The 57,671-nt window shown below is 38.3% G+C and carries 46 protein-coding genes and 1 other RNA gene (1 of these 47 running past the window's edge); 26 read left to right on the plus strand and 21 right to left on the minus strand.

What is annotated here, in order from left to right:
* Positions 1 to 555 (plus strand): transposase (locus tag J5V48_RS02615; protein WP_219936815.1); only part of this gene is annotated, 555 nt, incomplete at its 5' end.
* A 147-nt stretch (positions 556 to 702) separates the two neighbouring features.
* Here the strand turns inward: J5V48_RS02615 and J5V48_RS02620 are convergent.
* Positions 703 to 1,443 carry a basic amino acid ABC transporter substrate-binding protein gene (locus J5V48_RS02620; RefSeq protein ID WP_219936816.1) on the minus strand — a complete coding sequence of 247 codons (741 nt, stop codon included), beginning with the start codon at positions 1,441 to 1,443 and terminating at the stop codon, positions 703 to 705.
* Between the two features lie 108 nt (positions 1,444 to 1,551).
* Here J5V48_RS02620 and J5V48_RS02625 point away from each other — a divergent pair, with 108 nt between their 5' ends.
* Positions 1,552 to 2,112 (plus strand): GNAT family N-acetyltransferase, encoded by a 561-nt coding sequence (locus J5V48_RS02625; protein WP_219936818.1) that lies wholly within the window; start codon positions 1,552 to 1,554, stop codon positions 2,110 to 2,112.
* A 58-nt stretch (positions 2,113 to 2,170) separates the two neighbouring features.
* On the opposite strand, the gene ettA is transcribed toward J5V48_RS02625, so the two are convergent.
* From ettA to J5V48_RS02640, 3 genes are all read right to left on the minus strand, one after another.
* Entirely contained in the window at positions 2,171 to 3,835 is a 1,665-nt protein-coding gene (ettA, locus tag J5V48_RS02630; protein WP_219936821.1) for an energy-dependent translational throttle protein EttA, read from the minus strand.
* A gap of 110 nt (positions 3,836 to 3,945) precedes the next feature.
* Positions 3,946 to 4,890 (minus strand): flagellin N-terminal helical domain-containing protein, encoded by a 945-nt coding sequence (locus J5V48_RS02635; RefSeq protein WP_219936823.1) that lies wholly within the window; start codon positions 4,888 to 4,890, stop codon positions 3,946 to 3,948.
* Positions 4,891 to 4,959: 69 nt separating this feature from the next.
* Positions 4,960 to 6,642 carry a methyl-accepting chemotaxis protein gene (locus J5V48_RS02640; RefSeq protein WP_219936825.1) on the minus strand — a complete coding sequence of 561 codons (1,683 nt, stop codon included), beginning with the start codon at positions 6,640 to 6,642 and terminating at the stop codon, positions 4,960 to 4,962.
* Between the two features lie 230 nt (positions 6,643 to 6,872).
* Between J5V48_RS02640 and smpB the strand changes: the two genes are divergently transcribed.
* Positions 6,873 to 7,349, plus strand: coding sequence for an SsrA-binding protein SmpB (smpB, locus tag J5V48_RS02645; RefSeq protein WP_219936828.1), 477 nt, complete (start codon positions 6,873 to 6,875; stop codon positions 7,347 to 7,349).
* Between the two features lie 31 nt (positions 7,350 to 7,380).
* On the opposite strand, the gene J5V48_RS02650 is transcribed toward smpB, so the two are convergent.
* The gene (locus tag J5V48_RS02650) at positions 7,381 to 8,157 is read right to left on the minus strand and encodes a DUF4037 domain-containing protein (protein ID WP_219936830.1); all 777 of its coding nucleotides are present in this window, start codon (positions 8,155 to 8,157) and stop codon (positions 7,381 to 7,383) included.
* A 254-nt stretch (positions 8,158 to 8,411) separates the two neighbouring features.
* Positions 8,412 to 10,076, minus strand: a complete 1,665-nt coding sequence (locus tag J5V48_RS02655) for a SulP family inorganic anion transporter (RefSeq protein WP_255557681.1) — start codon at positions 10,074 to 10,076, stop codon at positions 8,412 to 8,414.
* 308 nt (positions 10,077 to 10,384) lie between these two features.
* Between J5V48_RS02655 and ssrA the strand changes: the two genes are divergently transcribed.
* Positions 10,385 to 10,748: a transfer-messenger RNA gene (ssrA, locus tag J5V48_RS02660) on the plus strand.
* Between the two features lie 57 nt (positions 10,749 to 10,805).
* Here ssrA and J5V48_RS02665 read toward each other — a convergent pair.
* Together J5V48_RS02665 and gltA are read right to left on the minus strand one after the other, a co-directional pair.
* On the minus strand, positions 10,806 to 12,260 hold the full coding sequence (locus J5V48_RS02665) for an AAA family ATPase (RefSeq protein ID WP_219936834.1): 1,455 nt from the start codon (positions 12,258 to 12,260) through the stop codon (positions 10,806 to 10,808).
* Positions 12,261 to 12,998: 738 nt separating this feature from the next.
* A complete protein-coding gene (gene gltA, locus J5V48_RS02670) occupies positions 12,999 to 14,312 on the minus strand; it encodes a citrate synthase (RefSeq protein WP_219936836.1) in 1,314 nt (437 codons plus the stop codon).
* Between the two features lie 230 nt (positions 14,313 to 14,542).
* On the opposite strand from gltA, the gene purU reads away from it, so the two are divergent.
* Positions 14,543 to 15,391, plus strand: a complete 849-nt coding sequence (gene purU, locus J5V48_RS02675; RefSeq protein WP_219936838.1) for a formyltetrahydrofolate deformylase — start codon at positions 14,543 to 14,545, stop codon at positions 15,389 to 15,391.
* Between the two features lie 51 nt (positions 15,392 to 15,442).
* Here the strand turns inward: purU and pdxH are convergent, their stop codons facing one another.
* A complete protein-coding gene (gene pdxH / locus J5V48_RS02680; RefSeq protein WP_219936840.1) occupies positions 15,443 to 16,084 on the minus strand; it encodes a pyridoxamine 5'-phosphate oxidase in 642 nt (213 codons plus the stop codon).
* A gap of 526 nt (positions 16,085 to 16,610) precedes the next feature.
* Here pdxH and J5V48_RS02685 point away from each other — a divergent pair.
* Both J5V48_RS02685 and J5V48_RS02690 read left to right on the plus strand, forming a co-directional pair.
* Positions 16,611 to 17,831 (plus strand): acetate kinase, encoded by a 1,221-nt coding sequence (locus tag J5V48_RS02685; RefSeq protein ID WP_219936842.1) that lies wholly within the window; start codon positions 16,611 to 16,613, stop codon positions 17,829 to 17,831.
* Positions 17,832 to 17,925: 94 nt separating this feature from the next.
* Positions 17,926 to 19,752, plus strand: coding sequence for an ABC transporter ATP-binding protein (locus J5V48_RS02690; RefSeq protein ID WP_219936845.1), 1,827 nt, complete (start codon positions 17,926 to 17,928; stop codon positions 19,750 to 19,752).
* 68 nt (positions 19,753 to 19,820) lie between these two features.
* Here J5V48_RS02690 and ppk1 read toward each other — a convergent pair whose 3' ends face one another.
* From ppk1 to J5V48_RS02705, 3 genes are all read right to left on the minus strand, one after another.
* Complete coding sequence (gene ppk1 / locus J5V48_RS02695; RefSeq protein WP_219936847.1) at positions 19,821 to 21,896, minus strand: polyphosphate kinase 1; 2,076 nt, start codon at positions 21,894 to 21,896, stop codon at positions 19,821 to 19,823.
* 117 nt (positions 21,897 to 22,013) lie between these two features.
* Positions 22,014 to 22,676 carry a hypothetical protein gene (locus J5V48_RS02700; protein WP_219936849.1) on the minus strand — a complete coding sequence of 221 codons (663 nt, stop codon included), beginning with the start codon at positions 22,674 to 22,676 and terminating at the stop codon, positions 22,014 to 22,016.
* A gap of 2 nt (positions 22,677 to 22,678) precedes the next feature.
* On the minus strand, positions 22,679 to 23,068 hold the full coding sequence (locus J5V48_RS02705) for an outer membrane protein assembly factor BamE (RefSeq protein ID WP_219936851.1): 390 nt from the start codon (positions 23,066 to 23,068) through the stop codon (positions 22,679 to 22,681).
* A gap of 271 nt (positions 23,069 to 23,339) precedes the next feature.
* On the opposite strand from J5V48_RS02705, the gene grpE reads away from it, so the two are divergent.
* The 4 genes from grpE (at position 23,340) to greA (ending at position 27,993) form a co-directional block, all read left to right on the plus strand.
* Positions 23,340 to 24,089, plus strand: coding sequence for a nucleotide exchange factor GrpE (gene grpE / locus J5V48_RS02710; RefSeq protein ID WP_219936853.1), 750 nt, complete (start codon positions 23,340 to 23,342; stop codon positions 24,087 to 24,089).
* A 91-nt stretch (positions 24,090 to 24,180) separates the two neighbouring features.
* Positions 24,181 to 26,103: a molecular chaperone DnaK gene (dnaK, locus tag J5V48_RS02715; RefSeq protein ID WP_219936857.1), complete on the plus strand. Its 1,923-nt coding sequence runs from the start codon at positions 24,181 to 24,183 to the stop codon at positions 26,101 to 26,103.
* A gap of 72 nt (positions 26,104 to 26,175) precedes the next feature.
* Entirely contained in the window at positions 26,176 to 27,375 is a 1,200-nt protein-coding gene (dnaJ, locus tag J5V48_RS02720) for a molecular chaperone DnaJ (protein WP_219936859.1), read from the plus strand.
* Positions 27,376 to 27,507: 132 nt separating this feature from the next.
* Positions 27,508 to 27,993 (plus strand): transcription elongation factor GreA, encoded by a 486-nt coding sequence (gene greA, locus J5V48_RS02725; RefSeq protein WP_219936861.1) that lies wholly within the window; start codon positions 27,508 to 27,510, stop codon positions 27,991 to 27,993.
* 55 nt (positions 27,994 to 28,048) lie between these two features.
* Here the strand turns inward: greA and yhbY are convergent, their stop codons facing one another.
* On the minus strand, positions 28,049 to 28,339 hold the full coding sequence (gene yhbY / locus J5V48_RS02730) for a ribosome assembly RNA-binding protein YhbY (protein ID WP_219936863.1): 291 nt from the start codon (positions 28,337 to 28,339) through the stop codon (positions 28,049 to 28,051).
* A 130-nt stretch (positions 28,340 to 28,469) separates the two neighbouring features.
* On the opposite strand from yhbY, the gene rlmE reads away from it, so the two are divergent.
* The 5 genes from rlmE to secG all read left to right on the plus strand — a co-directional run bounded on the left by rlmE (position 28,470) and on the right by secG (position 33,858).
* Positions 28,470 to 29,159, plus strand: coding sequence for a 23S rRNA (uridine(2552)-2'-O)-methyltransferase RlmE (rlmE, locus tag J5V48_RS02735; protein WP_219936865.1), 690 nt, complete (start codon positions 28,470 to 28,472; stop codon positions 29,157 to 29,159).
* Between the two features lie 26 nt (positions 29,160 to 29,185).
* On the plus strand, positions 29,186 to 31,153 hold the full coding sequence (gene ftsH / locus J5V48_RS02740) for an ATP-dependent zinc metalloprotease FtsH (protein WP_219936867.1): 1,968 nt from the start codon (positions 29,186 to 29,188) through the stop codon (positions 31,151 to 31,153).
* Between the two features lie 36 nt (positions 31,154 to 31,189).
* Positions 31,190 to 32,050, plus strand: a complete 861-nt coding sequence (locus tag J5V48_RS02745) for a dihydropteroate synthase (protein ID WP_219936869.1) — start codon at positions 31,190 to 31,192, stop codon at positions 32,048 to 32,050.
* An 11-nt stretch (positions 32,051 to 32,061) separates the two neighbouring features.
* Positions 32,062 to 33,405 carry a phosphoglucosamine mutase gene (gene glmM / locus J5V48_RS02750; RefSeq protein ID WP_219936871.1) on the plus strand — a complete coding sequence of 448 codons (1,344 nt, stop codon included), beginning with the start codon at positions 32,062 to 32,064 and terminating at the stop codon, positions 33,403 to 33,405.
* A gap of 78 nt (positions 33,406 to 33,483) precedes the next feature.
* Positions 33,484 to 33,858, plus strand: a complete 375-nt coding sequence (gene secG / locus J5V48_RS02755; protein ID WP_219936874.1) for a preprotein translocase subunit SecG — start codon at positions 33,484 to 33,486, stop codon at positions 33,856 to 33,858.
* A 119-nt stretch (positions 33,859 to 33,977) separates the two neighbouring features.
* On the opposite strand, the gene J5V48_RS02760 is transcribed toward secG, so the two are convergent.
* Entirely contained in the window at positions 33,978 to 34,571 is a 594-nt protein-coding gene (locus tag J5V48_RS02760; protein ID WP_219936876.1) for a 5-formyltetrahydrofolate cyclo-ligase, read from the minus strand.
* 4 nt (positions 34,572 to 34,575) lie between these two features.
* A complete protein-coding gene (gene zapA, locus J5V48_RS02765; RefSeq protein ID WP_219936879.1) occupies positions 34,576 to 34,911 on the minus strand; it encodes a cell division protein ZapA in 336 nt (111 codons plus the stop codon).
* Between the two features lie 156 nt (positions 34,912 to 35,067).
* Here zapA and rluB point away from each other — a divergent pair, with 156 nt between their 5' ends.
* From rluB to dapB, 10 genes are all read left to right on the plus strand, one after another.
* The gene (gene rluB / locus J5V48_RS02770; RefSeq protein ID WP_219936882.1) at positions 35,068 to 36,240 is read left to right on the plus strand and encodes a 23S rRNA pseudouridine(2605) synthase RluB; all 1,173 of its coding nucleotides are present in this window, start codon (positions 35,068 to 35,070) and stop codon (positions 36,238 to 36,240) included.
* A 261-nt stretch (positions 36,241 to 36,501) separates the two neighbouring features.
* A complete protein-coding gene (locus J5V48_RS02775; RefSeq protein WP_219936883.1) occupies positions 36,502 to 38,127 on the plus strand; it encodes a TerC family protein in 1,626 nt (541 codons plus the stop codon).
* A gap of 191 nt (positions 38,128 to 38,318) precedes the next feature.
* The gene (rimP, locus tag J5V48_RS02780; protein ID WP_219936884.1) at positions 38,319 to 38,813 is read left to right on the plus strand and encodes a ribosome maturation factor RimP; all 495 of its coding nucleotides are present in this window, start codon (positions 38,319 to 38,321) and stop codon (positions 38,811 to 38,813) included.
* A 23-nt stretch (positions 38,814 to 38,836) separates the two neighbouring features.
* The gene (gene nusA, locus J5V48_RS02785) at positions 38,837 to 40,324 is read left to right on the plus strand and encodes a transcription termination factor NusA (RefSeq protein WP_219936886.1); all 1,488 of its coding nucleotides are present in this window, start codon (positions 38,837 to 38,839) and stop codon (positions 40,322 to 40,324) included.
* Positions 40,325 to 40,345: 21 nt separating this feature from the next.
* The gene (gene infB / locus J5V48_RS02790) at positions 40,346 to 42,865 is read left to right on the plus strand and encodes a translation initiation factor IF-2 (RefSeq protein WP_219936888.1); all 2,520 of its coding nucleotides are present in this window, start codon (positions 40,346 to 40,348) and stop codon (positions 42,863 to 42,865) included.
* Between the two features lie 8 nt (positions 42,866 to 42,873).
* Complete coding sequence (gene rbfA, locus J5V48_RS02795) at positions 42,874 to 43,230, plus strand: 30S ribosome-binding factor RbfA (RefSeq protein WP_219936890.1); 357 nt, start codon at positions 42,874 to 42,876, stop codon at positions 43,228 to 43,230.
* A 119-nt stretch (positions 43,231 to 43,349) separates the two neighbouring features.
* Complete coding sequence (locus tag J5V48_RS02800; protein ID WP_336244982.1) at positions 43,350 to 44,267, plus strand: NAD(+)/NADH kinase; 918 nt, start codon at positions 43,350 to 43,352, stop codon at positions 44,265 to 44,267.
* A gap of 8 nt (positions 44,268 to 44,275) precedes the next feature.
* A complete protein-coding gene (gene recN, locus J5V48_RS02805; RefSeq protein WP_219936892.1) occupies positions 44,276 to 45,955 on the plus strand; it encodes a DNA repair protein RecN in 1,680 nt (559 codons plus the stop codon).
* Positions 45,952 to 46,437, plus strand: a complete 486-nt coding sequence (locus J5V48_RS02810) for a GNAT family N-acetyltransferase (RefSeq protein ID WP_219936894.1) — start codon at positions 45,952 to 45,954, stop codon at positions 46,435 to 46,437. Before recN ends, J5V48_RS02810 begins: the two co-directional genes overlap by 4 nt.
* 1 nt (position 46,438) lies before the next feature.
* Positions 46,439 to 47,212, plus strand: a complete 774-nt coding sequence (gene dapB, locus J5V48_RS02815; RefSeq protein WP_219936896.1) for a 4-hydroxy-tetrahydrodipicolinate reductase — start codon at positions 46,439 to 46,441, stop codon at positions 47,210 to 47,212.
* A 61-nt stretch (positions 47,213 to 47,273) separates the two neighbouring features.
* On the opposite strand, the gene J5V48_RS02820 is transcribed toward dapB, so the two are convergent.
* The 6 genes from J5V48_RS02820 to glnA form a co-directional block, all read right to left on the minus strand.
* Positions 47,274 to 48,032 (minus strand): SDR family NAD(P)-dependent oxidoreductase, encoded by a 759-nt coding sequence (locus tag J5V48_RS02820; protein ID WP_219936898.1) that lies wholly within the window; start codon positions 48,030 to 48,032, stop codon positions 47,274 to 47,276.
* Positions 48,033 to 48,076: 44 nt separating this feature from the next.
* Positions 48,077 to 49,411 carry an anaerobic C4-dicarboxylate transporter gene (locus J5V48_RS02825; RefSeq protein ID WP_219936900.1) on the minus strand — a complete coding sequence of 445 codons (1,335 nt, stop codon included), beginning with the start codon at positions 49,409 to 49,411 and terminating at the stop codon, positions 48,077 to 48,079.
* Between the two features lie 233 nt (positions 49,412 to 49,644).
* Positions 49,645 to 50,997 carry an NADP-specific glutamate dehydrogenase gene (gene gdhA / locus J5V48_RS02830; RefSeq protein ID WP_219936902.1) on the minus strand — a complete coding sequence of 451 codons (1,353 nt, stop codon included), beginning with the start codon at positions 50,995 to 50,997 and terminating at the stop codon, positions 49,645 to 49,647.
* 252 nt (positions 50,998 to 51,249) lie between these two features.
* Positions 51,250 to 52,695, minus strand: coding sequence for a glutamate synthase subunit beta (locus J5V48_RS02835; RefSeq protein ID WP_219936904.1), 1,446 nt, complete (start codon positions 52,693 to 52,695; stop codon positions 51,250 to 51,252).
* Positions 52,695 to 57,281, minus strand: a complete 4,587-nt coding sequence (gene gltB / locus J5V48_RS02840; protein ID WP_219936906.1) for a glutamate synthase large subunit — start codon at positions 57,279 to 57,281, stop codon at positions 52,695 to 52,697. The genes J5V48_RS02835 and gltB overlap by 1 nt, the downstream gene beginning before the upstream one ends.
* A gap of 112 nt (positions 57,282 to 57,393) precedes the next feature.
* Positions 57,394 to 57,671: the 3' portion of a glutamate--ammonia ligase gene (glnA, locus tag J5V48_RS02845; protein ID WP_219936908.1), read on the minus strand. It continues 1,132 nt past the right edge of the window; only the last 278 of its 1,410 coding nucleotides appear in the window; its start codon lies off the right edge, out of view; its stop codon occupies positions 57,394 to 57,396.

Below are 57,671 nucleotides of genomic sequence, written 5' to 3' on the forward strand. Positions count from 1 at the left end.
GACATCATTTGCAGTGCAATTGTAAAAACCAAAGGTGATATTCCTATCAAACTGGTTTTTATTAGAAATCGCAATTGCTCCAATGAATATCTAGCTCTCCTTTCTACAGACACCTCACTAGATTGTGAAGAGATTGTTAGACTATATGCTAGAAGATGGTTGATTGAGACCAACTTCAGAGCTCAAAAGCAATATTTCCGTTTAGGCACTGAAAGCTCAGCTAGAGATTATGATAATCTCTTTGCTTTTATGAATATCTCATCTATAAGATACATCATGCTTGAGTTTATTCGCAGATATAATATTGACGAGCGATCTTTAGGAGAACTATTTCGCTCTACCTGTCAACAGTTAGAAGATATCCCCTTTGTCAGTGCAATAGAATCTCTTATGCTGAGTTTTAACAACATAGCAAAGAAACTATTTGAAGCAAAAGTTCTTAAGAAAAACTGTTTTGCAAAAGCTCAGAAAATAATCACTGACAGCCTATCAGACTGGTTCACAGGGATCTGTAGATATCTAAAACAGATCTTAGGAGATCCAATAGCAACTTAATCAATACAAGTTTTTAAAGAGCATCAACACTAGAGTGTATCTAGGTTTAATTAAATTTTTTATCTGGGAAACTCGAGTTATAAATAAAAGAAAAGCCATACTATACTTGAAGTATAGTATGGCCTTTTTTCATGTAAAAGAGCTTAATTATTTAAACCATTTTGCATAAATCTTGTCGTATGTTCCGTTTTCCTTGATAACCTTTAAACCGTGAGAGATCTTGTCGGTTAAATCTTTATTCTTCTTTGAGGTTACGATACCATACTGCTCAAAAGTGAATCTGTCAGATAATAGGAACATAGCATTATTCTTGCTAGTTGCAAGATAGTATTCTAGTACAGGTTTGTCATTTACAGCTGCAATACATGAGCCTTTGTTTAATTCCATGAATGATTCTGCTGCAGTATTAAACTGTGTTGATGTTGCATCCTTGATTTTATCTGCAAACATTGCACCTGAAGTGCCGATCTGTGTACACAGTGACTTGCCTTCTAAATCTTTAAGAGTCTTGATTGTGCCTTCATATTTCTTTGAAACTAATGCTCCTAAGCCTGCATCATAGTAAGGCTCTGAAAAGTTAACAAGCTTAGCTCTTTCTTTTGTAATGGTGAATCCTGATATTGCAATATCAGCATTACCAGAAAGAATTGCAGGGATCTGACCGTCAAATGGCATGCTTGAAATATTGATCTTAAGATCTTCTACTTCAGCTATTGCCTTGATAATATCAATGTCAAAACCCACCAGCTCTGTAGTTTCCTGATCCATAAACTCAAAAGGTGCAAATGAAGGCTCAGTTACAACGTTTAAAACAGAATCTTGAGCATATGTATTATTAGTAAAAAGGCAAAAGCCTAGAACTGCAAGTGATTTTTTGATGAAATTCATTGAAAGCCTCTGAAAAAAAATACATTGGATACTATAATGTAATAGGGTATACGAACAAATTCAAGTATACGCATCAAAAATTAGCATGAGCATTTACACGGAGGAGCTATGAAAATTGTACACAGACTGTCAGAGCAGGCAGAAAGAGTAAAGCTCGTTACATACAATTTGAAAAGAGCCCATTCTGGTTTACGTAAAGAGCTTGAAGAAAAAGATGGCAATTTTACATTTAAAACTGGCAGTTCAAGATATTTAAAGCAGATAGAGAATCTTCATATAAGTTTGTTCAGGGAGCCTCTGTATCCATGGCTTATATGGCTATACAGATTCAAAGCACACGAGCTGATGAGCGTTATTGTCGATAAGGATGATAATGTCATTGGTTATGATCTTTTCTTCTTCCAGCCATCAGAAAAGAATAAAAAGGTTATCCATGAGCTTTATGTTGGTATAAGAACAGAGTATCAGGATAGAGGTTTGGGTGTAAAGTTAAGACAGTTTTCTGCTAAATGCTATGATGAAGGATATCTTGATGGTATATCAACTTTAGCATCTGTTGATAATATCAAGGCATTAAGAACAGCACAGAAAGCTGGTTTTGCAATAACAAAGATGTCAGCAAAGCCTGTAGCTCATTATCTATTTAAAAATCTTTTCAGAAGATACTAGTTCAGAGAAGATGTAAAAAAGGTAACACATATGTGTTACCTTTTTTGACAGTTACTATTTACATAGTAACTTTTTTGAATTTAATACGATGAGGTACAGCAGCTTCACCAAGGTTTGCCTTCTTCCAAGACTCATACTCAGTATAGTTGCCCTCAAAGAAGGTTACCTTACCTTCATCACCGTAATCTAGGATGTGTGTAGCAATACGGTCTAGGAACCAACGGTCGTGAGAGATAACCATTGCAGCTCCTGGGAACTCTAATAATGCATTTTCAAGTGCACGTAAGGTTTCCACATCAAGATCGTTTGTTGGCTCGTCAAGTAACAGGAAGTTACCGCCTACCTGTAAAAGTTTTGCAAGCTGTAAACGACCTCTTTCACCACCTGACAGATCACCAACACGTTTTTGCTGATCTGTACCTCTGAAGTTAAATCTGCCGATATATGCTCTTGAAGGAATTTCATATGAGCCGACTCTTAAAATATCCTGACCCTGTGAAATCTCTTCATAAACAGTATTCTCGTTCTTCATCTTGTCTCTGAACTGTTCAACATATGCTGTTACAACAGTTTCACCAAGCTTGATAGAACCTGCATCAGGCTGCTCAATTCCGGTTATCATTCTAAACAGTGTAGACTTACCTGCACCGTTAGGACCGATAATACCGACGATAGCACCCTTTGGAATAGAGAATGACAGATCATCAATCAGTACCTGACCATCATAGGCTTTAGAAAGATTGTTTACCTCAAGTACTGTCTCACCTAAGCGTGGCCCTGGTGGAATATAAAGCTCGTTGGTTTCATTTCTTGTCTGATATTCAACTGAAGATAATTCTTCAAATCTTGCAAGACGAGCCTTAGATTTTGCATGACGACCCTTAGCGCCCTGACGAACCCACTCAAGCTCTCTTTCAATCGATTTTCGTCTTGCAGATTCAGTATTCTCTTCAATCTGAAGTCTCTTATCTTTCTGATCAAGCCAGCTAGAGTAGTTACCCTCCCAAGGAATACCCTCACCACGGTCAAGCTCAAGGATCCAGCCTGCAACATTGTCAAGGAAGTAACGATCGTGAGTTACTGCAACAACAGTACCAGGGTACTGGTGAAGGAACTGTTCAAGCCAGTCAATTGATTCAGCATCAAGATGGTTTGTAGGCTCGTCAAGAAGCAGCATATCAGGCTTCTCTAAAAGAAGTCTGCAAAGTGCTACACGGCGCTTTTCACCACCAGATAAAACCTTAATCTGTCTTTCAAAAGGAGGTAATCTTAAGGCATCAGCAGCTTTATCAATCTGAACTTCGATGTTATGACCGTCGTGAGCCTGAATGATAGCCTCAAGCTGAGCCTGCTCTTTAGCTAATGCATCAAAGTCTGCATTTTCATCAGCATATTCAGCATAAACCTCATCAAGTCTCTTTAAGGCCTTAGTAACCTCTTCAAAAGACTCTTCAATAACCTCTTTAACAGTCTTTTCAGGATCTAAAACTGGCTCCTGAGGCAGATAACCTATTTTGATACCTGGTTGAGGTCTTGCTTCACCCTCGTAATCCTTATCAACACCAGCCATGATTTTGATAAGTGTAGATTTACCAGCGCCATTTAAACCAAGCACACCGATTTTTGCACCAGGGAAAAATGACAGCGATATATCTTTGAGGATCTGTCTTTTTGGTGGAACAATCTTTCCCACCCTATTCATTGTATAAATAAACTGAGCCATAAATTTCCTCTAAAAAATGACTGTCTCATTGTACCATGAATATTGTTTTTTATGAAAAAAATGGGCCTAACATTATAGTTAGACCCTGTTAGGAGTAGATATTTTGTAAGTTAGCTGTCCTGAAGCATCTGAAGTGCAATCTGAGGCTTTGAATTTGCCTGAGTAAGAATTGATACTGCACCTTGCTGCAGGATCTGTGCTGCTGTAAATGCAGTTACCTCTTCAGAGTAATCTGAATCTCGAATTTGGGCTCTTGAATCAGAAACATTCTCAAAGATGTTTTCCTGATTTCTGATGGTAGATTCAAGTCTGTTTTGAACGGCACCCAGCTCTGAACGCTTTGTATCAACTGCATTGATAAGATAATCAATACCGGCAAGCACAATCTGCGCTGATGACTGAGTGGAAATATCGATACCTTTTCCGTTTACATCGTATGAAAAGATATCTTCAAAATTGAAAGGACCGGCTGCTGCAATACTTGCAGGAGCGCCTTCAGGAAGATCGAAAGAATCAGAGTCCTGAAGTTTTGCTGTATATTTAGCTAAAGAATCAGTATCAAATCCAATTGATAAATCAATCTTGATAAGAGAGCCTGGATCAGGGCTAATCTGGAAACGTACAATAGATGCGTTTCCGTTTAATAAATCCTGACCACCAAAAGTTGTGTCTCTTGAGATACGCACAATTTCAGCATTGAGCTGATCAACCTCATCTTGAAGAGCCTTTCTTGCATCACTGGTATTTGTACCATTAGCAGAACTGATTGCAAGGGTTCTGATTCTCTGAAGCATGGTTGTGATTTCATCCATAGCACCTTCAGCTGTCTGGGCATAGGCAATGGCATTTTGAGCATTTCGGTTAGTCTGCTGTAAAGCATTTAACTGTAAGGTCAGACGGTCAGAAGTCTGAATTCCTGCAGGATCATCTTGTGCGCTGTTAATTTTAAGTCCTGTAGACAGTCTTTCATAAGCTTTATCAAGCTTTGAAGTTGCTGTATTTACAGAACGCTTTGCTGACAGTGCAGAAAGGTTTGTATTAATAAATAATGGCATATCTTTTCTCTCCTAACTAGTGGCAATAAATTGCCACTTTTTAGAAGATATGAAAAAACTATGCCAAATTTAATTAATGTCTGTTTTGAATGTAGACAGGTTGTCTACCTGATTTTGTGCAAGCTCTTTGATTTCATGAACATTCTGTTTGGAATCAGTAATATTCACAAAGCATTCATCGGTAATTGAATTAATGTTGTTTATTGCATGGTTAACATCTGATGCAATGGCACTCTGTTCTTGGCAGGAGTGAACAATCTGCTCAGACATATCAGTGATTGTTGCGATAATTCCCATAATCTCTTCAATAGCACTGTTTGCTTTTGAGCTTTGGTAAACTGAGTTATTCATTTCCTCTTCACAGGATGCAACAACAGTAACGCAGCTCTTTACCGCAGCAGACAGATTTGCAATTGTATCAGCAACCTCTTTTGTAGATTCTGCTGTCTTTGTTGCAAGATCACGAACTTCACTTGCTACCACAGCAAATCCCTTTCCATGTTCACCAGTTCTAGCAGCCTCAATAGTGGCATTAAGAGCTAAAAGATTTGTCTGATCAGCAATTGCGGCAATTGTTTTAACGATAGCATTAATCTGTTCACCCATTTCATTGATATTTGAAATAGCGATGGATGTATTTTTAAGCTTGTTAGACAGTGAGTGAGTTGTTGTAATATTGTCCTGCATTGTACATCTGCAGGTGTCTGAAGCTGTTTCTGCGTTCTTCACTTCAGATAGAGTAGATCTAGCAAACTCTGTAACTTTTTCAATGGAACTTTCCATGTTTGCTGTAGCCTCTGCTACAGAGTGAGCTTTTTCTCTTTGAATTGATATAGCATCTGATGTACTGTCTAACATGGATGAATTAACATTTACCATGTGAACCATCTTATTGAAGTCTAGATTTAACTTGCTAACGGTTTTCTTCATTGAATCAGCAACATCGTCAACCAGTTTGTCGATATTTCCGATTTCATTTTTTCTAAAATTATTGTTCCTTGATGAAGTCAGATCGCCAGCAGCTAATCTTCTTAATGACTTCCATACATGCTTTACTTCACTGTTAAGAGATTTTGAAAGGAAAATGGTAAGAAGAATGAGAACAATACCGCTGATACCTATTACAGAATATAAGCAGATGGTTATATGACTGTATGGAGATTTCATCTTTCCGCTTTTAGTCAGAGTATCAACTGTAGATATTGTATTTATGCTGTTTTCAAGTCCTTTTAGATAATTAGCTTCATTGTCTTTTAGAAGATCTTTTATTTCTTTTGAATAAGAATTTAGTGTAGAAATGATCTTCTTTGAATGTTCATCGTTATCAAAAAAGGAAATATTATCCTTGTTATTAAGAATTTTTTCTAAAGAATTTATTTTGTCAGAAATATTTAAGCGCTCTTTTGTAGCATTTGAATGAGAGCTTAGCTGTGCAAAAGATAAGCTTATAGAGTGGAGATTTGTATAAATGTCATCAATGCATTGTTTTTGTGATACGTATTTGTTTAATGTAGAATTTATTAACAATGTACCTAAGAAGAAAATTAAGATTGCAAAGACAAAAGATGCAATGATTCTTTGTACAATGGAAATATCATTGAAACTTAACGTAAAAAGAGATTTAAAAAAAGGTGCTGACTTAAAAGAGTAACTGCTATTCGTTGCAGAATCTTTTAAATCTGTTTTTTCCTGATTATTGCTCATGTTATCTTTTGTTTCTGTACTCTTAGAAGTTGCCTTTAACGCTTCCATACGTATCTCTCAACCTTGAACAATGCTCATGCGTATAGACAATAAATAAAGTCCATATTATCATGTAAAGGTGTAATATTAAAACTTCACATACCATATCTAATAATAAAGTATAATTCCGTTATTCGCGTATATAATATTTAATAATTTTGGAGTAAGTACAAATTTTTACCCTTATATTGGCTTATATATCGGATTAAATTGGTTGTTTTTTAGAGAATTTATTAATAATGGCTAAAAAAGAAAAATCAAGCAGTAATGTAATTGCCGTTAACAGAAAAGCAAGCTTTGAATATTTCGTTGAAGAAAGGCTAGAGGCTGGTCTTGAACTTCAAGGATGGGAAGTAAAGGCTTTAAGAGCTGGTAAATGCAACATTTCAGAGGCTTACGTAACTGTAAAGGATGGTGAAGTAATTGTTTTAGGTTCAATTATCAATCCTTTAAAGACAAGCTGTGCTTTTGTTGTAAGCGATCCTACAAGAACTAGAAAACTTCTTCTATCAAGAAGAGAAATAGATAAGCTTATAGGTTGTGTACAGCGTCAGGGCTATACCATTATTCCTTTAAAAATGTACTGGAAGGGATCATGGGCTAAGCTTGAGATTGGTGTTGCAAGAGGTAAACAAGAACACGATAAGCGAGATTCTATTAAGGATCGCCAGTGGGCTCGTGATAAAGAGCGTATCATGAAAAAGAATTTTAAATAGACAAAATGCACTGAAAATCAGTGCATTTTTTTTAAATGATATCCTTTAGTTGTAAGACCATTGTTTTTAGGATCTGAATAAATTTCTGTTTGTCTGAGTACATATGTTTATAAAGTTGTTCAATATTTTCTGAAAAATCCTTTGGCAGAGTTTTTGCGTTTTTAAGTGCATATTCAACCATCCTTTTTTCACCAGGATGTGTTAATTTGTTTAAAGCAAAAATAATATCAAAATATGATTCCATAAAAGCTGCAGTTCTGTGGCATACAGAAACAAGATCAGATCTTGAAACAGCCTTGTTTATTTGGCCTTCATATGATGGAAGAAAACCTGACAGAAGTTTCATGTTTCTTTCTATAATATTGTTTTTAAGCTTTTCTGGATACTCTCGTTTATACTCTTTTTGCAGTTTTTCAAACTCTCCATTTCTGTCAAAAATGATTTTACTGTTGATGAGAGTATGCCACATACATGTTGTATATCCATTATAGGAATTACATCCATCGACTACATAGCTTACAGTGTTTCTGTAGTCATTAAGATTTCTGTATATCAGATCGATATCAATTCCATCTTTTAATGTGCAATCATCTTCAAATTCCCAGTATGAGTTTGACATTTCCATGTAAGAACATGTTTTTTCTAAAATTGTGCGTCTTACATCTTCATTTGGAATACAGGAGCAGTAAATGCAGAGATCATAATCTGATTTACTATCATAATTCTCTTGAGCTCTAGAGCCACATAGGGCAAGAGCATCAACTTCAGGTAGTTTTGAAAAAAGTTTACAAAGTTCAGAAAAGTACATAAAAGTTGCCTGTCATGTGGTTGAGAATTTAACCTAACATATTGTTTGGCTTTATAAAACAAGTATTTAGCATACAAGCTGGATTTATAAAAAAGAATTGTTTTTTTTGCTTTTTGCGGAGTGTGTTTAATTTTAAAAGAGAATAGGAAGCCAAATTTACTTTTAAAGTATTTTTAGGGACTTTTAAATTTCTTGAATTAGAAATGAATTACGCCTCATACGAGGCGTAATTATCATGGAATGATTGTTACATATTATTTGTTACAAGGATCGAGATGTTTTTCCATAAAATTCTTGTCTGCAAGTAACTCTTTAGCCATAGTAAGAGCATGCTCAAAGTCAACAGCAATTGCACCATCTAGATTCTTGTGGATACCTGCTTTTTGCAGAATAGCTCTTGGCTGTGGTCGAACAGCTGAGAAGATAACATATGTCTTGTGTTCACGGCAGATCTTGATGATATCTTCAATTGAATTTTCACCAGAAGCATCTAGGTATGGCATGAATCTCATTCTTAGAATAAGGATTCTTGGCATTTTCTCCAGAGACTTTAACTTATCACAGAATTCTGATGCGAAACCATAGAATAGAGGTCCATTAATCTGAAGAACAATAACATCTTCTGGAATCTCAATATCATCATCAGCAGGATCATCACCATCCTGAGCTTCATACTCTGATCTGTGATGCTGGCGTCTTACTTCAACAGAACGAGCCATGTGACGCATAAACAGTAGAGATGCGAAGGTTACACCAACACCAATTGCAACTGTCAGATCAACCATTACAGTCAGTAAGAATGTAAGGATAAGAATTGTTCTGTCTGATGGACTTATCTTTGCAATCTGAATGAAGTGCTTTAAATCTGACATACCCCATGAAACCATGAAGAGTACGGCAGCTAGAGCAGCCATAGGAATGAATGCAAGAATGTCCATTGCAGTATATAGGAATACTAATAGGAAGATTGCATGGAAAATACCTGCAACAGGAGTTCTACCACCAGCCTTAATGTTGGTTGCAGTACGTGCTATAGCACCAGTTGCAGGGATACCACCGAAAATACCTGATGCAATATTAGCAACACCCTGACCTACTAGTTCCTGATTTAAAGAATGTTTGTGACCGATAAGACCGTCTGCAACAACGGCTGATAATAAAGCTTCAATACCAGCTAAAAATGCAATTGTAAATGCAGAAGGAACAAGATCTCTTATCTGATCTAAAGAAAATTCTGGCCAAACAGGAGATGGAAGACCTGTTGGTAAGCTTGGGAATCTGCTACCGATTGTTTCAACAGGCATACTAAATACATATGCAAGAACTGAAATTAGAAGAATTGAAACAAGGTATGATGGGATCTTTGGAGAAATCTTCTTGCAGATAATAATAGTTGCAAGACCTAAAACACCGAGCAGTAAGGCAGCATATGTTGTTTTATCAATGTTAGTAAGATAAACATACCATTTGTTCAAAAAGTCAGCAGGTACATTATCAACTGTTAAGCCAAGGAAATCCTTCACCTGAGATGATGCGATGATTACAGCAATACCTGTTGTAAAACCTGTGATAACCGGATAAGGAATATATTTAATCAGTTTACCTAACTTTGCATAACCTGCAACAACAAGGATAATACCAGCCATAATTGATGACAGGATTAATCCGTTAAAGCCATGCTGTGCGATTACATTGAAAATCACAACAACGAATGCACCGGTAGGACCACCGATCTGAACTCTAGAACCACCTAAAAAAGAAATAAAGAAACCTGCAACAACAGCGGTTACAAGGCCTTTATCAGGTGATGCTCCTGAAGCTACAGCCATAGCCATAGCAAGTGGAAGTGCAACAATTGCTACTGTAAGACCTGCAATTACATCTGCTCTGAAAAGATTAAAAGAATAACCTTCTTTCATGCAAGTGAAAAATGCCGGTACAAATGGATTTGAATTTTTCATAATAAAAAATATAAAACAAGCTTAGCAAAAGCTAAATTGTTGATTGATGTACATATATAAATGAATTAAGGCTAATGCAGGAAAGAAAAGCATCAGCTTTAAAAGTGTGAGCATTATACCAAAATCAAAAAGACAAAAATTCATAATCATGTAAAAAGTTTATTTTTTTCATCTATAGTGCAATTATCTGATCATTGTACGTTGAAATAGCTAAAAAGCCTGTTGTCAATGTTCAGCCTTTGTGTATAATAAAAAGGTCTTATCTTGGGGGTGATTCTGGTTTCGACCGGAAGTATGAATTCCTAGGAGCATGTCAAGTGGCGAAAGCTTGTAAAAAAGTCGCATAAAAATAGTCGCAAACGACGAAACCTACGCTTTAGCAGCTTAATAACCTGCTTGAAAGCCCTCAGTTCTAAGTCTTTCTAGTGACACTTAGTCGCACTGGGGTCGGTTCTTCACTAGATCGTGTGGAAGCTCCGTCTGTAGCTGAAGCATTAAACTCTCTTTACAGACTGGGTATTATGTAGCGTGGCTGTCCGCAGCTAGTACTAAGATCAAAGATTGCCTAAACATGTAGTGCCGAAGATGCAGTCTTTTGGGACGAGGGTTCAAGTCCCTCCACCTCCACCAAAGCCTTTAACACCTTGATGCAGCATGAAGAGATCTGTTTCAATTCTTTTCCTTGTGTTAATTTTCAAATAGCTGGTCAATTGTTACTACATGAACAAAATCACCAAAATAATTTGTTTTTCTTAATCCATACGTTGTTATCAGTGTATTGTGAATAGTTGCTCTTTTGGGTATTTGTTCTCGGAGAATTTTTTTTCGTCTTTCTAGAATTAAGTGGTAATCCTTATCAACTTCAAATTCTTCGTTGTAAAACTTTATCTCACACATGTGTACTACATTGTCTTTTCTTACAATAATTAAATCAATTTGTGTTCCACGTGTGTTTTCATCTCCTCTTTTTGACCAGAGCGCTTCTGTTGTAGATACTCCTCCGATCTGCAGAGCCATTTTTATCTGGTGGATGTGATTCCAACAAACATTTTCAAAAGCATAGCCTTTCCAGGAAAGTACTCGACTGGAGTCTTCTATGTTTATCCAGTCAATATTTCTGTTATCGCTGCTCTTGTCTAAAAACGTTAAATAGAAATAAGAGAACGGGTCCACTAGTTTGTATATTTCATCTCTTTTATTGTCACCAAATGATTTATATTTGATAATAAAATCTCCGGCAATTAAAGCGTTAAGCTGCCTTGATACTTCTCCGCTGTCGGTTACTCCTGTTATTTCAGACAATTCTTTTCTTGTTATGCCTTTATTTTTTGATGCTATTGCTTTTATGATTTGTTTAATAGGTTCTGCGTTTTTAAATAGTGAAGCAAACATTCGATTAAATTCATCTTTTAATGGAGCTTCATCTGCAAAGAAGATTTCATTGATGTTTTGAGCTAAACTTAATCTCTTATTGAAATACCTTAAATAATAAGGAATACCACCAACCATCATGTATGCTTGGATTACATCATAACGAGACATACAGATCTCCTTTGATGTTAGAAATTGCTCGCATTCTCTAAGAGTGAATGGTTTAAGTTTTATTTCGAATGTGACTCTTCCATAAAGACCACCGTGATTGTTTATGATATTGGTGAGAATCCAGGAACTGGAACTTCCACAAACAATTACCATAAGGTTCTTTCTGTGGCAGGCCCACCCGTTCCAAAAAGCCTCGAAACCTGTCATAAATTTTGCTTTCGGAGTGTCTAGCCATTGCATTTCGTCTAAGAAAACAACAATTCTTTCATTGTCCTTATATTTTTCCACGAGAAGATCTTCAAGCATATAAAATGCCTCCAGCCATGACTCAGGCGTTTTTTTCCCTTTATAGCCTTGCATAGTTAGTGATCTAAAAAAATGTGTTAGCTGATCTTTCATTAAATGTGCTTTTACATTCTCCTTTTCACTATCAATTGGAGATAATCCTGCATGACGAAAATTTAACCTATCTCTAAATACTTCATCAATCAGGTATGTTTTGCCAACACGACGTCTACCATATAAAGCAATAAGTTCAGCATCTTCGCTATGATATAGCTCATTTAATTTTTTGATTTCTTTTTCTCTACCGATTAGCATTGCTTATCCTTTATTTATAATTTTCGGTGAAATGGAATTTTTGTCTTCTCTTCGAAAATTATAATTAAAAGAATTCATTTTTTCCATTTATATCTAATTATAATTTTCGATAAAAATACTTTTTTATAACTTCATCGAAAATTATAGATGTATGATATGCCGTTTTATGTGACTAAAAAATCTTTTAAGACGAGATGATAACAGTATGTTGTTAATGCAATATTGAGGGATATTATTGAGAAAAATAGTAAATTAAAGTTTTCGATAAGATATGTGATTTACTATTTCATCGAAAAATATAATTAGTAATCTGCTCGGAATTTTGTTTTATAGCAATATGTCCTGCTTAGAGTTGGTTTATTCTGTATTTTTTTTGTAGTTTTTAGTTTTTTTATATTTAATTGATTTATAAATAAATTTTACAGTAATTTATCCCTCCACCTCTACCAAATCCTTTAACCACAAGATTCTGCTTGAAGATCGCTTTTCAGTTTTGATACTTCTTGTTATTTTTCGAAAAGCAGTCAATTTTTAAGACATGAACAAAAAAAGACGGATCAACTTCGCATGATATTACGGATCACTTTCGTGATTTTTAACATTAAATTATAAAAAGACAAAGAAATAGGATTACACTGATAATGGAAAAAAGATAGTTTTATATTGAACTGAATTAATAAAAAAAACTCTGAACAAATCATAAGAAAAGTTCAGAGTTTTGAAAATACAGATAAAATATTATCTTCTAGACAAGCTTTTTACATTACGCAATTCCTGTCCTGTATAAATCTGACGAGGACGGCCAATTCTAGAATCCTTGATAGTGTGCATCTCATTCCAGTGAGTTATCCAGCCTATAGTTCTTGCAAGAGCAAAGATTACAGTAAACATAGATGTTGGAATACCAATAGCATTCAGAATGATACCTGAGTAGAAATCAACGTTTGGATATAGATTTCTTTCAATAAAGTACTCATCAGACAGAGCAATCTTCTCAAGTTCAGTTGCAACCTTAAGAAGAGGATTATTGTCGATGTGCAGAGCATCAAGAACTTCATGGCATGTTTCTCTCATAACAACAGCACGAGGATCAAATGTCTTATATACACGGTGACCAAAACCAAACAGTCTGAATGGATCATTCTTGTCCTTAGCTCTTGCTACATATTCAGGAATTCTGTCAACAGAGCCGATTTCCTCTAACATTCTTAAGCAAGCTTCATTAGCACCACCGTGAGCAGGACCCCATAAAGATGCCACGCCAGCTGCAATACATGCATATGGGTTTGCGCCTGAAGAACCTGCAAGACGTACTGATGAAGTTGAAGCATTCTGCTCATGGTCTGCATGAAGAGTAAAGATTCTATCAAGAGCCTTTTCAACGATAGGATTAACTTTGTATTCCTCGCATGGTGTTGAGAACATCATGTGCAGGAAGTTTCCTGTATAGCTCAAATCGTTCCTTGGATAAACGAAAGGCTGACCGATCGAATACTTATATGACATTGCTGCAAGAGTTGGCATCTTGGCTACAAGTCGAATTGCTGTTAATTCACGATGTTCTGCATCATAAATATCAAGTCCGTCATGGTAGAAAGCAGAAAGAGCGCCTGCAATACCACAAAGCACAGCCATAGGATGAGAATCTCTTCTGAAAGCCTGGAATAAAGATTCCATCTGAGTATGAACTAATGTATGGTGCTTAATACGGTCAACAAATTTCTCATACTGCTCTTTGTTTGGAAGTTCACCTTTGAACAGCAGGTAACACACCTGCAGATAATCAGCTTTAGTTGCTAGCTGATCGATTGGATAACCACGATAAAGTAATATACCTTTCTTTCCATCGATAAAGGTGATTCTAGACATACATGATGCTGTTGATACAAAGCCTGGGTCATAAGTGAAGTAACCTTGCTTACCAAGCTCTCGAATATCAATAACTTCAGGACCTAATGTTCCCTTTAATATAGGGAGCTGAATTGGATCCTTTCCAGGAATCATCAATGTTGCATACTTATCTAATGTAGGTAGAGTATCTTCAATTGCCATTATGATTGCCTTCCTTTTATAGCTTTATATTCTTTTACACTCTTTCATTTTATATACAATAAAAAAAAATACTAGATCAGCTTAAATTTGAAATTATTGCACAATAATTGATCATAATTTGGTAACAAGCTATAGAAAACTATTATCTTGTTATGTAATTTAAAAACAAATAGAATATATAAACTGTTTTTTTTGAGAAAACACTGTATTTATTAAATTTGAAGAATATTATGGAAAAGAGAATTCTGTTAACAGAGTGTACTGATGATGTCGGTCTAATTGCAAAAATCACAAATGTATGCTCACTGTTCCACCTAAATGTCACTCGTCAGGATCAGTTTGCCTCTCCTGAAGACCACAAATTCTTTATGAGAACCGTAATTGAAGGTGATTTTTCTAACGACAAAACCGTTAAGACATTCATTGATACAGTTATCAGCCTTCTTCCACAAGGTGCTAATGTAAGATTAGCAGATGAGCACAGACGCCGTTTATGTGTTCTTGTAACTAAAGAATCACACTGTTTAGGTGAGCTTTTAATGAAAACCTATTCAGGCGCACTTAATGCAGATATTGTATGTGTTGCCGGTAATCATCCTGATTTAGGTGCTCTTGCAGAAAAATTCAATGTTCCTTTTAAACTTGTTTCTTGCGAAGGTATTACAAAGGAAGAGCAGGAAAAGAGAATGATTGAGGTTATTGACTCAACAAACTGTGATTATGTAATTCTTGCAAAGTATATGAGAATTCTGTCACCTGAGTTTGTAGGTCACTACCCACTTGGAAAGATTATCAATATTCATCATTCCTTCCTTCCTGCTTTCATTGGTGCAAAGCCATATCATCAGGCATATAACCGTGGTGTTAAGTTAATAGGTGCAACAGCTCATTTTGTTACAAACAATCTTGATGAAGGACCAATCATTGAGCAGGATGTGATTAAGGTAAATCATCGTTATGACCCAGAGACCCTTGCAAAGGCTGGTCATGATGTTGAGCAGATGGTTTTAATCAGAGCTATTTCCAAGGTTCTTGATGATAAAGTATTCATCCATGGAAATAAGACTGTAGTATTTTAGTTTTATTTCTTTACAAAAAAAGGCGCAATATTTGCGCCTTTTTGCACTTAATTAAGGTGCCAGTCTTTTTGGGGGTAACCAAAGACCATCTTCTTTTTCATAAATGAATCTGTCATGAAGTCTGTTTTCTCTTCCCTGCCAGAATTCAACTTTAGTGAATTTGACCTTATATCCACCCCAGAATGAAGGCAGAGGAATCTCACCGTTTTTAAATTTTTCTTTAATTTCTAAAAACTTACTCTCAAGAATTCCTCTTGCAGAAATAAGATGAGACTGATGAGATGCCCAAGCACCGATTTGAGATCCTCTTGGTCTTGAGTGGAAATATTTCAGATCTTCTATTGTGCTCTGTCGTTGAGCTTCACCAATAAACATCACCTGTCTTTCAAGCATATACCAAGGAAATAGCATACAGATCTTAGGATTATTCTTTAGATGCTGAGCTTTTCTTGATCCGAGATTTGTATAAAAAACAAGTTCATCTTTAGTGTAATTCTTCAAGAGAACCATTCTTGAATATGGAGTATTGTTTTCATCAACAGTACTTACAACAACACCATTAGGATCGTAAAGTTTTGAGTCAATAGCCTGTAGAAGCCATTTTTCAAAAAGATCCATAGGATGTTCAGGCATCTCTTTTTCATCTAACCCGCCAGCCTGATAGCTTCTTCTTAAATCTGCTACGTCAATCATTATTATTTGCCTTTTCTTAAATCTCACTGCAATTATCGTATCTGATTGACCATAATATACAAATTTTGTTACACAATGATCAAAAAATGAAATAAATTTGCGTTTTCGTGTTTTCCTCTCTAATAAAATGGTAAAATATTCAGATAGCATTTGCCCAAAAGGTTATAAGGCTGACATTGATAGGAAGATCATGTTAGAAATATAGATATTTATAGCTATAGCTGATAGGCAGGGTATTTTGTACTTGTATGATGAAAGCTTCATGCATTATGCAATCTGCTTAAGTCTTCTTTGATCTTTCATTATGTTAAGTCTTCATTTATCAACAGGAACTGACAGATGTAACTCCTTTTTAACGGTCTTTCTCCTGTATTATAGCCATAAAAAAATAATTCTATTGAGAATCTTTAATCTGATTCATTTTAAATAGTGTTCTTATGAGCACAGAGAAGATAGAGTTAATTCTGATTTGAACAGAATGTTTGGGAAAAATTTCATATTGTAATTCACAAATTAGGTACAAGTAATGAGTAATTATCCAAAGACAGCATTAGTTATCAATTGTGGTAGCTCTTCAGTCAAGTTCGCAGTTTTAGATCCTACAGACGGTCACGTTTTCTTAAACGGTATCGGTGAGGCATTAGGTTTAGAGGATGCACGCATTTCCTGGAAACACAGCGGTGGCGAGAAGACTGAAACTCCTCTTGGTGCAGGCGCAGGTCATGATAAGGCATTAGCATTCCTTGTAAACAATATTCTTGCAGACGATAAGGCTCTGTTAGACTCAATTGTTGCATGTGGTCATAGAATCGTTCAGGGCGGTGATATCTATTCACAGCCAACTTTAATTGATGATGAAGTAGAGGAGAACATCAAGAAGGTTATTCCTTTTGCTCCTCTTCACAACCCAGCTCATCTGTTAGGTATTGATGCAGCAAGAGAGAATTTCCCTAATATTCCTCATGTAGCAGTTTTTGATACAGCTTTCCATCAGACAATGCCTCCAAAGGCATACCGTTATGCTATTCCTGAGGAATTCTACACTGATTTACATTTACGTAAATATGGTGCTCACGGAACTTCACATATGTTTATTGCTCAAGAAGCAGCAAAGATGCTTGGTAAGCCTCTTGAGGAAACCTGTCTGATTACCTGTCACATGGGTAACGGTGCTTCAGTTTCAGCTGTAAAGAACGGTAAGTGCGTTGATACTTCTATGGGTTTAACTCCATTAGATGGTCTTATCATGGGTACCCGCTGCGGTAGCATCGATCCTTCAGTTGTATTCTTCTTATGCGAGAGACTACACAAGACTCCACAGGAAGTTGAAAAGATCTTCAATAAAGAGTCTGGTATGATGGCTGTTTCTGGTGTTTCATCAGATTTCCGTCCAATTGTTGCTGGTATTCAGGAAGGTAATGAGCGTTGTACTTTAGCTTTACAGATGTATGCATATCGCTTAGCTAAGTTCATTGCTTCATACTATGTTCCACTTGGACATGTTGATGCAATCGTATTCTCTGGTGGTGTAGGTGAGAATGGTCCTACCACACGTAAGTATGTATGTTCAGAGCTTGAAGAAGCATTTGGTATCAAGATTGATAACGATGCAAACTATAAGGCTCGTGTATACATGGGTGTTGATCATCAGGTTATTTCAAAGCCTGACTCTTCAGTAAAATTATTTGTTATTGCAACAAACGAAGAGTTAATGATTGCACGTTCTGCAATGCAGTTTGTTAAGTAATCTTCAGAAAAACTGTATTTAAAGAAGACCTTGCATGTGATAATGCAAGGTTTTTTTGTTATTATATGCTCAAGTTCAATTAATTAAGGATTATATGAGTAAGAAAAAAGACATTATCATTCTCGATAAAATGGATGAAAAAGTATCAACCAATTTTGTTAGAGGATATAAAACTTTCTGGCCTTTTCTAAAACCATACTTCTTTTGGGCTGTTCTTGGCGTAATTTTAACAATTCCTGTTGGTGCTTTAGACGCTGTTGTAGCATCTTTCCTTAAACCATTCATGGATAATGTGATGGTTGCACAGGATGCAGAGTTTTCAACGCTCGTTCCTGTTTTTATTATAGGTTTTACCGTGATACAGGGTATATGTATCTATGCTTCAAACATAGTAAATGCCTATGTTGGAAGTAAGGTTTCTATGGATCTTAAAAACGCTCTGTTCAAAAGATTACTTCGTTTTGAATCAAGATTCTTTGATAAGAATACTTCAGGCTCTGTAATTATGCGTTTTGCTGGTGATGCTGATACAGCAACATCAGGACTTATTGCAAACCTAAAGCTGTTTTTACAGAAATTTTTCTCTTCATTAGCTCTGGTGGTTGTTTTACTTTACAACTCATGGGAGCTTTCTTTTATTGCTGTTGGTGTTCTTCTTCTTATTGTCTACCCAATGAAGATAGTAAGAAAAAGAATCAAGCAGATTACTTTAAGAACTCTGTCCTCTGGCGCAAAGCTTAATACCTACTACTATGAAACATATTCTGGTATTAAGACAATCAAGTCTTTCAATCTTCAAGATCAGATGGCTACTTCATATAAGGATAATTACAAATCACTGTTTGTTCTTGGTATGAAGATTGTTCGTGACACTAATTGGCTAGCACCTTTCATGCATTTAGTTACAGCCTTTGGTGTAGCAGGAGTTTTATATTTTGGTCTTCATTTAATTGAGACAAAGGATATTACAGCAGGAACTTTTGTTGCGTTCCTTGCAGCGCTAATCATGCTATATACTCCTATAAAGAGTATTGGTAATAACTATATTGCAGTTCAAAATTCGCTTTTAGCTTTAGATCGTATTTCTCAGCTGCTACATGCAGAATCTTTTGAATCTGCAAGTGAGGATGGAAAGGACGAATTAACTGAGATTAAAAAAGACATTACATTTGATAATGTTACATTCAGTTATGACGGCGAGAAGACTATTTTAGATAGTATCAGTCTTAAAGTTCCTGTCGGAACAAAAGTTGCTCTCGTTGGTAACTCTGGCGGTGGTAAATCAACTGTATGCTCATTAATTCCTCGTCTTTACGATATAGATAAAGGCTCTATTAAAGTCGATGGCAAGGATATTAGAGAGTATTCTCTATCATCACTAAGAGACAAAATCTCAATGGTATTTCAGGATAATTTCCTTTTTGCAGGTACCATTAGAGACAATCTTCTTTATGGTAAGAAAGATGCAACGCAAGAGCAGATTGAATTTGCTATAAAGAGTGCATATCTTGATGATTTTATTGATAAATTACCTGACGGTTTAGATACTGTTATCGGCGAGAGAGGTCTTCTGTTATCCGGCGGACAAAGACAAAGACTTGCTATTGCAAGAGCAATTTTAAAGAATGCACCACTTGTTATTCTTGATGAAGCAACATCAGCTTTGGATAACAAGTCAGAAAAGGTGGTTCAGCGTGCTTTAGACAAACTCATGGAAGGCAGAACGACTATTGTTATTGCTCATAGACTTTCTACAGTAATGGATGCTGATATGATCTACGTAATTAACGACGGACATATTGTTGAGCAAGGCTCACATCAGCAGCTAGTAGAGTTAGGTGGTGCATATAGCGTTCTATACAAGTCACAGTTCTCAAAGACTCACAAAAGCACAGAAAGTGAGAAGATAGAGCAAAACTAGAAACAAGATAATCTAAATAAACTAAATGGGCACTATATATAATGTAGTGCCCATTTTTATCGTTTATCTTATTTCTGATCTGATTTTGCAATCTGCTCTTCAACTTCCACTAGATATTCGTGAATATCAATTTGAGAGCGGATCTGCTTATCGCCTTCTTTTGCCTGAACGTATACGTTCTTCTGGTCTGCATCGATTATTCTTGCCTTGCGATTATCATTCTGCTGAAGTATTAGAATATCTTTGATTCGTTTGATAAGGTCAGGATCTACTATTCTTGTACCAACCTCAATTCTTAGATCAAGGTTTCTTTTCATCCAGTCAGCAGAGCTGATGAACAGCTCCTCATTTCCTCCATTATTGAAAAGCATTACGCGAGGGTGTTCAAGGAATCTGTCCACAATAGATGTAATATAAATGTTGTCAGACAGATCTTTTACACCTGGCTTTAAAGCACACATTCCACGTACAATACCGCGAACTTTCACACCGGCTTTAGATGCTTCGTACAGTTTATTAATAATTTCAATATCGACAAGAGCATTAACCTTGAAGTTGATTGAGGCTTTTATACCCTGCTTTGCAAAATCAATTTCTCTGTCTATCATGAAATTAATTCTGTCTCTTGCATTTAGTGGAGATACTAGGAGATTTTCAAATTTTGGTCTTGTGTAAGGATATTCAATAAATGAGAATACGTCATCTACTTCCTTAGTAATCTTTGCATTAGCAGTAAATAGAGCAAAGTCGGTATAAATCTTTGCTGTTTTCTCATTGAAATTACCTGTACCAATGTGAGCATATCTAACAATGCCACTTTCTTCATGTCTAGTAACAAGACACAGTTTTGAGTGGATCTTCAGTGTTGGAAGACCGAATAGAACCTTTACCCCTGCATTTGTAAGTCTTGAAGCCCATTTAACGTTGTTAGCCTCATCGAATCTGGCTTTAAGCTCAACAACCACAGTAACACTCTTGCCGTTATTTGCAGCATGAATAAGAGAGTTGATTACTCGAGAATTGCTTGCAACACGATAAATATTGATCTTGATGGATGAAACCTTAGGATCATATGAAGCATGTCTTAAAAACTCTGTAAAGTAGTCAAAAGAGTAGTATGGATAGTAAAGAAGAATATCCTTTTTGCCGATTGCCTCAAAAGGAGTCATTGCGTTGACAAACTGATATGACTTGATCTCACTTAGAGGTCTGTTCTCCATGTCGTCACTTCCAAAGCTTGGGAATGACAAGAAATCCTTAAAATTGTGGTATCTGTTTCCAGGCATCATAGAATCAATAGAACTCATTTTGAGTTCCTTTGCCATGAAATTAACCATATTCTCAGGCATTTGAGCATCATAGGAGAAGCGAACTGGCATTGCATTTAATCGCTGCTTTAGTGACTCAGACATATTATCAAGAACCGATCTGTCAATATCTCCAACAAGATCGTATTCAGCGTCACGGTTCATCTTAATAGAATAAGCTTCAATCTTTTCGTAGGTGAATAGGCCTTTGAAGATTGAGTCTATTCCAACTCTAATAACGTCATCAAGGAACATAAAAGTAACATTGTTATCCTCAGATGGCATTCTGATAAAGCGAGGGATCTTATCTGTTGGTATCTCGATTAGTGCATGGTAAACATCATTACCATCGGTCATATCAACCAGCAAATAAGTAAATTCATCTTTTAAAAAAGAGACAAGATCTGTATCTTCGCCAATGATCACAGGATTAATATGCTTTAGAACATGTCTTCTAAAATAAGAGTGTACCCATTCATTCTGAGCTTTTGTAATTGAATCAGGATCTCGAAGGAAAATATTGTGATCAGCTAGTTCTACAAGAAGCTGTTTGTAAATTCTGTTTAAAGTTCTCTGGTATTTGTTAGCTTCGTTCTGAACCTGTCTTAACAGATTAACAGTATCTTCATTTCCCTGAGCCTTGTTAATGATTACCTGTCTTTTTAACTCTGCAACTCTAACTTTAAAAAACTCATCTAAATTGCTTGAGTAAATACCAAGAAATCTTACTCTTTCAATAAGTGGAACTGAGGGATCTGCTGCCTCCTGAAGTACACGCGCATTAAAAGATAGCCAGGAAAGTTCTTTTGGCATGATTGAATCACAAACAGGAAGCATATAAACCTCGAATTATTACTAAAAATTAAGGTACCGATACTGATTATAGTATATAAACAACGTAAACTTCAGATTAAATAAATGTTAAAAATATGTAATCAGTCTTAACAAATCAATTTACTCATCTTCTTTTTCAAAAAGATTGAAAACAGAATGTTCCTGTAAACTGTCTCTTAAAGCAGGAATCGCGTTTACATATCCAAGGTGTGCTGAGTGAGCAAGGTAATCAGCTCCAATTTCAATTGTTGAATCATCTCTTATGTAAACACGTCCAAGGATATAATTACCTTGAGCTTCACCTACAAGGTTTATTGCTCTTCTTGCCCAGTAATTTGAGTTTTTCAGATCACTTTCTTTATAGAAGAATAATGAAATTCTAGAACAGATGTAGGCTCTTGTAATTAGAAAATCTGAATAATGCTTGCTTTTTGTTGATATTGCCTTTTGCATGCATTTTTCAAATTCTTTGTTTAAGGTTTCTGTTTGATATAGGTAAGAGCCGTCTGAATTTCCTAAAAAAGAGTAAGTCTTCTTTGCAAATCTAGCATCTTTTTCATTGAGAGTTGAATAGTATAGACTTACGATTTCATCGTAATTGTCAGCTTTTCCAAGACTGCAGTTAAAGCATAGTTCTTTGAAAATATCCTGCAAAGTAGGCTCGCTAACGATAATCTGTTTGTTTTGGATTATCTTCTCTGCAGTTTCATCTTCAAGAGTGCAACCACTGAATAGAAAGGCAAAAATAATAATGAGCAGTACGGACAGCTGCTTTTTAATCATAATTATTCTTTTGGTAGCTCTATATATTCAGTTGTACTGTTTAAAGCGTTATTTATCTGATTAAAAGAATCAGGTTTCTTGTAATCGCCACCCATGTCGACTAATGTTGTTCCATTGAAAACAAGAACAAGTCGCTTTACATCAGGTGATGACCAGCCTTCTCTGTAAAAATTGATGTAGTACCATCTGCTCTTATCATATGGATCAATTAACATTGGGCTTCCAAGTACGTATCTTACCTGCTCTGAACTCATTCCAACTGATAACTGATTTACCAGATCCTGCTCAACGTAATTACCCTGTACAAGATCAGCTCTGTAAGCGCAAGAGGATGTTAATAATGAAACAGAAGTGAAAACAGAAATTGCTAGTAATAATTTTTTAATCTGCATTTTTATAAAACCTTAAATTTGTTTGCATTTAATGCTTTGTTTATCTTACCAAATATGTGAAAAATAATATACATGTAAAGCATATAAAGTGATTTACAGTATATATAAATTCAAAATAATGTATTTGATTATCTGGTTTAAGATGTAAAAGAACTTAGATTATTTATAAAAAATACAAGAATTTTATTTTTTTTTCATATTTGCCCTTGAATTACCAATAACAGCCCCCATCTTATCTGTAGCGTTAATTTTAATTTTAAAAGAGTTCAAAATGCAGACTGAAGAAACCCAATTTCAACAGAAATTTGAAGAAACATGTGATGCTCAGGAAAACATCAATGCTGCAGCAAACGATGCAGACAATGCTTTTCTTGATGAGAATGTAGATGCACAAAATGAGCAGAATACCTGCGAGTGCAAGTCATGCGAGTGCGAGTCATGTGAGTGCGAACCATGTGAGTGCGAATCATCAGTTGATGTTAAGGCTCTTATGACTGAGAACGAACAGCTAAAGGCACAGATTGAAGCTTTAGCTAACAAGCATAAAGATGATACCGATCTTCTAAAGCGAGCTCTTGCAGAAAGTGAAAATCAGAAAAAGCGTATTGAAGCTGATGTTGAGCGCGAAAAGAAGTATGGTAACGAGAAGATTTTAAAGGCTCTTTTACCTGTAGTTGATTCACTAGAACTTGCTTTAAAGCATTCTAATCATGATGACCCTGCTGTAAAGCCAACAATTGAAGGAGTTCAGAATACTGTAACTCTATTATTAAAAGAGCTTTCACACTTTGGTGTTGAGGTATCAGATCCAGAAGGCTTAGAGTTTGATCCTAACATTCATCAGGCAATCTCAATGGCTCCTAGTGCACAGGTTAAGGCAAATCATGTACTTTCTGTAATGCAGAAAGGTTACATCCTAAACGGAAGAGTTGTTCGTCCTGCAATGGTAATTGTTTCAAGCGGAGCTCCTGCATCCACTGCAGAGGAAGACAAAAAAAATTCAATAAATATTGAAGCATAGACTTGAAATATAAAAACGCTATCTCCATTTAGGGTAATAGAAAGAATTTAAATTAGGAACAACCTAAAAAGAATTTAAGAGGAAATACAAAATGGGAAAGATTATTGGTATTGACTTAGGTACAACAAACTCATGCGTTGCTGTATTAGATGGCGACAAGGTTCGCGTACTTGAGAATTCAGAAGGTCGTCGTACTACACCTTCAATCGTTGCTTATGCTAAAGATGGTGAAATCATCGTTGGTGATGCTGCAAAGCGTCAGGCTGTAACCAATCCTAAGAACACTTTATTCGCTATCAAGCGTTTAATCGGTCGTCGTTATGAGGATAGCGAGGTTCAGCGTGATATCGGTATTATGCCATTCAAGATCACCAAGGCTGACAACGGTGATGCATGGGTAGAGGTTGATGACAAGAAGTTAGCTCCTCCACAGATTTCTGCTGAAGTTTTAAAGAAGATGAAGAAGACTGCAGAGGATATCTTAGGTGAGGAAGTTACAGAAGCAGTTATTACCTGTCCTGCATACTTCAACGATTCACAGCGTCAGGCTACTAAGGATGCTGGTCGTATTGCTGGTTTAAATGTAAAGCGTATCATCAACGAGCCTACCGCAGCTGCTATTGCTTACGGTGAGGATAAGGCAAAGGGCGAGCAGAAGATTGCTGTTTATGACTTAGGTGGTGGTACCTTCGATATTTCAATTATTGATATCGATGAGTTAGATGGCGAGAAGACTTTCGAAGTACTAGCTACTAACGGTGATACTCACTTAGGTGGTGAGGATTTTGATAACCGTATCGTTGATTTCTTAATCGATGAGTTCAAGGCAGAGCAGGGTGTTGATTTACGAGCTGATCCATTAGCTCTTCAGCGTTTAAAGGAAGCTGCTGAAAAGGCTAAGATTGAGCTTTCTTCATCACAGCAGACTGATGTAAACCTACCATACATCACAGCTGATGCAACTGGTCCTAAGCACATGAACATCAAGATCACCCGTTCAAAGCTTGAGTCTTTAGTAGAGGATCTTGTTTCAAGAACCTTAGATCCTGTTAAGACAGCTCTTTCAGACGCTGGTTTATCACCATCAGATGTTAACGATGTAATCTTAGTTGGTGGTCAGTCACGTATGCCAATGGTTCAGAAGTTAGTTGCTGACTTCTTCGGCAAAGAGCCACGTAAGGATGTTAACCCAGATGAGGCAGTTGCTATGGGTGCTGCTATTCAGGGTGGCGTTTTAACAGGTGACAAGAAGGACGTTCTGTTATTAGACGTAACTCCACTTTCATTAGGTATTGAGACCTTAGGTGGTGTTATGACTACTCTTATCGAGAAGAACACAACTATTCCTACTAAGAAGTCACAGGTATTCTCAACAGCTGAAGACAATCAGCCTGCAGTAACCATCCATGTACTTCAGGGTGAGAGAAAGAGAGCTGCTGACAACAAGTCATTAGGTCAGTTCAACCTAGAAGGTATTGAACCTGCACCACGTGGCATGGCTCAGATTGAGGTTACCTTTGATATCGATGCTGATGGTTTAATCCATGTTTCAGCAAAGGACAAGAAGACAGGTAAAGAGCAGAAGATCACTATTCAGTCATCTTCAGGTCTATCAGATGAAGACATCAAGCGTATGGTACGTGAGGCAGAGGAGCACTCAGCTGAAGATAAGAAGTTTGAGGAATTAGCTTCTGCACGTAACAGGGCCGATGCGACATCTCACCAGATCAAGAAGCAGTTAGCAGATCTTGGTGATAAGATCTCTGAGGATGATAAGACCAAGATCAATAAGGCTTTAGCTGAGCTTGAGATGGCAGCCCGCGGCGATGATAAGGAAAAGATTGAGAATGCTGAAAAGGCTGTACTAGAAGCTGCTTCTGCAATTATGCAGGCTCAGCAGGCACAGGCTCAAGCACAGCAGGCTCAGTCAGCAGGTGCAAACCAGTCATCTAACAGCAAGGACGACAATGTTGTAGATGCTGAGTTTGAAGAAGTAAACGACGATAAGAAATAATCAGTTTACTAACTGCAACAAAAAGGTAGGAGGAGGGATCCTCCTGCCTTTTGCTAATTGTAAGAGGTTAATATGACAGCTTCAAAACGTGATTACTATGAAGTGCTAGGCGTTGAAAAAGGTGCAGATGATGCAACAATCAAACGTGCCTTCAAAAAACTAGCCATAAAGTATCACCCAGACAGAAACAAGGCTGCAGATGCTGGTGAAAAGTTCCGTGAGATAAATGAGGCTTATCAGGTATTATCTGATCCTCAAAAGCGTGCTGCCTACGATCAGTATGGTTTTGCTGGCGCGGATGGCTCACAGGCTGGTGGTTCAAACCCATTTGGCGGCGGTGATTTCTCTGATATATTCAACAGTGCCTTCTCTGGTGCATTCTCTGATATCTTCGGTTTTGGTGGCGGTAGACGTTCATCACGCAGAGCAGAGCCAACATCAGTACCTGGCCGTGATATGAGAGTAAAGCTCACATTGAGTCTTGAAGAGGCTGTAAAAGGCTGTAAGAAGAAGATCAACTTAAAGACCTATGTCAAGTGTAAGACCTGTGGTGGTTCCGGTCTTGGTAAGAATGGCAAGAAAGAAGTTTGTTCTCACTGCCAGGGATCAGGTCAGGTTCGCATGCAGCAGGGTATTATGATTGTTACTCAGACTTGTCCTTACTGTAATGGTACAGGTTACACCATCAAGGATGGCTGTAAGGACTGTTCTGGTACTGGTCGTGTTGCTGATACAAAGACACTTTCTGTTGATATTCCTGCAGGTGTTGATGCTGGCGACAGAATCAGACTTCAAGGCGAAGGTGAGGCTGGATTAAACGGTGCTCCAAGCGGTGATTTATATGTAGTCATCGACGTCAAGGAACATGATATTTTTGTTCGTGAAGGAAATGACTTAAGCTGCGAAATCCCAATCAGCTTTGCAACTGCAGCTCTTGGCGGTAAGGTTGAGGTTCCAACTCTTGAAGGTCCTGTGACTATTACCATCAAGCCTGAGACTCAGACTGGCATGATAATGAGACTTGCAGGAAAGGGTGTTAAGTCATATAACTCATATGATAAGGGCAGTCTGTACTGCAAGCTTGTTGTAGAAACACCTGTTAACTTAAATGATCATCAAAAGGATCTTTTAAAGAAGCTTGAAGAATCATTGACGGGCGAATCTTCAAAAGAAACAAAAAATGACAGCTCAAAGGTTTCATCTCACAGCCCAAAGAGCGATAGTTTCTTTAAGAAATTTAAACAATTTGTAAACGATCTTTCAAGTAAATAGATAAATGCGGACTAGGTCCGCATTCTGGATATTCAATCTTGAAAAGATAATTTTTTGATTGTATATTTAACCAAATACAGCGCCTAACTCAGATTAGGCGTATTTTTTTATTACTTTTTCGAGGTTATAAGAATGGAACAGACTCCTATGACTCCACGTGGAGAGGAATTGCTTCGTAGCGAGCTTCAGCGCTTAAAGACAGTCGAAAGACCTCGCATCGTAGCGGCTATTGCCGAAGCTAGAAGCCACGGTGATTTAAGTGAAAACGCAGAGTACGATGCAGCTAAAGAAGAGCAGGGCCTGTGTGAAGCAAGAATTAAGGACATCGAGAGCAAAATTGCAAGTGCAAATGTTATTGATGTTACAAAGTTAAAGCATGGTAACGGTAAACTGAAGGTTATTTTCGGTTCAACTGTAACCTTACTTGATGTTGATACTGAAAAAGAGATTACCTATAAAATTGTAGGTGAAGATGAGGCAGATATTGACAATAATCTGATTTCTTACAAGACTCCTATTGCTAAGGGACTACTTGGCAAATGCGAGGAAGACGAAATTGAGATTAAGATACCAAAGGGAACAATCTGCTACGAAGTAGTTAAGGTTGAATACATCTAAGAAAAAAAAGACTTTCATTATTTATGAAAGTCTTTTTTTTCAGTGGAATCTAAAATTAACGAGGAAGAATGAATCTTGAATCTTCTTTTCTCTGACGGAAAAGAACAGCTACACGACCAACCACAGATACAAGCTCTGCATTAACTGCATTAGCAGCTTCTAAAGCCTGATCCTTTCTACCAAGACCAGCATTAGTACGGATCTTGATTAACTCATGATGCTCAATTGAGCTTTCAATTTCTTTGATTACATTCTCTGACAGGCCATCATTACCAAGTAATACAACTGGCTTTAATGAGTGAGCCTGAGCCTTTAAGAACTGGCGCTGATGTGAATTTAGTGACATATTGACCTTCAGATAAAAAAATTGTGTTTTTACAGACATATGCAACAAATGTGCATAGCTATTTAGTTTTGTAATTGTATAATAATATGTGGATTTTTCAAACAAATTAATATAGTTTAGGAATTAGTTTATGCCCGTAAAAAAGAGAACAGCAAGTCAGACAAGATGGCTTCAGGAACATTTTTCTGATCCATATGTTAAACAGGCTCACAAGCTTGGTCTGCGCTCACGAGCATCATTTAAACTTGAAGAACTGCAAAAAAGAGATCATCTAATAAGACATGGAAATATTGTAGTTGATCTTGGTGCAGCACCTGGTGGCTGGTCTGAATTTGCAGTTAAATGTATTGGTGAGACAGGAAGAGTTATTGCCTGTGATATTCTCCCTATTAGACCTATTAGAAATGTACAATTTCTTCAGGGCGATTTTACCGATGATGAAGTTTTTAAAAAGCTTTATTCTATGATTGGAGTTGGAGCACATGTAGTTTTATCTGATATGGCTCCAAATATGTCAGGTAATCTTGCAATAGATCAGCCAAGATCAATGCTATTGTCCGAGCTTGCTCTTGATATGGCAAGACGCGTATTAAGAATTGGTGGAACTTTTGTAGTAAAAGTGTTCCAGGGAGAAGGCAGTCAGGAATTTTTAAAGGAACTTCACCAGGATTTTACAACTGTGAAGGTACGAAAGCCTGATGCTTCAAGAGATCGTTCACGAGAAGTTTATATGGTTGCAACTGGATTTAAGGGTCATGCTTTAAATGGTGTTGCTCCAACAGATGAAGATTTCAATGAGATTTTAGACGAGGAAGCTTAGGTTTCTTCATAACAGAGCGAGAAAGTATGACAAAAAATCTTATTTTATGGCTTGTTATTGCAGTAATTTTGATGACACTGTTTGAGTCTTTTACCTCATCAGAGTCAACAGGAAGAATGCAGGATTATACAAGTTTTGTCCGCGAGGTTCAGTCCGATCACATTCAGGAAGTAGTCTTTGATGGCAAGGTCATCAATGGTATGAAGAAGTCAGGTGAAAAATTCATAACTGTCATGCCAATGAATGATCCTTCTCTTATCGATTCTCTTTTAACTCATAATGTGAGAGCTTCAGGAACTAAGCCAGAAGAGCCAAGCACTCTTCTTTCAATTTTTGTTTCATGGTTCCCAATGCTTCTTTTGATTGCAGTCTGGATATTCTATATGCGCCAGATGCAGGGTGGATCAAAAGGAAATCCGTTATCCTTTGGTAAATCAAAAGCCAAGCTTCTATCAGAGAATCAGATTAAGACAACTTTTGCTGATGTAGCAGGATGTGACGAGGCAAAAGAGGATGTTGTTGAACTTGTAGATTTCTTAAAGGATCCTACAAAATATTCAAAACTTGGCGGAAGAATTCCTCGTGGTGTTCTAATGGTAGGTCCTCCTGGTACTGGTAAGACACTGCTTGCAAGAGCTATTGCAGGAGAGGCAAAAGTTCCTTTCTTCTCAATTTCAGGTTCTGATTTCGTTGAGATGTTTGTTGGTGTAGGTGCATCTCGTGTAAGAGATATGTTTGCAACAGCAAAAAAGAACGCTCCATGTATCATCTTCATTGATGAGATTGATGCTGTAGGCAGAAAGCGTGGAGTTGGCATGGGGGGTGGTCACGATGAGCGTGAGCAGACCTTAAACCAGTTACTTGTTGAAATGGACGGTTTTGAAGGTTTTGAGGCTGTAATCATTATTGCAGCTACAAACAGACCTGATGTTCTTGATCCTGCATTATTAAGACCTGGTCGTTTTGACCGTCAGGTAGTTGTAGGTCTTCCTGATGTAAGAGGAAGAGAACAGATATTAAATGTTCATGTAAAAAAGGTACCTTTAGCTCCTGATGTTGACACTGCAACTATTGCAAGAGGAACTCCTGGTTTTTCTGGTGCCGAACTTGCAAATCTTGTAAATGAGGCAGCCTTAGGTGCAGCCCGTCATAACAAGAAGGTTGTGGGCATGCAGGAATTTGAAGAAGCAAAAGATAAGCTTCTGATGGGTGCTGAGCGCAGATCAATGGCAATGAATGAGCATGAGAAGATTAATACAGCTTATCATGAGGCTGGTCATGCCATTGTAGGTAAACTTGTACCTGAGCACGATCCTGTTTACAAGGTTTCAATTATTCCTCGTGGAAGAGCATTAGGTGTAACCATGTATCTTCCAGAACAGGATAAGGTATCACAGAGCAGACGAGGTCTACTATCAAATATATCAACTCTGTTTGCAGGAAGAATTGCAGAAGAGCTGATGTTTGGTGAGGATTCTGTAACCACTGGTGCATCAAATGATATTGAAAGAGCAACTCTTATTGCAAGAAACATGGTAACCAAGTGGGGCTTTTCAAAGCGTTTGGCACCTATGCAGTATGAAAAAGACAGTGAACAGTCAATGTATCTTGGTGGTTCAGGCTCAACAACAGTTGCAATGTCCGACAAGACTGCACTCATCATTGATGAAGAAGTAACAGAGATCATTAATTCTTGCTATAAGAAAGCAAAAGAGCTTTTAGAGTCAAATAAAGATATTCTTGAGAATATGAAAGATGCTCTGCTCAAATATGAGACTATCGATGCAGATCAGATTGATGATCTGATGAACAGAAGAGAAGTTAGAGCTCCAAGCTTAAAGTCTGAAAAATCAACTGATGAATCATCTTCAAATGGTGACAATAAGGATAATTCTGAAAAATCTTCAGAAAATTCAGAAAAAGCAAAGAGCGAGCAGAAAAATAATGATTCCTCTTTGACAGATAGCACATCAAAAAAGGATGATTTAAACTAGAATATCCTTATAACGATAACAGACTAAGGGGAAACAATGAAACTTAGATTACCAAAAGGCCATGCAATTGATCTGTCATATACAAAGGTGATGGGTACTATTGCACTGACTGAAGATGATACAAGAAGTATCGAAGATCTGGTTATGCTTGCAAAATCCTTTGTTCAGTCTGGAGCAGAGTTTTTAGAGGTAGGTGCAAAAGTTGGCTGTAACGGGCTTGATGAGACAAGAGTAAGTTCTGTTTTAGGCGCTGTTTTAAATGCCGTAAATGTCCCAGTTGCAGTCAATTCAAATTCAAAAGAGATCATAGAGCAAGCTATAAATGCCGGAGTTGCAATGATCATCAGTAACGATGGTTTAGCTTCAGAAGGTGTTATGGATCTTGTAAAAGATTCTGATGTTCTTATATGTTTGCATTATGAACCAAAATCCAAGATTTGCGATGATGAGGATATTGTTGCTAAAGTCAGTGAATACTTTTTTGAGCGCATTGATGCGTGTCTTGAAGCTGGAATTGACAGAAAGCGACTGGTCATTGATCCATCCGTTGTCAATGCATCCGTAAGTGCAAGACTCAAGCTTATAGGCAGACTAGAATCTTTCAAGAGTTTTGCTTTGCCTATGCTTGTTGCAATTCCAAGACAGTTACCAAAAGAAGATCGTTTCATGAATGAGAATCATGTTCTGTCTTTGACAACAGCTATTTTCTGTGCTGCTGCTAAATCTGTTCAGATAATAAGAACTTCTGAGGTTGCTGAGGTCGCTATTGCAATCGGTTTCTGGCAACTTATGTCAAGCAAGACAAAACCATATGGTATTTCAAAGGCTATCGTAAGACGTTTAAGAACTCTTAGAGACACTTTACGAGATTTAAAAAAACATCACAAAGATAAATAAGAAGAATAACTATGCAAAGAAAATATTTTGGTACCGACGGTGTACGTGGCCGTGTAGGTCAGTTTCCTATTACTCCAGATTTTGCTGTTAAATTAGGTCTTGCTGCAGGTAAGGTTCTTGGTAATAAGAATGGCGGTAAGGTAATCATAGGTAAAGACACACGTCTGTCAGGTTATATGCTTGAAGCTGCTCTAGAGTCTGGCTTTTCTGCAGGTGGTATGTCTCCTGTTATGTTAGGACCAATGCCAACTCCTGCAATAGCCTATCTGACAAGAGCATTCAGAGCAGATCTTGGTGTCGTTATTTCTGCTTCACACAATCCTTTCTTTGATAATGGAATTAAGTTCTTCTCATCAGAGGGAACAAAGCTTCCTGATGAAGTTGAATTAGAAATTGAAAAATATCTTGATGCTCCAAGCATTGAACTTGCAAATGCACAGGATTTTGGTAGAGCATTCAGACAGGATGATGCCCCAGGCCGTTATATTGAGTATTGTAAATCAACTTTCAATCCATCAATGAGTCTTGATGGCATGAAGATTGTTCTTGACTGTGCTAACGGTGCAACATATCACATTGCTCCTCAGGTTTTCAGAGAATTAGGCGCTCAAGTAATTACTATCGGTGATAAGCCAAACGGAATCAATATTAACGATGGTGTTGGTTCAACACATCCTGAGGCTCTTGTTGCTAAGGTACTTGCAACTAAGGCTGATCTTGGTATAGCCTTTGACGGTGATGGTGACAGAGTTTTAATGTGTGACAGCAAAGGTACTCTTCGTGATGGCGACAATCTTTTATATGTTATTGCAAAGGATACTAACAAGCGCGGTCGTTTAAACGGTGGTGTTGTAGGTACACTTATGACCAATCTTGGCTTAGAGCTTGCTCTTGCTAGTGAGAATATTCCTTTCTCAAGAGCAAAGGTTGGTGACAGATATGTACTAGAGCAGCTAGTTGAAAAAGGCTGGAAACTTGGTGGCGAAAATTCAGGTCATATCATATGCCTGAACCATGCAACTACAGGTGATGGTATTGTTTCAGCACTTCAGGTTTTAAAGGCATGTATCAATGAAGGTAAGGATCTTATTGAGATGTCATCAGGACTTGAAATGTTCCCACAGGATCTGATTAACGTCAGAATGACAACCAGCATTGATGTTACAACTGATGAAGCAGTTCAGAAGGAAGTTGCTGCAGTTGAAAAAGAGCTGGGTAATAAGGGTAGAGTACTTCTTAGAAAATCAGGTACTGAGCCTGTTGTCAGAGTTATGGTTGAAGGCGAGGACAAGGATGATGTTCATAATAAGGCACAGAGAATTGCGGATGTAATTATTCGCCAGTCAGGTTGCTAAAATACTTGAAAATCATCTGAATAAACTGTATCATTTGCCAATCTAAAAGCGCAGATTATATAGGGCGTGTATTTTATTATGTACGAAATTGCAATTGTTTTCTTATTATTAGTAGCTGTAGCTATGATTGCCTTGATTCTGTTACAGCAGGGTAAGGGCGCTGGCATGGGCGCATCTTTTGGTGCCGGTGCATCAAATACTGTTTTCGGTTCAGTAGGTTCAGGTAACTTCCTGACCCGTTCAACATGGTTTTTGATTTTCTTATTCTTTGCAATCTGCCTTCTATTAGGTTATTTACAGAAGTCAGCTCACAAAGAGAAGTCTGATTTTAGCAATATCGAAGAATCAGTTGTGTCTGAGCAGACAGTAGATCAGGCTCCAGTAGTTAATACTGATGCACCTGTTGTTGAGACTGATGCTCCATCAGCAACCGACGCACCTTCTGATAAATAATATAGATTTTCTGAAAAAAGTTACGGTTTACTGTAAGAAAATCTGTTAAAACAAATGAAGTCCCGTTTGGGACTTTTTTTGATGTTTGAATTCTTTAATAATTTTTCTTCATCACAAAACTATCGTTGTTTTCTGAATTCGTAACAGTTCTTTTCTGTAATAACAATATCCATCGGCATATCCCATTCTTCAACTAAAAGTTCATCAACTTGCTGAAATTCATAGGCAACACCTATAACTAGACAGTCTTTTCTGACTTTTTTGAGCATTCTGTCGTAATAGCCACCACCCATGCCCATTCTGTTTCCTTTATTATCAAAAGCAACTAAAGGAACAACGATTACATCAATTTTATCTTCTAATACAAGATTTTCAGGCTGATTTTTAGGCTCTAAAATATGAAATCTGTTTTCAACAAGCTCATCTCCTTTTTTGAAAGAATAAAAATCCATTTTCCCTTTCTGTCCTGTAACCATATAAGGAAGGCATAAATGGTGTCTTGTCATGAAATATTCGTTCATATCCTGAGTGCACAGCTCACCTGAAAGACTGATGTAGGAGGCGACATTCACGGTTCTTTTAAAGACATTCATCTGCATTATGGTTTTTAGAATTGAAAGTCCGGCTTGAGCTGATTCTTTTGCCGTGAGCTGTCTTCTTTTAGCTAGAATTTCTTGTCTTAGCAAGTTTCTTTGTTCTTTTGAACTATCCATTTTTTTACTCTATGTTTTTTGCAATCTTATTCATTTTTGTGAATTGCTGTAGAACTTTTTTGTAGAATTCACTGTCAGAGCTGTTGTTTTCATTCAGCTCTTCAACGCAGTCGAGTGCAACAAGAATAGCACATTGTAATGGTGTGAGACCTGGATTCTTGTTGAATCTTGCATTTACTTTCTCGTTGAGCTTATCAATAGCAGCCTTTAGTTTTGCTACTTCTTTTACAGGAACTCTTAATGAGAAGTTTTCTCCAAGGGATGAAAACTGAATAAGTTGAGTATTCTGACTGTCCATAACTCCTCCTGTTTGGATTGTATCATGTACACGAGAATTCATGTTTTTTCCTTTTAATTTTTGATATGCAAAAGAAGATACTTTAGTGAATGTCTAACTCTTGATGTGTCTAATGTGAAAATACTCCATTTGTATGATAGAATTATTAAGTTTTTTTTAATCATCAATACTTGATGAAATAGATTTGCGCAAATAATTATGACTGAGAAGTTACAGAAAATTTTATCCCGTGCTGGAATTGCATCTCGCAGAGCTTTAGAACAGATTATTTCTGAAGGTCGCGTAACAGTTAACGGTAAACTCGCTTCTATCGGTGAGCGTTACGATGAGAGAGAAATCACTGTAAAGATTGATTCTAAGGTTGTTTTTACTCCTGAATCAGTTACTAATGAATGTAGAGTGCTTATGTATCATAAGCCTGAAGGCGAGCTAACTACACTTAGTGATCCAGAAAACAGACCAACTGTTTTTGATCATCTTCCAAAGCCACCATCTGGCAGATGGATTTATATTGGTCGTCTTGATATCAATACATCAGGTCTTCTTCTGTTTACAACAGATGGAACTCTTGCAAATGCTCTTATGCATCCTAAGTATGAGATTGAGCGTATCTATGCTGCCCGTATTTATGGCGATGTTACAGATGAACAGATAGAGCAGCTTGAAACAGGTGTAATGCTTGAGGACGGTAAGGCTAAGTTCAATAAGGTTGTCTATGTTGGTGGTGAAGGTCGCAACGCCTGGTACCATGTCACTCTCAAAGAAGGTAGAAAAAGAGAGGTTAGACGCCTTTGGGAAGCTGTAGGTCTTAAAGTAAGTAGACTTATAAGAATTTCATATGCTTCAATCGATCTTGATCCTGATTTAAAGACAGGACAGTTCAGAGAGTTGACCTTAAGTGAACTTAACAAATTAAGAAAGACTGTACACCTTGATCCTGTGGCAACACTGCCAGAGCCACTAGATACAGCAAAAGGTTCTTCAACAAGATCAAGAAAAGCTGTTCAGAAAAAGGTTTTTGATAAACCAGTTGCCAAGAAGCCTTTTCATAAGGATTCAAAAAAGGATCAGCATAATGATTCAAAGAGAAGTCCTTATGCAAAATCATCAACTTTTAGTAAAGGCAGTAGTGAAACTTCTGATAGATTCTCGAGGTCAAAGACATCTTCCTATAAGAAAGGTGCTAATAAATTTGACAGAACCAGCTCTGACAGATTTGATAAGAAATCATCATATTCTTCAAAAGGTGTTGAGTCTAGAAAGTCATCTTCATTTTCAAGAGATGATGGAAGACAGTTTAAACATGGTCTAACATTCAAGTCTAGATCAAGTTCATCTCACTCATATCCAAGAGTTAAACGTAACGGTTAAATAGAAGGCTCCAATAGGAGCTTTCTTGTTATGTTGAATCATCTTTTTTTGTTACAAAAATGTTTGTGAGCAAGTCTTATTGTTAAACAATTATGTTAATCAAAGTTTTTTTCAGAAACTTGTTGTATTATTAGTATGTGTTTTCACAAAAGAGGAAAAATAAATAAATTATATGAACGCAGACCCGAATAGTTCACTTTATCTTCAATTCAATAATTTCTGTTCATTTATTCAATCAGTTAAATATAAAGAGGTGCTGTAATGGATTCTCAAGCAGCACTGGCTACATCTCATGCTCTGTTATTTGATCTACAATGGATGCTCGATCCAACTGCATGGGTTGGTCTGATTTCACTTAGTGCAATTCAGGTTGTTTTAGGTATTGATAACCTGCTGTTTATTGCTGTTTTAAGCGCGAAACTACCTCCACACCAGGCTAGAGTTGCAAGATATATCGGTCTTGTCGGAGCTTTGGTAATCAGAATTATTCTGATGATGTTTGCAGCCTATGTCATGGCAATGTCAAAACCATTGTTTACAGTTTTTGATTTTTCAGTATCAGTTCGTGATCTGATGCTATTCTTTGGCGGTGCATTCCTTATTTACAAGGCTACACAAGAGCTTCATACAAAACTTGAAGCATCAGTAGATGATACTGTATCTGTAAGCAAGGCTGCAGGTCAGTCTTTCATGATTGTATCAACACAGATCATGATCCTTGATGTGCTGTTCTCAGGTGATGCCATTATTACTGCTGTAGGTATGACACAGCATGCCTATATTATGATTATTGCAGTATCGATTGCTATGGCTCTTCTCATCTGGGCTTCAGAGTTTATTGCAAGATTTGTTTCCCGTCATCCAACAGTTGTTATCCTATGTCTTGGGTTCTTGCTGCTTATCGGTTTTGCTCTGATTATGGAATCATTCCATATAGAAGTGCCTAAAGGATATTTATATTCAGCAATCGGATTCTCATTGCTAATTGAAATCTTTAATCAGGTTTCAAGAAAGAATATTCTTAAAATCAATCATTCAAACAATATGCAATCAAGGCAGGTTGCAGCATCACTGGTTTTAAGATTATTAGGCTCAAATCAGGATAATGTGCACTCAATTCAGGAGGCAATTGTTTCTAAGCCTTCAGCCTACATGTTTAATAAACTTGAAAAGGAAATGGTTTCAAGAGTGCTTGAACTGTCTGCTCTTCCTGTAAAAGCAGTTATGACAGCTAGAACTGATCTTCAGATGATAAAGATAGACGGATCATTGCCAGCAATTCTTGCAAAAGCTCAAAAGTTCACATGCTCATATCTTGTTGCATACAAGAATGGACATAAGGATCAGCCAGTAGGATTTATTTCAAGGGCAAAGCTTCTGTCACTGTTTGTACATAAGAATCCAAATTATTCAGAAATAGAAAAATGCCTTATAAAGCCTCTTTATATTCCTCATTCAGTCAATATTCTGAGCATTCTAGAGCAGTTTAGACAGACTCAAAGATATAGAGGATTTGTATACGATGAGTTCGGTGCATTTGAAGGTATCGTATCTGTTCATGACATCATTGAGGAGATCACAGGCGAGCTTCCTGAAAAAACAGAAACTCCCGAGATTGTGCCTCTTGATGACAAGAAATTATCCTTCATGATTGATGGTGATGCTATATTGCCAGACGTTCAGAGAAGTACCGGTCTTTTCATTCCTCCATCTGAACATTATCAGACTATTGCCGGTTTTGTTTTAGACAGACTTCAGAGAGTTCCTGTAAAGGGAGATAGGATAAGTATAGACGGCTGGGAAATTGAGGTAACAAGTGCAGATTTAACCTCAATTGACGCTCTGGTGCTTACTAAGGTCTATAGCACAGAAGAGGAAAATACTTGATTTTTTTATTCATATCTGTTATAAATAGAGCACTTGATACGTATTGTGTCGAGTCTGTTCAAGTGTGAGCTTGAACCTTGCAGTAGAAATACTGCCTGATATAGCGGAACTATAAAGGGACCTCTAGTTAGTGGTCCTTTTTTTATGTTTCAAAGCTAGAGTTGAACTGATAATTTTGTTAAGAGGAAATAATGGCAGGAACCATTGAAGAAAAAGTTGCACAGCTTGTAACTCCACTTATTGAGTCTATGGGCGTAGAGGTCTGGGGTATCCGTTATCACGGAGGCAACGATCATGCAATTCTTCAGGTATTTATTGAGTCAGAAGACGGTGTGAATGCAGATAAGTGTGGAGAGATCATGGATGTTCTGTCACCTGCATTGGACACAGCTGATTTGATTTCACCTAAATATACTCTAGAGGTATCATCTCCTGGTCTTGACAGGATTCTGTTTACACTTGAACAGGCAAAAGCTTATGTTGGAAAAACTGTAAAGGCAGAGCTTCGTATCCCTATGCAGGGTAGACATAAGTTACAGGGAACCTTAACTGAAATCACTCAAGACGGTCTTGTAAAGATCGACGACAAGATTTCAGGTTTGATGGAAGTATCATTCGCAAACGTTAGTGTCGCACGAGTTGTACCTGAATTTCCGTCAAACTCAAAGAAGGCAACTAAAGGTTAATCATACAGAGGACTTAATTTAAAATGGGTAAAGAGATAATTGCAATTGCAGAAGCTTTATCAAACGAAAGAGCAATTCCTAGAGAGAAGATTTTTGAGGCTTTAGAGACAGCTTTAGCTACTGCTACAAAGAAAAAATACCAGGTTGAGATTTTAGTTCGTGTAAAGATTGATAGAAAAGAAGGTTCATATGATACTTTCCGTCGCTGGGAGGTTGTTGATAATGAAGGACCTCTTGATAAGCCTTCACAGCAGATTTCTCTTGCAGCTGCATTAGTTGACCACCCTGGTATTCAGGTTGGTGATATTGTTGAAGAGCAGATTGAATCTGTTAAGTTTGACCGTATCACTATTCAGACTGCAAAACAGGTTTTATCACAGAAAGTTAAGGATGCTGAGCGCGAGCAGGTTGTATCAGAGCAGCGTGAGCACATCGGTCATGTTGTTAATGCAACAGTTAAAAAGCAGAGCCACGATATCATGGTTCTTGACCTTGGCAACAATGCAGAAGCTGTTTTAAAGCGCGATCAGATTATTCCTCACGAGACCTATGGTCGTGGTGACAGAGTTAAGGTTCTGCTTGAGAATATCGTAACAGAGAACAATCGTGGTCCTCAGATCATCTGCTCAAGAACATCACCTGATTTCTTAAAGGAATTATTCAGAATCGAAGTTCCTGAGATTGGTGAAGACGTTATCGAAATCATGGGTGTTGCTCGTGACCCAGGTTCAAGAGCAAAGATTTCAGTTCGTTCAAAGGACAGAAGAATTGATCCACGTGGTGCATGTATCGGTATGCGTGGTGCTCGTGTAATGGCTGTTTCAAATGAGCTGTCAGGCGAGAAGATTGATGTTGTTCTTTATGATGAGAACTTAGCTCAGTATGTAACAAATGCTATGGAGCCTGCTGAGGTTTCACGCATCATTATCAACGAGGAAGATCACAGCATTCTTATTGCTGTAGCTCCTGAGAATTTAGCTCTTGCCATTGGAAAGAACGGTCAGAATGTTCGCTTGGCATCTCAGCTTTTAGGTTGGGAACTTAAGGTTATGACCGAAGAAGAGCTTGAGTCAGATATTCAGAAGGAAGTTGGTAAGGTTATCAAGAACTTTACAGAAAATCTCAATGTTGATGATGAATTTGCAACTGCACTGTCAGATGCTGGATTTACAACATTAGAAGAAGTTGCTTATGTTGAACCATCTGAACTTCTTGAAATTGAAGGCATGGATGAGGAAACAGCAGAACAGCTTCAGTCTGTAGCTCGTGAGGCTGTTGAAAAGATTGAGAATGCCCAGAATGCTCAGGCAATCAAGGAACTCGTTGCTCTTGAGGGTATAGATGAGTCACTGGCGCTTAAGTTGGTTGATCACGGAATCAAGTCTGGTGAAGATTTAGCAGAGCAGGCAACTGATGATCTGACCTCCATTGAAGGTCTTGATGAAAAGAAAGCTGGTGAAATCATCATGGCTGCACGTAATGAGTACTGGTTTAAAGACTCAAACAACTAATTTAAGGATATAGGATAATATATGACAGAAGAGAATTTACAAGAAGGCGCACCAAAGCGCATGTCCTTAAAGAAGAAAACTTCAGGAACCATGACTCTTCAGAGTTCTGGTTCTTCAAAGCAGGTTCAGGTTGAAGTTCGCAAGAAAAAGGTTATTGTTGATCGTAAAGAGCGTGAGGCTCAGCTAGAGCAAGAAGCAATTGCCAAGGCAAAAGCTGAAGAAGAGCAGAAGGCTTTAGAAGCTAAGAAGAAGGCTGAGGCAGAGCAGAAGGCTTTAGAAGCTGCACGCGAGAAGGCTGAAAAGGAAGCTAAGGCTAAAGAGGCTGCAAAAGCACAGGCTCAGGCTAAAGCTAAAGAAGCTGCTAATCACAAAGACAAGGAAGAAGATAAAGCAACAGCTGAACTTCGTCGTGCTCAAGAAGAGCAGCAGAAGAAAAAGCAAGAAGAAGAGTCAAAGCGCCTTGCTGAAGAAGCTCGCAGACTAGCTGAGGAAAATGAAGCTCGCTGGGCTGCTGAAGAAGAGGCTCGAGCACATCAGGACGAAGATGAAGATCAGACTACTTCACGTTATGTTCGTGAAGCAGAGGCTCGTCAGGAGCGTGAAGAGGAAAACCGTGGTCGTCACCGTGAAAAGGGTGCTGACAGACGTAATTCTAAGCGTTTTGAAGAAAATGAGCAGTCAAATTCAAACGGAAGAGATCGCCGCATGAAAGGCGGTAAGGGTGCTAAGGGTGTTAAGGGTGCAGCTAAGCTAAATCAGCAGCAGCACGGATTTATAAAACCTGCAGCTCCAGTATCCCGTGATGTTGAGATAGGTGAGACTGTTACAGTTGCAGAACTTGCAGCAAAGATGGCTGTTAAGGCAACTGAAGTTATCAAGACCTTAATGAAGCTTGGTGAGATGGTAAGCATCAATCAGGTTTTAGATCAGGCTACAGCTCAGTTGGTAGCTGAGGAAATGGGCCATAAGGTAATCTTAAGAAAAGAAAATGAGATTGAGGATCAGTTATTATCTGATCGTAAAACTCAGGCTGAGGCACTTCCACGTGCTCCTGTTGTTACAATCATGGGTCACGTTGACCATGGTAAGACATCTTTACTTGACTACATCAGAAAGTCAAAGGTTGCTGTAGGTGAGGCCGGCGGTATTACCCAGAGAATCGGTGCTTATCATGTACAGACAAGAAATGACGGTATTACATTCTTAGATACACCAGGTCATGCTGCATTTACCGCAATGCGTGCACGTGGTGCTCAGTGTACAGATATCGTTGTTCTGGTTGTTGCTGCTGATGACGGTGTAATGCCTCAGACTTTAGAAGCTATTCAGCATGCTCAGGCTGCTAAAGTTCCAATGATTGTTGCTATCAACAAGATGGATAAGCCAGGTGCTGAGCCACAGCGTGTAATCAATGAGTTAATGCAGCACTCAGTTATTCCTGAGTCTATGGGTGGTGAAAACCAGTTCGTAGAGGTATCTGCAAAGACTGGTATGGGTGTTGATGAGCTATTGGAAGCTATCACATTACAGGCTGAAGTTTTAGAGCTAAAGGCTGTTCATGATGGAATGGCTGAAGGTGTAACAATCGAATCACGTCTTGATAAGGGCCGTGGTCCTGTTGCAACAGTTCTGGTTCGTTCTGGTACCTTAAAGAAGGGTGACATCGTTCTTTGCGGCTTGCAGTATGGTCGTGTTCGTTCAATGCGCAACGAGAACGGTAAGGAGCTAGCTGAAGCTGGTCCTTCAATTCCTGTTGAGGTATTTGGTCTGTCAGGTGTTCCATCTGCAGGTGATGAGGTTACTGTAGTATCTGATGAGCGTAAGGCACGTGAAGTTGCTCTGTTCAGACAGGGTAAATTCAGAGAACTTAAGATTGCAAAACAGAAGAGTGCTCAGCTTGCATCTATGTTCAAAGAGAGCAATGCTTCAGAACTCAAGCTTGTTCTTAAGGCTGATACTCAAGGTTCAGTTGAAGCAATTTCAGATGCTCTTCTCAAGCTTGGTAACGATGAGGTTAAGGTTAAGATTATCGGTTCAGGCGTTGGTGGTATTACTGCAAACGATGCAACCTTAGCTGCAGCAGATGGCGCTGTTGTAATCGGCTTTAACGTTCGTGCTGACGGCCCTGCAAGACAGGTTATTGATACAGAGTCAGTTGATTTACACTACTACAGTGTTATTTACGATCTGATTGATGACGTGAAGAAGGCTATGTCTGGTCTTCTTAAGAAAGAGGTTCGTGAGAACTTCATCGGATATGCAGAAGTTCGTGAAATCTTCAGACATCCAAAATTCGGTGCAATTGCTGGCTGTATGGTTGTTGAAGGTATCGTAAAGAGAGCTGCACCTATTCGTGTGCTTCGTGATAACACCGTTATTTTCGAAGGCGAGCTTGATTCTTTGCGTCGTTTCAAGGATGACGTATCTGAGGTTAAGCAGAACAACGAATGTGGTATCTGTGTTAAGAACTATCAGGATGTACGCGTAGGCGACCGTATCGAGTGCTTCGAGAAGGTTGAAGTTGCACGTACACTTGACTAAAGGATAATATGCCAAGAAGTTACGGAAGAAACGAAAGAGTAGCTACTGCAGTACTTCGCGAATTAGCTGATGTACTGCATAATGAACTCAAGGATCCAAGAGTAAAAAACGCAACTATTACTGAAGTTGACGTATCTCCAGATCTGAAAAACGCTCGTGTATACATTTCTTTTTTAACAGATAATAAAGAAGAAATTGAAGCTGCAATGAAAGGTTTGAAGAGTGCAAAAGGATTCTTGCGTTCTGCAGTAGCAAAAAGACTTAATCTGCGTTACATGCCGGATCTTGATCTGAGGTATGATTCACTGCTTACTGAAAGTATGCGATTAGACGCACTGATTAAAAAAGGTCTTAACAAAGACTAAAATCATGAAGATCCCAATTATCCATACTAATTGGGATTTTGTTTTTTTTATTTTGTCTTTTATTTATTTTTGATTTACAGTTATATTCAGCAAAAGAATTTTACCAAACGGAGCCAAAGGTGTTGAACGACAAACCTGTACAAAAACCAATAAGTACTGCTGTGATTGTCTCAAAGGTATATAAAAGACCAATGGCAGGTCCCATAAGAGAGATTGCAGATAAACTGACAAAGCTTGGAGTGAAGGTTTATCTTGATGCAAATACTGCAGTTGGTTTTAATATCAGTGAAATACAGTCAATTACAAGACGAGAGATGAGAGATCTTGATCTTATCATTGTAATTGGCGGTGACGGCTCCTTATTAGGTGCAGCAAGAACACTAGTTGATCTTAAGGTTCCAGTTCTTGGAATCAACAGAGGTCATTTAGGTCTTCTTACTGATGTAAATCCAGATAACATTGATGAAAGCCTTAAAAAGGTAGTGAGCGGTCAGTATTCTCTTGAAGAGAGAACAATGATTGATGTTAGGGTTTCAAGAGATTCAGATGACGGTGTAGGCGAGCTTATCGGTTCATCACTTGCAACAAATGAGACTGTAATTCACTCAGGAACCATGGCACATATGATGGTTTTCAAAGTAAGTATTAATGGTACTCATCTTTATACCATGAGAGGCGATGGTATTATTGTAAATACTCCTACAGGATCAACAGCATATTCACTCTCTGCAGGTGGCCCTATTATTGAGCCGCATCTTGATCTGTTATCCTTAGTTCCAATGTTTCCTCAGTCACTGAACTGTTCACCTCTGATTATTCCAGGCAAATCTGAGGTTAAGATTGAATTTGAGGCACCTGATGAGTTAGCTGAGTTAATTGCAATCAACTGTGACGGTCAGGTAACCATGAGAGCTGATACTAACAGCTCGGTCTTTATAAGACAGCATCATACACCTTTGGTTCTGATTCATCCTGAAGGATATGATTATTATTCACTGTTAAGACAGAAGCTTGGTTTTGGTCGCAGCCTTGTTTAGGAGATAGTATGCTTTTACAGCTTATTGTTAAAGATTTTGCCTTAAGTGAGAAGAATGTTCTAGATTTTTCAGAAGGTATGACCTGCATAACCGGTGAAACAGGTGCAGGTAAATCTTTAAGTGTCGATGCGCTGTCTTTGATATTAGGTTCAAGAGCTGATAGCGCTTTCGTAAGAAATGGCTGTGATAAGGCAGAAATCAGTGCTGTTTTCTCAATTGACTCTAATGAGCTTTTAAAAACATATCTAAAAGAGCACGATCTTTCATCAGATGATACATCTGATCTTGTTATCAGAAGAGTAGTCACAAAGGATGGCAAATCAAAAGCCTATATAAACGATGTCCCTTGTACACTAAGTGTTTTAAAGGAAGTAACTGACTCACTTGTTGCAATTCACGGTCAGCATGCATCAGTAAAGCTTATAGATGAGAAAAATCAGCTTAATCTTTTAGATTCATTTGCAGGTCTTTCAAAAGAAGTATCAGAAGTTGCTTCATCCTATGACTTATACATAAGCAAAAGAAATCTTCTGCAGAATCTAGCTGATGAACAGCTAAATGGAGCAAACAATTACAAGACACTTCGATTTGAACTTGATGAGCTTGAAAAACTCGATCTGCACGAAGGTGATTATGAAAAGATTAGCTCTGATTTTGATGCTCTTTCTCATTTGTCACAGGCACAGGATGCAATTGCTTTAGCACAGGGAGTTCTTGAGAATGATGAACACAATATCATTGATATTATAAGTGCAAGAATAAGTGATTTATCAAGAGTTAGTGTTTATGCAAAAGAAAGTATCGATCCTATTGTTGACGATCTGACAAATGCAGCATCACTACTTGATAGAGCAAGAGAAAAACTAGACAATTTTTCACTAAAGGCAAATCCTCAGATGGTAGAGGAGCTATCAGAAAAGCTGTCTAAATGTCATGAGCTTGCAAGACGATTCAAGGTACAGCCAAATGAAGTTCATAAGATCCTGGCTAAAAAGCAAAACGATCTTGAGTATTTTCTTTCTCTAAAAGAGAAAATTGCAGTTCTTACAAATGAGGTAAAGTCTTTAAGAGCTGACTATGAACAAAAGGCATCAGCTCTGAGCGAAAAAAGAGCAATGGCTGCAAAAAAGATGTCTGAATCAGTAACAGACAGTATCCATGAACTTGCAATGAGTAACGGCGTTTTTAATGCATCTGTTACAAGAGATGAAGAGTCAAGACCAAGAAGATCAGGAAGGGATGAGGTTAAATTCCTGTTTTCAGCTAATATCGGTCAGGAACCACTTGAACTGTCTACTGTAGCATCAGGAGGTGAATTATCAAGACTTGCTCTTGCAATCGAAGTATTAACAAGTACTGCAAATTCAACTCAGACTTTAATTTTTGATGAGGTCGATACCGGTATTTCAGGAAGAACAGCTTCATCTGTTGGAAGTCTTTTAAGACGTCTTTCAACAAATGTACAGGTTGTTACTGTAACCCATCTTCCACAGGTCGCAGCTATGGCTCATCATCAGTTTCTTGTAACAAAGGTAGAAAAGGATGGTACAACATCATCATTTGTTCAAGAGCTAGATGAAAATGGAAGAATTGAGGAAATTGCAAGAATGATGGGTGGTAACGTAATTACCGAAGATACTAGAGGTTCTGCAAAAGCTCTGTTAGATTCAAGCGGAAGTGACAAGTGAGTTCATCAGTTACCTTAAAAGGCGGACTTAATGTAAAAGTAAGATGGGCAAAGGTTGAGGATGCCGCTAGGATTGCAAGACTTGAGCTAAATTCTTCTGTTTATGAGAACAGATCAGTTCCTTTCAACTATACACATCCACAGTTTACAAAACTCTGGGAACAGAGGCTGTCACAGGAAAATGAATATAAGACAGTCATCGCAACAGGTCCTACTAGAATATATGGATTTATAACCTTCAAAAGCAGAATTGAAGACGGATATATTCTTGCCCTATATATCGATCCACTGTATATGAGACATGGAATCGGTACCCTCTTAATGAAGACTGCAGAGCAGATGGTCTTAATGAGCGGGGGCAAAAAGTTAAAGGTCGATGTAGAAATGCTTAATAATGGTGCAATGGCTTTCTATAGATCGTTACATTTTTCTAAAGTAAGTGTAAAATTAGAGCACTTAATTGAAATGGAAAAGGAGTTATAAGATGCTCAAAGTTGGTATCGTTGGCCTGGGTGGCCGTATGGGACATGCTCTTTATGAATGCTGTTTAGGTTTGGATGGTGCTAAGATTGTCTGTGGTATCGATAAGAATACTGATACTCTCCCATCGGGCTGCAGTGCAGAAGTAGTTGACGATCCTTATAAGCTGTCAGCCGCTCCTGATCTGTTTATTGATTTCTCTCGCCCTGATTGTTCTTTAAACGTTTTAAAGTATGCAAAGGAGCATGGTTGCAAAGTTGTATTAGGAACAACTGGTTTTGATTATGATCAAAAAGATCAGATTAAAGAATACTCAAAGCATGTACCTATCGTTTTTGCAGCAAACTTTTCTGTTGGTGTAAATGTTCTTTTAAATCTTGTAAAGAAGACTGCTCAGATTATGGGGGATTCAGATATTGAGATCGTAGAAGCTCATCACCGCTACAAGGTTGACTCTCCATCTGGTACTGCTCTTGCTATTGGTGAGGCTGCAGCTGCAGGACGCAATGTAAATCTAAAGGATGTAATGGTATCAGGCCGTGATGGTATCACAGGTGAAAGAATCTATGGTTCAATCGGTTTCTCATCAGTTCGTGGTGGTGATATTGTTGGTAACCATACTGCAATGTTCTGCTCAGAAGGTGAAAGAGTAGAATTATCTCATATTGCAACATCTCGTCAGACCTTTGCCCGTGGTGCATTCAGAGCTGCATTATGGCTTGAGAATAAGAAGCCTGGTTTATATGATATGAACGAGGTTTTAGGCCTGAAGGCTTAATCGTATATATGCATCTATGATATGAAAAAGGCGGTGTTTTCCGCCTTTTTCACTTGTATCATTAAAGAAGCTTACTTAGCAGTCCTCCATCAACCTGAATTTCAGATCCTGTAATATATTCAGACTTTTCACTTGCAAGAAATACCGCTACTTGTGCAATATCATTTGTATTGCCCCATCTTCCAAGTGGTGCAGCATTTAGGATCTTGTCATTGATAACCTGGTTTTCCTTAAGAACTTTATAACCTGGTGTATCTATAAAGCCAGTTGTAATAACATTTGCTTTAATATTGAATTTTGCATATTCAACTGCAATGCATTTAGTTAACATGGCAAGTCCTGCTTTAGATGCAGCAAGTGCACTTGTGTTCATGAAAGCTTCTTTTGCAAAACAAGAGATGATATTTATTATTTTGCCATAACATTTCTCTTTCATTCTCTTAAGGCAATGCTGTGTTATGAAGAAAGCTCCTGTAAGATTTGTATCGATTGCCTGTTGCCATAACTCATAATTGATATCCTGGATACCGATTATTGGTGTTACTGTTGCTGCATTTACCAGAATATCAAAAGAAACATCGTCAGCATTGAATCTTGCAAACACTTCATCTATTGCTGTATTTGAACACACATCAAGAGGTACAGGGATTGCCCTTGTAAGTGAAGTGTCCATTTTATTGCAGACATTTGTTAACTGTTCTGAATTTTTCGATGCAAGATAAACCTTAGCTCCTCTGTCGAAAAAAGCTTTGGCAATTTCAAGACCGACTCCTTCACTTGCACCTGTTACAAAAGCGGTTTTTCCAAGTAACTCAATCATATGCATCCTTTATGTTTGTTAAGAAATAAATCTTTCCTTTATTATCAGATAATTACTTTTGCCAGTGACAGACCAACAATACATGCAGTCAGAACACCGATTAAACCTGGGAACATGAAAGAATGATTAAAGTAGAATTTACCAATCTTTGTTGTTCCTGTTACATCAAAGTTGACTGTTGCAATATCTGATGGATAGTTTGGAATAAAGAAGTATGCGTAGGTTGCAGGCATCAGGCCTATGAGAACCTGTGGAGGTAGACCGATTGCAATAGCAACAGGGAGCAAAATCTTTGCAGTAGCTGCCTGAGAATTTACAACAACTGATACAGCAAACAGAGCAAAACCAAATGTCCAAGGATATTCATTTACCATTCCTGTTATGGATGCTTTAAAAGATGGCATTGCATATGAGAAATATGTATCAGACATCCAGGCTATACCAAAGATTGCAATACAAGCAACCATACCTGACTTAAATACGACACCATTTGGGATATTCTTAACAGGAGTTCTTGTTGCAATCAGAATAATTGCACCAAAGGAAAGCATTATCATCTGAATGATAATACCCATATTGATAGGTCTTGTTGCATTTCCAATGGTTCTTACTTCTGGAAATACCGCAATAAGCACAATTGTGACAAGAGCTAGTAAGAACAGATATACAGAAAGCTTTGATGATATTGATAGTTTCTCATCTAAGGTAGTATGTGATGTAGACTCAATTTCCTTTTTAAATTCTGGATCTTTGAGCTTTTCTAAAAACTCCTGATCTTCATATAGATCTTTACCTCTGAAGTTAGAGTATAAAGACAGAGCAATTACACCAAGAAAGGTTGCAGGTGTTGTAACCATAAGTATTGTCATAAGATTCAGGTTTTCAAGTCCTGGAATTGCAAGCACATCTTTTGAAAGATAGCAGGCAACAACCGCAGAAATTGGTGAACCTGTAAGAGCAAGCTGGGATGCTACAGAGGCTGCCGCCATAGGTCTTTCAGGTCTTACCTTATTTTTAAGTGCGATATCACCGATAATCGGCATGATTGTATAAACAGCATGACCTGTTCCTAGCATTAAAGATAGAGTATAGGTTACAAGAGGGCCAAAAAAGGTAATCCTCTTTGGATTCTTTCTTAAAAGCTTTTCAGCAATCTGTAGCATATATTTAAGACCGCCAGCTGCTTCAAGAATAGCAGCACAGCTGACAACAGCAATAATAATGAGCATAACATCAACAGGTGCTGATGCTGGGGGCATTCTAAGTATAAATACTTCAACAACAAGTCCTATTGCAGAAACAACACCTAGACCTATACCTCCAAATCTGCTTCCTGCATAAAGCATGATAAGAAGGAAAATAAACTCAGCAATTAACATAATTTAGCTCCAAATTACCAAGAACTATAAGAAATATAGGTCTGAAATCAGTTAAATCATGTTTTTTAAGATAAATTTTGGTGGAATATCAAAAAAAATATTTGTAGAAATTAAAAAAAACAGTAGCCTGTCACAATTTATTTTTATTTAAATCATGAAGTTATGCTTTTATATGAAGATAGTAAAAAAAATGCCGGTACATGTACCGGCATTTTTTTGAGGTTAGTTATCTATTAGATAACGCCCTGAGCGATCATTGCGTCTGCTACCTTACGGAAGCCAGCGATGTTAGCACCTAATACTAAGTTGCCTTCAACACCGAACTCACGAGCAGTTTCTGCAACGTTCTTGTATAAGTTTGTCATAATGGTGTGTAACTTGCTGTCAACCTCTTCGAAAGTCCATGAAGTCATACCAGCGTTCTGCTCCATCTCTAACTGAGAAGTAGCAACACCACCAGCGTTAGCTGCCTTAGCAGGTGCATAAGCGATCTTAGCGTCTAAGAACTGCTTGATAGCGCCTAAGGTTGAAGGCATGTTTGCACCTTCAGCTACAACCTTACAGCCGTTTGCTAATAAGGTCTTTGCGTCTTCCTCGTTTAACTCGTTCTGAGTTGCACATGGGAATGCACAGTCTACCTTGTAGCACCATACCTGGTGTTTGCCCTCAGGGTACTTCTCAACTGGAGTGTACTCTGCAGTTGAAACTAATTCAGCATAACGGGTTAAACGAGCACGCTCAACTTCCTTAACCTGCTTTAATACGTCAACCTTGATACCGTTTGGATCATAGATAGTACCAGTTGAATCAGAAACAGTAACTGGGGTAGCACCTAACTGATATAACTTCTCACAGCAGTAGATTGCAACGTTACCTGAACCAGAAACTGCGCACTTCTTGCCCTGTAAGCTGTCGCCACGATCCTTAACCATAGCGTCTGTGAAGTAAACGGTACCGTAACCAGTTGCCTCAGTACGAGCTAAAGAACCACCGTAGTTTAAGCCCTTACCAGTTAAAACACCTTCGTAACGGGTTGTTAAACGCTTGTAAGCACCGTACATGTAACCGATCTCACGACCACCAGTACCGATATCACCAGCTGGTACGTCAACAGTTGCACCAATGTAGCGGTGTAACTGAATCATGAATGCCTGACAGAAACGCATAATTTCAGTCTCTGACTTGCCCTTAGGATCGAAGTCTGAACCACCCTTAGCACCACCGATAGGAGTACCGGTTAATGAGTTCTTTAAGATCTGCTCTAAACCTAAGAACTTTAATACGCCCTCATTTACAGTTGGGTGTAAACGGATACCACCCTTGTAAGGACCAATTGCAGAGTTGAACTGTACACGGTAACCCTTGTTAACCTGAACTTCACCCTTGTCATCAACCCACTCAACGCGGAAAGAGATAGTTCTCTCAGGCTCAACCATACGCTCTAAGATCTTGTACTTCTCGTACTTAGGCTCTTTAGCAACTACTGGCTCTAAAGTTGTTAGGATTTCTTCTGCAGCCTGTAGGAATTCTGGCTGGAATGGATATTTAGCCTTTAAAGAAGCTAAAACTCTCTGAGTATATGACATTTCTGTCTCCTTGATTACCTGTTAGTAAAATTATTATGTAAAGAAATTTTTTTATAAATTTACATTTCTTATCAAAACCATGCAACCATAAATCAAAAACTCACTAATTTTGTGCAAAACTGCACAAAAAATGAGCGTAATTTGGTGCATATGGCGAACATATGCTGTTTATATCTTATAGAAAGTATAAACAAGGATAAAAAAAGCCTTCTGTAAGCAACTTACAGAAGGCAACTACCAACAGGCAAATTTTTAGCGATTCAGATAGTTATTTACAGCATCAGCACATGCACGGCCTTCAGCAATAGCGTATACAACTAAAGACTGACCTTTTCTACCGTCGCCGGCTGCAAATACCTTCTCATTTGATGTTCTGTATGCATCAGGACCTTCAACGGAGGCCTTGATGTTTCCACGCTTATCAGTTTCAAGATTAAATTCTTTGATAAGAGCAGATGATGGATGTGAATAACCCATAGCAATCAGAACAACATCTGCGTCAATACTGCTTTGTGTTCCCTCAATTCCACTAAACTGTCTGCCAATACCCCACTTAACTTTCTGAGTCTGTACAGCCTCAAGCTTGTCTTTGCCGGTGAATGCAGTAGTGTTTGTTGAGAACATTCTTGTACAACCTTCCTCATGAGAGGTAGATGTTCTCTTGATCTTTCTCCAATCAGGCCATGCAACAGCAGGATCAACACTCTCTGGAAGCTCATCATGGTAATCAAGCTGAGTTACAGACTTAGCGCCTTTTCTTACTGATACACCAATGCAGTCTGATGCAGTTTCACCACCACCGATAACAACAACGTTCTTACCCTTTACATCAATTGGGTTAGGGCAGTCACCGTTGTTTTCTCGGTTCTGGGCAATCAGAAAATCAAGAGCAAAGTAAATTCCCTTTAACTCTCTACCAGGTAACTTAAGATCACGTGGTGTCTCTGAACCTGGAGCTAGAACAACAGCATCAAAGCTATCTAAAAGCTCCTGTGCTCTTACTTCTGTTAAAGAATCATTGTGAACACCGTTTTCAAGATCTTTTCTTGCTCCAACAATTGTTGATGTCTTGAAAGTAATACCTTCCTGCTGCAAGATTGCAATACGTCTGTCTAAGATTTCCTTTGGAAGTTTGAAATCAGGAATACCATAACGTAACAGACCACCAATCTTGTTCATCTTTTCAAAGACAGTTACATCGTGGCCAAAACGGTTTAACTGAGCTGCGGCTGCAAGGGCAGCAGGGCCTGAGCCCACGACTGCAACCTTTTTACCTGTGCGCTTTGTTAAAACTGGCTTTACAAGACCGTTTTCAAAAGCATATTCAGCAATTTTTCTCTCAACAGATTTGATGCCAACACTTTTTCTGTGAATACCGAGTGTACAGCCTTCCTCACAAAGTGCAGGGCAGATACGACCTGTAATCTCAGGGAAATTATTTGTAGCACTAAGTACGTTGTATGCCTTTGACATCTGACCTTGAGAAACAAACTCGTTAAAGTCAGGAGAATCATTGTGCAGAGGACACTGATGCATACAGAATGGGATGCCGCAGTCCATGCAGCGTCCTGCCTGAATCTTTGCCTCTTCATCACTTAAAGTGCCGTAAATTTCACAGAAGCTCTTAACGCGCTCTTCAACAGGTACATGGCTCTGCTCGATTCTTTCAAATTCAATAAAACCTCTTAAAAAGCCCATTATTGTGCCTCCTTCATAGCCTTTAGAGCGTTGAAATATTCAACAGGGAATACCTTAACGAACTTGCCAAGTTCAACATCGAAGTTCTCTAGGATCTTCTTTGCCTGGCTACTTCCTGTATAGTTCAGATGCTTAGTCAACAGATCCTTTAGAATCTGTTCATCTGACATATTCTTGTGTAGAGGTACAGATAAATCAGCCTTTGAAGCTTTTACAACGTTTGAAACGTAGAACTCACCCTTTGCAAGCTTTGATCTGAATGTATTGTCTGGGTCATAGATATATGCCATACCACCTGACATACCTGCAGCAAAGTTTCTGCCGGTTCTGCCAAGAATTACAACGGTACCGCCAGTCATATATTCGCAACCATGGTCGCCACAGCCTTCAGCAACAGCATCTGCTCCTGAGTTTCTTACAGAGAAACGCTCACCGGTTACACCGCTGAAATATGCCTGACCTGAGGTTGCACCGTAAAGACAAGTATTACCGCCAATGATGTTCTCAAGAGGGTCACCATCAAATGATGGGTTCTTTGAAACACTGATAATGCCGCCTGACATACCCTTACCTACATAGTCATTTGCAAGACCCGAAAGTTTTAAGGTAACACCCTTCTCTAAGAAGGCACCGAATGACTGACCTGCAGTACCAGTTAGATTAAAGGTAATGAAGTTATCATCAAGTTTCTTTTCAGTCTTGGCAATAACACCTGAGGTGTATGTACCAACAGAGCGGTTTACATTGACAACAGCTGTTGAAATTGTAAGTGGCTTACCTGATTGAACTGCATCAAGAACCTGCTTTTCATACTGCTTATCTAGAGCTTTATCAATATCGTGAACCTGAACGGTTTCATGACGTGTAGGCTCTTCCTTTAGTGCAGGATCCTTAAAGAAGATCTTTTCAAAGCTTAAGTTTCTTGCCTTAACGAAGTTTTCCTCGTCAATCTTCTCAAGAAGTTCTGCATGACCAATCATGTCTTCAAACTTCTTGAAGCCAAGCTTAGCCATTAGCTCTCTTACTTCACGTGCAACATAGTGGAAGTAGTTTTCCAACTGCTCAGGTGTACCCATGAACTGCTTTCTAAGTTCAGGATCCTGTGTTGCAATACCAGTAGGACAGGTATTCTTCTGACACTTACGCATGATGGTACAACCCATACATACTAATGGAGCAGTACCAAAACCGAATTCATCTGCACCAAGTAATGCACCGATTACAACGTCACGACCTGTCTTAATCTGTCCGTCAACCTGCAGAGTAACACGTGAACGAAGCTTGTTCATAACAAGAGTCTGCTGTACATCAGCAAGACCGATTTCCCATGCTGAACCTGCATGCTTTACAGATGAAGCTGGAGCTGCACCAGTACCACCGTCGTGACCAGAGATTACAATGTGGTCTGCCTTACACTTAGCTACACCTGCTGCAACTGTACCGATACCAACCTCAGATACTAATTTTACTGAGATATCAGCCTTGGTATTTGCAAGCTTCAGATCAAAGATCAGCTGAGCTAAATCCTCAATTGAGTAGATATCGTGATGTGGTGGAGGTGAAATCAGACCGATACCTGGCAGTGAATGTCTTAACTTACCGATATACTTTGAAACCTTGTGGCCTGGAAGCTGACCACCCTCACCTGGCTTTGCACCCTGAGCTAGCTTAATCTGAATTAAATCAGCTGATGATAGATAATCAGTTGTTACACCGAATCTACCTGATGCAACCTGCTTGGTTCTTGAACGTAATGAATCGCCCTTGTGAAGAGGAATATCAACTACAACGTCGTCACCAAGAATTTCCTTAGTTGAGGTTTCCTTAGTGATAATTGCATTACGTCTTGGATCTTCACCGCCTTCACCGCAGTTTGACATAGCACCCATACGGTTCATTGCGATAGCCATAGTGGTATGTGCTTCAGTTGAAATAGCACCCATAGACATTGCAGAACATGCAAAACGGTGGATAATGCTTTCCTCGCTTTCAACTTCATTGATATCTACAGGAGTAGTATCCTTGAACTTGAAAAGACCTCTGATTGTCATCAGTCTCTTTGACTGATCGTTAATGATGTTTGCATACTGCTTATATTCATCATAAGAGCCAGTACGAACAGAACGCTGAAGATGTACTACAGCATCAGGAGTCCACATATGCTGCTCACCGTCTGCTCTCCAGTTGAGATCGCCACCTTGAGCTAATGTTACATCCTCAATATCAAGCTTCTTGAAAGCATTGATATGTGTATCAACAGCTTCTTGAGCAACATCAAACAGGTTAACACCTTCAATAGGGCTTGGAGTGTTGGTGAAGTATTTTTCAACAAACTCTGAAGAAAGACCTACAGCCTCGAAGATCTGAGCACCGATATATGACATATAGGTACAGATACCCATCTTAGCCATGGTCTTGTATAGACCTTTATCGATAGCGTGGATATAGTTTTCTGTGTATGTCTTTGCAGTCTTCTCATCTGGTGCAAGCTCTGACACTACCTTAAGAGCAACATATGGATGAATTGCTTCAGCGCCGTAACCACCAAGAAGAGCAAACTGATGAACAGTTCTTGCTGAACCTGTTTCAACTACAAGACCTGTACTTGTTCTAAGACCATGCTCAACTAAGCACAGATGAACAGCAGATGTTGCAAGCAGTGCAGGAATTGCAAGTCTGTCTCTTGATACCTTTCTATCAGACAGAATAATGATATTGTTACCAGTCTTTACTGCATCAACAGCAGCAGCTCTGATTGAAGCTAAACGAGCTTCAATACCGTTCTTGCCCCATGATAATGGGTAGGTGATATCAAGTACCTTTGATCTGAACTTGTTACCTGTGAATTTGCTGATGTTTCTGATTTTTTCCATCTGTACAGAATCAAGAATAGGTTGCTGAACTTCTAATCTTACAGGTGGATTGTTATCCATGATATTTAACAGGTCAGGTCTTGGACCGATGAATGATACAAGTGATGTAACCATCTCTTCACGGATAGGATCGATAGCTGGGTTTGTAACCTGAGCAAACAGCTGTCTGAAATAATCATAAAGGCTCTTTGAGTTGTTTGAAAGAACAGCTAATGGAGCATCATTACCCATTGACAGTACTGGCTCCTGACCAGAAATAGCCTTTGGCTTTATCAGTCTTTCAACATCTTCTCTTGTATAGCCGAATACGCCCATTAAAGCCTTTGTTGTCAGATTCAGCTCTGGAGCTGAAGGCTCCTCTTTGATATCTGTTAACTTGATTCTAACCTTATCAGTCCACTCCTGATATGGTTTTGCTGTAGCAAGAGAATTCTTGATTTCCTGATCATCAATGATTCTTCCCTGCTCAGTATCGATTAAGAGCATGCGACCAGGCTCAAGTCTCCAGTGTCTTGCAACGCGGCTCTCATCAATCTTTAATGTACCTTCTTCTGATGCAAGAATTACAAGATCATCCTTTGTAATGATGTATCTTGCAGGACGAAGACCGTTTCTATCAAGAGTAGCACCAACCTGACGACCGTCAGTAAATGCAACTGCAGCAGGACCATCCCATGGCTCCATCATTGCAGCATAGTATTCATAGAATGCTTTAAGCTTTGGTGACATTAAAGTATCTTTTTCCCATGCAGATGGAATCATCATCATTGCAGCCTGTGCAAGAGAGTAACCTGACATGGTCAGAAGTTCAAATACATTGTCAAATGAAGCAGAATCAGACTGACCCTGGAAAATTAAAGGCCATAGCTTTTCTAAATCCTGACCGAATACAGGCGATGAGATATTCTTTTCACGAGCCTTGATCCAGTTGAAGTTGCCTCTTAATGTGTTGATTTCACCATTGTGGGCAATCATTCTGAATGGATGTGCAAGTGACCACTGAGGGAATGTGTTTGTTGAGAATCTCTGGTGGATTAAAGCAATAGCTGATGTACAGCGACTGTCTGTCAGATCCTTGTAGTATTCGCCAACCTGATCTGCTAAAAGCTGACCCTTATATACGATGGTTCTTGCAGAGAATGATGGAATATAGAATTCTTTGCAGTGCTTTAATTTTAGATTTGAGATAGCAATAGAGCTGGTTTTTCTGATGATGTAAAGCTTTCTTTCTAAAGCATCAGTAACCAGAACATCTGGTGAGTGGCCAACAAAAACCTGCTTGATTACAGGCTCTTTCTCTCTGACTACAGGGCTCATTGGAATATCCTCATTTAGAGGAACATCTCTCCAGCCTAGAAGGATCTGACCTTCAGCAAGAATTGCTCTTTCAATTTCTTCCTGACATGCATGTCGTGATGCTTCTTCACGTGGAAGGAAAACCATACCAACGCCGTATTCTCCTGGAGGTGGTAGTTTGATTCCTTTTGTCATCATGTCATCGCGGAAAACCTGATCTGGGATCTGAATTAGAATACCAGCACCATCACCTTGAAGAGGATCTGCACCCACTGCGCCACGGTGTGTAAGGTTCTTTAAAACCTCAAGACCTTGACTCACGATGCTATGGCTCTTTTGTCCTTTGATATGTGCAATAAGACCAACGCCACATGCGTCATGCTCATTTTCACTTCTGTATAAGCCAGAGTTAGCCATTATAATTACCTTTTTTGCGTGTTGTATAGATACAAAAAGGGCCCTATACAGGGCCCTTTTCGCGATTTTCCCCATTTTTATGGGGATTATTTAACCCTATAAATTATATTTATTATAGTGAGTAGTAAAGTTCAAACTCAGCAGGATGTGGGGTTGAACGAACTCTTGTGTCTTCAGCAGCCTTTAACTCGATGTATGCTTCAATCATATCATCTGAGAATACGCCACCCTGCTTTAAGAACTCGTTGTCAGCCTTAAGAGCCTTTAGAGCTTCATCTAATGAACCACAAACCTGAGGAATGTTTGCTGCCTCCTCTGGAGGTAGGTCATATAAGTTCTTATCCATTGCCTCACCTGGTTCAATCTTGTTTAAGATACCGTCAAGACCAG

This window comes from Succinivibrio faecicola, from assembly GCF_019448115.1.
Classification (GTDB): Bacteria; Pseudomonadota; Gammaproteobacteria; order Enterobacterales; family Succinivibrionaceae; genus Succinivibrio; species Succinivibrio faecicola.

Excerpts from the sequence above, each read along its gene's own strand:
- rluB (WP_219936882.1), top strand. The coding sequence starts at position 35,068 with ATGACTGAGAAGTTACAGAAAATTTTATCCCGTGCTGGAATTGCATCT.
- J5V48_RS02760 (WP_219936876.1), bottom strand. The coding sequence starts at position 34,571 with ATGGATAGTTCAAAAGAACAAAGAAACTTGCTAAGACAAGAAATTCTA.
- dnaK (WP_219936857.1), top strand. The coding sequence starts at position 24,181 with ATGGGAAAGATTATTGGTATTGACTTAGGTACAACAAACTCATGCGTT.
- J5V48_RS02775 (WP_219936883.1), top strand. The coding sequence starts at position 36,502 with ATGGATTCTCAAGCAGCACTGGCTACATCTCATGCTCTGTTATTTGAT.
- rbfA (WP_219936890.1), top strand. The coding sequence starts at position 42,874 with ATGCCAAGAAGTTACGGAAGAAACGAAAGAGTAGCTACTGCAGTACTT.
- J5V48_RS02700 (WP_219936849.1), bottom strand. The coding sequence starts at position 22,676 with ATGATTAAAAAGCAGCTGTCCGTACTGCTCATTATTATTTTTGCCTTT.
- smpB (WP_219936828.1), top strand. The coding sequence starts at position 6,873 with ATGGCTAAAAAAGAAAAATCAAGCAGTAATGTAATTGCCGTTAACAGA.
- J5V48_RS02620 (WP_219936816.1), bottom strand. The coding sequence starts at position 1,443 with ATGAATTTCATCAAAAAATCACTTGCAGTTCTAGGCTTTTGCCTTTTT.
- rimP (WP_219936884.1), top strand. The coding sequence starts at position 38,319 with ATGGCAGGAACCATTGAAGAAAAAGTTGCACAGCTTGTAACTCCACTT.
- zapA (WP_219936879.1), bottom strand. The coding sequence starts at position 34,911 with ATGAATTCTCGTGTACATGATACAATCCAAACAGGAGGAGTTATGGAC.
- J5V48_RS02820 (WP_219936898.1), bottom strand. The coding sequence starts at position 48,032 with ATGATTGAGTTACTTGGAAAAACCGCTTTTGTAACAGGTGCAAGTGAA.
- J5V48_RS02655 (WP_255557681.1), bottom strand. The coding sequence starts at position 10,076 with ATGAAAGAAGGTTATTCTTTTAATCTTTTCAGAGCAGATGTAATTGCA.
- J5V48_RS02635 (WP_219936823.1), bottom strand. The coding sequence starts at position 4,890 with ATGCCATTATTTATTAATACAAACCTTTCTGCACTGTCAGCAAAGCGT.
- gdhA (WP_219936902.1), bottom strand. The coding sequence starts at position 50,997 with ATGTCATATACTCAGAGAGTTTTAGCTTCTTTAAAGGCTAAATATCCA.
- J5V48_RS02835 (WP_219936904.1), bottom strand. The coding sequence starts at position 52,695 with ATGGGCTTTTTAAGAGGTTTTATTGAATTTGAAAGAATCGAGCAGAGC.
- J5V48_RS02745 (WP_219936869.1), top strand. The coding sequence starts at position 31,190 with ATGAAACTTAGATTACCAAAAGGCCATGCAATTGATCTGTCATATACA.
- secG (WP_219936874.1), top strand. The coding sequence starts at position 33,484 with ATGTACGAAATTGCAATTGTTTTCTTATTATTAGTAGCTGTAGCTATG.
- purU (WP_219936838.1), top strand. The coding sequence starts at position 14,543 with ATGGAAAAGAGAATTCTGTTAACAGAGTGTACTGATGATGTCGGTCTA.
- ftsH (WP_219936867.1), top strand. The coding sequence starts at position 29,186 with ATGACAAAAAATCTTATTTTATGGCTTGTTATTGCAGTAATTTTGATG.
- recN (WP_219936892.1), top strand. The coding sequence starts at position 44,276 with ATGCTTTTACAGCTTATTGTTAAAGATTTTGCCTTAAGTGAGAAGAAT.
- dnaJ (WP_219936859.1), top strand. The coding sequence starts at position 26,176 with ATGACAGCTTCAAAACGTGATTACTATGAAGTGCTAGGCGTTGAAAAA.
- J5V48_RS02685 (WP_219936842.1), top strand. The coding sequence starts at position 16,611 with ATGAGTAATTATCCAAAGACAGCATTAGTTATCAATTGTGGTAGCTCT.
- dapB (WP_219936896.1), top strand. The coding sequence starts at position 46,439 with ATGCTCAAAGTTGGTATCGTTGGCCTGGGTGGCCGTATGGGACATGCT.
- greA (WP_219936861.1), top strand. The coding sequence starts at position 27,508 with ATGGAACAGACTCCTATGACTCCACGTGGAGAGGAATTGCTTCGTAGC.
- ppk1 (WP_219936847.1), bottom strand. The coding sequence starts at position 21,896 with ATGCTTCCTGTTTGTGATTCAATCATGCCAAAAGAACTTTCCTGGCTA.
- pdxH (WP_219936840.1), bottom strand. The coding sequence starts at position 16,084 with ATGATTGACGTAGCAGATTTAAGAAGAAGCTATCAGGCTGGCGGGTTA.
- J5V48_RS02665 (WP_219936834.1), bottom strand. The coding sequence starts at position 12,260 with ATGCTAATCGGTAGAGAAAAAGAAATCAAAAAATTAAATGAGCTATAT.
- J5V48_RS02625 (WP_219936818.1), top strand. The coding sequence starts at position 1,552 with ATGAAAATTGTACACAGACTGTCAGAGCAGGCAGAAAGAGTAAAGCTC.
- glmM (WP_219936871.1), top strand. The coding sequence starts at position 32,062 with ATGCAAAGAAAATATTTTGGTACCGACGGTGTACGTGGCCGTGTAGGT.
- J5V48_RS02705 (WP_219936851.1), bottom strand. The coding sequence starts at position 23,068 with ATGCAGATTAAAAAATTATTACTAGCAATTTCTGTTTTCACTTCTGTT.
- yhbY (WP_219936863.1), bottom strand. The coding sequence starts at position 28,339 with ATGTCACTAAATTCACATCAGCGCCAGTTCTTAAAGGCTCAGGCTCAC.
- J5V48_RS02690 (WP_219936845.1), top strand. The coding sequence starts at position 17,926 with ATGAGTAAGAAAAAAGACATTATCATTCTCGATAAAATGGATGAAAAA.
- rlmE (WP_219936865.1), top strand. The coding sequence starts at position 28,470 with ATGCCCGTAAAAAAGAGAACAGCAAGTCAGACAAGATGGCTTCAGGAA.
- gltA (WP_219936836.1), bottom strand. The coding sequence starts at position 14,312 with ATGGCAATTGAAGATACTCTACCTACATTAGATAAGTATGCAACATTG.
- nusA (WP_219936886.1), top strand. The coding sequence starts at position 38,837 with ATGGGTAAAGAGATAATTGCAATTGCAGAAGCTTTATCAAACGAAAGA.
- grpE (WP_219936853.1), top strand. The coding sequence starts at position 23,340 with ATGCAGACTGAAGAAACCCAATTTCAACAGAAATTTGAAGAAACATGT.
- J5V48_RS02825 (WP_219936900.1), bottom strand. The coding sequence starts at position 49,411 with ATGTTAATTGCTGAGTTTATTTTCCTTCTTATCATGCTTTATGCAGGA.
- ettA (WP_219936821.1), bottom strand. The coding sequence starts at position 3,835 with ATGGCTCAGTTTATTTATACAATGAATAGGGTGGGAAAGATTGTTCCA.
- infB (WP_219936888.1), top strand. The coding sequence starts at position 40,346 with ATGACAGAAGAGAATTTACAAGAAGGCGCACCAAAGCGCATGTCCTTA.
- gltB (WP_219936906.1), bottom strand. The coding sequence starts at position 57,281 with ATGGCTAACTCTGGCTTATACAGAAGTGAAAATGAGCATGACGCATGT.
- J5V48_RS02640 (WP_219936825.1), bottom strand. The coding sequence starts at position 6,642 with ATGGAAGCGTTAAAGGCAACTTCTAAGAGTACAGAAACAAAAGATAAC.
- J5V48_RS02650 (WP_219936830.1), bottom strand. The coding sequence starts at position 8,157 with ATGTACTTTTCTGAACTTTGTAAACTTTTTTCAAAACTACCTGAAGTT.